The 56,870-nt window shown below is 67.2% G+C and carries 53 protein-coding genes and 4 pseudogenes (1 of these 57 running past the window's edge); 23 read left to right on the forward strand and 34 right to left on the reverse strand.

Annotated features, from left to right (window positions below):
* The 4 genes from BN4348_RS46345 to BN4348_RS46360 all read left to right on the forward strand — a co-directional run.
* Positions 1–675, forward strand: a 675-nt coding sequence (locus tag BN4348_RS46345) for an acyl-CoA dehydrogenase family protein (protein ID WP_211145737.1), incomplete at its 5' end; no start/stop codon positions are given.
* Positions 672–1,829 carry an acyl-CoA dehydrogenase family protein gene (locus BN4348_RS46350; protein ID WP_211145738.1) on the forward strand — a complete coding sequence of 386 codons (1,158 nt, stop codon included), beginning with the start codon at positions 672–674 and terminating at the stop codon, positions 1,827–1,829. The genes BN4348_RS46345 and BN4348_RS46350, both read left to right, overlap by 4 nt.
* Complete coding sequence (locus tag BN4348_RS46355) at positions 1,826–2,761, forward strand: acyl-CoA dehydrogenase family protein (RefSeq protein WP_066914422.1); 936 nt, start codon at positions 1,826–1,828, stop codon at positions 2,759–2,761. The genes BN4348_RS46350 and BN4348_RS46355 overlap by 4 nt, the downstream gene beginning before the upstream one ends.
* Entirely contained in the window at positions 2,758–4,257 is a 1,500-nt protein-coding gene (locus BN4348_RS46360; RefSeq protein ID WP_066914424.1) for a class I adenylate-forming enzyme family protein, read from the forward strand. The genes BN4348_RS46355 and BN4348_RS46360 overlap by 4 nt, the downstream gene beginning before the upstream one ends.
* Positions 4,258–4,302: 45 nt before the next feature.
* Here the strand turns inward: BN4348_RS46360 and BN4348_RS62870 are convergent, their stop codons facing one another.
* Complete coding sequence (locus tag BN4348_RS62870) at positions 4,303–5,175, reverse strand: barstar family protein (protein WP_084454266.1); 873 nt, start codon at positions 5,173–5,175, stop codon at positions 4,303–4,305.
* Between BN4348_RS62870 and BN4348_RS46375 the strand changes: the two are divergent.
* Positions 5,126–6,527: pseudogene (locus BN4348_RS46375) on the forward strand (HNH endonuclease signature motif containing protein). The gene BN4348_RS62870 and the pseudogene BN4348_RS46375 sit on opposite strands and share 50 nt — an antisense overlap.
* Positions 6,528–6,539: 12 nt before the next feature.
* Here the strand turns inward: BN4348_RS46375 and BN4348_RS46380 are convergent.
* A complete protein-coding gene (locus BN4348_RS46380) occupies positions 6,540–6,860 on the reverse strand; it encodes a hypothetical protein (RefSeq protein ID WP_142308724.1) in 321 nt (106 codons plus the stop codon).
* A gap of 116 nt (positions 6,861–6,976) precedes the next feature.
* Between BN4348_RS46380 and BN4348_RS46385 the strand changes: the two genes are divergently transcribed.
* Together BN4348_RS46385 and BN4348_RS46390 are read left to right on the forward strand one after the other, a co-directional pair.
* Positions 6,977–8,002, forward strand: a complete 1,026-nt coding sequence (locus BN4348_RS46385) for a hotdog fold thioesterase (protein WP_066914430.1) — start codon at positions 6,977–6,979, stop codon at positions 8,000–8,002.
* Positions 8,003–8,083: 81 nt separating this feature from the next.
* A complete protein-coding gene (locus BN4348_RS46390) occupies positions 8,084–9,289 on the forward strand; it encodes an amidohydrolase family protein (RefSeq protein ID WP_066914432.1) in 1,206 nt (401 codons plus the stop codon).
* A gap of 24 nt (positions 9,290–9,313) precedes the next feature.
* Here the strand turns inward: BN4348_RS46390 and BN4348_RS62190 are convergent, their stop codons facing one another.
* From BN4348_RS62190 to BN4348_RS46420, 7 genes and pseudogenes are all read right to left on the reverse strand, one after another.
* A complete protein-coding gene (locus BN4348_RS62190; RefSeq protein ID WP_264033746.1) occupies positions 9,314–9,448 on the reverse strand; it encodes a hypothetical protein in 135 nt (44 codons plus the stop codon).
* A 32-nt stretch (positions 9,449–9,480) separates the two neighbouring features.
* A pseudogene (locus tag BN4348_RS46395) lies at positions 9,481–10,141 on the reverse strand (cation:proton antiporter domain-containing protein).
* Positions 10,142–10,210: 69 nt separating this feature from the next.
* Entirely contained in the window at positions 10,211–10,714 is a 504-nt protein-coding gene (locus BN4348_RS46400) for a DUF421 domain-containing protein (protein ID WP_066914605.1), read from the reverse strand.
* A gap of 51 nt (positions 10,715–10,765) precedes the next feature.
* Entirely contained in the window at positions 10,766–12,130 is a 1,365-nt protein-coding gene (locus BN4348_RS46405) for a nitrate/nitrite transporter (protein ID WP_066914433.1), read from the reverse strand.
* A 63-nt stretch (positions 12,131–12,193) separates the two neighbouring features.
* The gene (locus BN4348_RS46410) at positions 12,194–13,390 is read right to left on the reverse strand and encodes a phosphatidylserine decarboxylase (RefSeq protein WP_066914437.1); all 1,197 of its coding nucleotides are present in this window, start codon (positions 13,388–13,390) and stop codon (positions 12,194–12,196) included.
* A 158-nt stretch (positions 13,391–13,548) separates the two neighbouring features.
* A complete protein-coding gene (locus BN4348_RS62530; protein WP_066914438.1) occupies positions 13,549–14,949 on the reverse strand; it encodes a PPE family protein in 1,401 nt (466 codons plus the stop codon).
* A 178-nt stretch (positions 14,950–15,127) separates the two neighbouring features.
* On the reverse strand, positions 15,128–16,369 hold the full coding sequence (locus tag BN4348_RS46420) for a PPE family protein (RefSeq protein WP_066914439.1): 1,242 nt from the start codon (positions 16,367–16,369) through the stop codon (positions 15,128–15,130).
* Between the two features lie 838 nt (positions 16,370–17,207).
* On the opposite strand from BN4348_RS46420, the gene BN4348_RS46430 reads away from it, so the two are divergent.
* Complete coding sequence (locus BN4348_RS46430; RefSeq protein WP_066914443.1) at positions 17,208–19,163, forward strand: SpoIIE family protein phosphatase; 1,956 nt, start codon at positions 17,208–17,210, stop codon at positions 19,161–19,163.
* Positions 19,164–19,182: 19 nt separating this feature from the next.
* Here the strand turns inward: BN4348_RS46430 and BN4348_RS46435 are convergent, their stop codons facing one another.
* The 9 genes and pseudogenes from BN4348_RS46435 to BN4348_RS46470 form a co-directional block, all read right to left on the reverse strand.
* Entirely contained in the window at positions 19,183–20,220 is a 1,038-nt protein-coding gene (locus tag BN4348_RS46435; protein WP_160040491.1) for an amidohydrolase family protein, read from the reverse strand.
* An 82-nt stretch (positions 20,221–20,302) separates the two neighbouring features.
* Positions 20,303–21,088, reverse strand: coding sequence for a GntR family transcriptional regulator (locus BN4348_RS46440; protein WP_066914447.1), 786 nt, complete (start codon positions 21,086–21,088; stop codon positions 20,303–20,305).
* Positions 21,085–21,777, reverse strand: a complete 693-nt coding sequence (locus BN4348_RS63135; protein ID WP_328589017.1) for an NAD(P)-dependent oxidoreductase — start codon at positions 21,775–21,777, stop codon at positions 21,085–21,087. Before BN4348_RS63135 ends, BN4348_RS46440 begins: the two co-directional genes overlap by 4 nt.
* Positions 21,755–22,189, reverse strand: a pseudogene (locus BN4348_RS63140) (hydroxyacid dehydrogenase); the annotation flags it as partial. The gene BN4348_RS63135 and the pseudogene BN4348_RS63140, both read right to left, overlap by 23 nt.
* The gene (gene phnE, locus BN4348_RS46450; protein ID WP_235852766.1) at positions 22,186–23,037 is read right to left on the reverse strand and encodes a phosphonate ABC transporter, permease protein PhnE; all 852 of its coding nucleotides are present in this window, start codon (positions 23,035–23,037) and stop codon (positions 22,186–22,188) included. The gene phnE and the pseudogene BN4348_RS63140, both read right to left, overlap by 4 nt.
* Positions 23,034–23,915, reverse strand: coding sequence for a phosphate/phosphite/phosphonate ABC transporter substrate-binding protein (phnD, locus tag BN4348_RS46455; protein WP_066914607.1), 882 nt, complete (start codon positions 23,913–23,915; stop codon positions 23,034–23,036). Before phnD ends, phnE begins: the two co-directional genes overlap by 4 nt.
* Positions 23,915–24,748: a phosphonate ABC transporter ATP-binding protein gene (locus tag BN4348_RS46460; RefSeq protein ID WP_211145739.1), complete on the reverse strand. Its 834-nt coding sequence runs from the start codon at positions 24,746–24,748 to the stop codon at positions 23,915–23,917. Before BN4348_RS46460 ends, phnD begins: the two co-directional genes overlap by 1 nt.
* Before the next feature lie 63 nt (positions 24,749–24,811).
* Positions 24,812–26,047, reverse strand: a complete 1,236-nt coding sequence (locus BN4348_RS46465; protein ID WP_066914454.1) for an acyl-CoA dehydrogenase family protein — start codon at positions 26,045–26,047, stop codon at positions 24,812–24,814.
* Positions 26,044–27,195, reverse strand: coding sequence for an acyl-CoA dehydrogenase family protein (locus BN4348_RS46470; RefSeq protein ID WP_066914455.1), 1,152 nt, complete (start codon positions 27,193–27,195; stop codon positions 26,044–26,046). Before BN4348_RS46470 ends, BN4348_RS46465 begins: the two co-directional genes overlap by 4 nt.
* 396 nt (positions 27,196–27,591) lie before the next feature.
* Here BN4348_RS46470 and BN4348_RS46475 point away from each other — a divergent pair, with 396 nt between their 5' ends.
* On the forward strand, positions 27,592–28,053 hold the full coding sequence (locus BN4348_RS46475; protein ID WP_211145740.1) for a hypothetical protein: 462 nt from the start codon (positions 27,592–27,594) through the stop codon (positions 28,051–28,053).
* Complete coding sequence (locus BN4348_RS46480) at positions 28,050–28,718, forward strand: flagellar basal body-associated FliL family protein (protein WP_066914456.1); 669 nt, start codon at positions 28,050–28,052, stop codon at positions 28,716–28,718. Before BN4348_RS46475 ends, BN4348_RS46480 begins: the two co-directional genes overlap by 4 nt.
* A 12-nt stretch (positions 28,719–28,730) precedes the next feature.
* On the opposite strand, the pseudogene BN4348_RS46485 reads toward BN4348_RS46480, so the two are convergent.
* The 4 genes and pseudogenes from BN4348_RS46485 to BN4348_RS46500 all read right to left on the reverse strand — a co-directional run.
* Positions 28,731–28,877 (reverse strand): annotated as a pseudogene (locus tag BN4348_RS46485) (alpha/beta hydrolase); the annotation flags it as partial.
* Between the two features lie 59 nt (positions 28,878–28,936).
* On the reverse strand, positions 28,937–30,085 hold the full coding sequence (locus BN4348_RS46490) for an amidohydrolase family protein (RefSeq protein WP_066914457.1): 1,149 nt from the start codon (positions 30,083–30,085) through the stop codon (positions 28,937–28,939).
* The gene (locus BN4348_RS46495; protein WP_066914608.1) at positions 30,085–31,122 is read right to left on the reverse strand and encodes an amidohydrolase family protein; all 1,038 of its coding nucleotides are present in this window, start codon (positions 31,120–31,122) and stop codon (positions 30,085–30,087) included. The genes BN4348_RS46490 and BN4348_RS46495 overlap by 1 nt, the downstream gene beginning before the upstream one ends.
* A gap of 5 nt (positions 31,123–31,127) precedes the next feature.
* Positions 31,128–31,487: a Rieske (2Fe-2S) protein gene (locus BN4348_RS46500; protein ID WP_084454267.1), complete on the reverse strand. Its 360-nt coding sequence runs from the start codon at positions 31,485–31,487 to the stop codon at positions 31,128–31,130.
* Between the two features lie 120 nt (positions 31,488–31,607).
* Here BN4348_RS46500 and BN4348_RS46505 point away from each other — a divergent pair, with 120 nt between their 5' ends.
* Positions 31,608–32,834: a cytochrome P450 gene (locus BN4348_RS46505; RefSeq protein ID WP_066914458.1), complete on the forward strand. Its 1,227-nt coding sequence runs from the start codon at positions 31,608–31,610 to the stop codon at positions 32,832–32,834.
* Positions 32,831–33,985 (forward strand): Zn-dependent alcohol dehydrogenase, encoded by a 1,155-nt coding sequence (locus tag BN4348_RS46510; protein WP_066914459.1) that lies wholly within the window; start codon positions 32,831–32,833, stop codon positions 33,983–33,985. The genes BN4348_RS46505 and BN4348_RS46510 overlap by 4 nt, the downstream gene beginning before the upstream one ends.
* Here the strand turns inward: BN4348_RS46510 and BN4348_RS46515 are convergent.
* From BN4348_RS46515 to BN4348_RS46535, 5 genes are all read right to left on the reverse strand, one after another.
* A complete protein-coding gene (locus BN4348_RS46515) occupies positions 33,982–34,773 on the reverse strand; it encodes an SDR family NAD(P)-dependent oxidoreductase (RefSeq protein ID WP_066914461.1) in 792 nt (263 codons plus the stop codon). The genes BN4348_RS46510 and BN4348_RS46515 overlap by 4 nt on opposite strands.
* Positions 34,774–34,864: 91 nt before the next feature.
* Positions 34,865–35,113, reverse strand: coding sequence for a dsRBD fold-containing protein (locus BN4348_RS46520; protein WP_096866164.1), 249 nt, complete (start codon positions 35,111–35,113; stop codon positions 34,865–34,867).
* A 105-nt stretch (positions 35,114–35,218) separates the two neighbouring features.
* Complete coding sequence (locus BN4348_RS46525; RefSeq protein WP_066914465.1) at positions 35,219–36,046, reverse strand: SDR family NAD(P)-dependent oxidoreductase; 828 nt, start codon at positions 36,044–36,046, stop codon at positions 35,219–35,221.
* A gap of 18 nt (positions 36,047–36,064) precedes the next feature.
* Complete coding sequence (locus BN4348_RS46530; RefSeq protein WP_066914466.1) at positions 36,065–37,285, reverse strand: cytochrome P450; 1,221 nt, start codon at positions 37,283–37,285, stop codon at positions 36,065–36,067.
* A gap of 11 nt (positions 37,286–37,296) precedes the next feature.
* Positions 37,297–38,319 (reverse strand): LLM class F420-dependent oxidoreductase, encoded by a 1,023-nt coding sequence (locus BN4348_RS46535; RefSeq protein ID WP_066914467.1) that lies wholly within the window; start codon positions 38,317–38,319, stop codon positions 37,297–37,299.
* 85 nt (positions 38,320–38,404) lie between these two features.
* Between BN4348_RS46535 and BN4348_RS46540 the strand changes: the two genes are divergently transcribed.
* Positions 38,405–39,901, forward strand: coding sequence for an acyl-CoA carboxylase subunit beta (locus BN4348_RS46540; RefSeq protein WP_066914468.1), 1,497 nt, complete (start codon positions 38,405–38,407; stop codon positions 39,899–39,901).
* A gap of 87 nt (positions 39,902–39,988) precedes the next feature.
* Here the strand turns inward: BN4348_RS46540 and BN4348_RS46545 are convergent, their stop codons facing one another.
* From BN4348_RS46545 to BN4348_RS46560, 4 genes are read right to left on the reverse strand one after another with little or no spacing between them, the layout of a single operon-like run.
* Positions 39,989–41,032 (reverse strand): TIGR03857 family LLM class F420-dependent oxidoreductase, encoded by a 1,044-nt coding sequence (locus BN4348_RS46545; protein ID WP_066914610.1) that lies wholly within the window; start codon positions 41,030–41,032, stop codon positions 39,989–39,991.
* Positions 41,029–41,412 carry a nuclear transport factor 2 family protein gene (locus BN4348_RS46550; protein WP_066914470.1) on the reverse strand — a complete coding sequence of 128 codons (384 nt, stop codon included), beginning with the start codon at positions 41,410–41,412 and terminating at the stop codon, positions 41,029–41,031. The genes BN4348_RS46545 and BN4348_RS46550 overlap by 4 nt, the downstream gene beginning before the upstream one ends.
* Complete coding sequence (locus tag BN4348_RS46555; RefSeq protein WP_066914611.1) at positions 41,409–42,527, reverse strand: alpha/beta fold hydrolase; 1,119 nt, start codon at positions 42,525–42,527, stop codon at positions 41,409–41,411. Before BN4348_RS46555 ends, BN4348_RS46550 begins: the two co-directional genes overlap by 4 nt.
* 9 nt (positions 42,528–42,536) lie before the next feature.
* On the reverse strand, positions 42,537–44,159 hold the full coding sequence (locus BN4348_RS46560; RefSeq protein ID WP_066914473.1) for a flavin-containing monooxygenase: 1,623 nt from the start codon (positions 44,157–44,159) through the stop codon (positions 42,537–42,539).
* 86 nt (positions 44,160–44,245) lie between these two features.
* Between BN4348_RS46560 and BN4348_RS46565 the strand changes: the two genes are divergently transcribed.
* The 10 genes from BN4348_RS46565 (at position 44,246) to BN4348_RS46610 (ending at position 53,931) form a co-directional block, all read left to right on the forward strand.
* A complete protein-coding gene (locus BN4348_RS46565) occupies positions 44,246–45,238 on the forward strand; it encodes a Rieske 2Fe-2S domain-containing protein (protein ID WP_066914474.1) in 993 nt (330 codons plus the stop codon).
* Positions 45,235–45,852, forward strand: a complete 618-nt coding sequence (locus tag BN4348_RS46570) for a cysteine hydrolase (RefSeq protein ID WP_066914476.1) — start codon at positions 45,235–45,237, stop codon at positions 45,850–45,852. Before BN4348_RS46565 ends, BN4348_RS46570 begins: the two co-directional genes overlap by 4 nt.
* Positions 45,849–46,463 (forward strand): PaaI family thioesterase, encoded by a 615-nt coding sequence (locus BN4348_RS46575; RefSeq protein WP_066914478.1) that lies wholly within the window; start codon positions 45,849–45,851, stop codon positions 46,461–46,463. The genes BN4348_RS46570 and BN4348_RS46575 overlap by 4 nt, the downstream gene beginning before the upstream one ends.
* An 8-nt stretch (positions 46,464–46,471) precedes the next feature.
* Entirely contained in the window at positions 46,472–48,124 is a 1,653-nt protein-coding gene (locus tag BN4348_RS46580; RefSeq protein ID WP_066914479.1) for an acyl-CoA synthetase, read from the forward strand.
* 2 nt (positions 48,125–48,126) lie between these two features.
* The gene (locus BN4348_RS46585) at positions 48,127–48,603 is read left to right on the forward strand and encodes an SRPBCC family protein (protein ID WP_066914480.1); all 477 of its coding nucleotides are present in this window, start codon (positions 48,127–48,129) and stop codon (positions 48,601–48,603) included.
* Positions 48,600–49,418 (forward strand): SDR family NAD(P)-dependent oxidoreductase, encoded by an 819-nt coding sequence (locus BN4348_RS46590; RefSeq protein WP_066914482.1) that lies wholly within the window; start codon positions 48,600–48,602, stop codon positions 49,416–49,418. The genes BN4348_RS46585 and BN4348_RS46590 overlap by 4 nt, the downstream gene beginning before the upstream one ends.
* A gap of 76 nt (positions 49,419–49,494) precedes the next feature.
* Positions 49,495–50,718 (forward strand): cytochrome P450, encoded by a 1,224-nt coding sequence (locus BN4348_RS46595; protein ID WP_066914484.1) that lies wholly within the window; start codon positions 49,495–49,497, stop codon positions 50,716–50,718.
* A gap of 21 nt (positions 50,719–50,739) precedes the next feature.
* Positions 50,740–51,954, forward strand: a complete 1,215-nt coding sequence (locus BN4348_RS46600; RefSeq protein ID WP_066914612.1) for a CaiB/BaiF CoA transferase family protein — start codon at positions 50,740–50,742, stop codon at positions 51,952–51,954.
* On the forward strand, positions 51,951–52,757 hold the full coding sequence (locus BN4348_RS46605) for a thioesterase family protein (RefSeq protein WP_066914486.1): 807 nt from the start codon (positions 51,951–51,953) through the stop codon (positions 52,755–52,757). The genes BN4348_RS46600 and BN4348_RS46605 overlap by 4 nt, the downstream gene beginning before the upstream one ends.
* Before the next feature lie 25 nt (positions 52,758–52,782).
* Positions 52,783–53,931 carry a thiolase family protein gene (locus tag BN4348_RS46610; RefSeq protein WP_066914488.1) on the forward strand — a complete coding sequence of 383 codons (1,149 nt, stop codon included), beginning with the start codon at positions 52,783–52,785 and terminating at the stop codon, positions 53,929–53,931.
* Here the strand turns inward: BN4348_RS46610 and BN4348_RS46615 are convergent.
* The 3 genes in view from BN4348_RS46615 to BN4348_RS46625 are tightly spaced (at most 17 nt apart) and all read right to left on the reverse strand, a layout consistent with a single transcriptional unit that may run on beyond the window.
* On the reverse strand, positions 53,928–55,115 hold the full coding sequence (locus BN4348_RS46615; protein WP_066914490.1) for an acyl-CoA dehydrogenase family protein: 1,188 nt from the start codon (positions 55,113–55,115) through the stop codon (positions 53,928–53,930). The two genes, BN4348_RS46610 and BN4348_RS46615, sit on opposite strands and share 4 nt — an antisense overlap.
* Before the next feature lie 17 nt (positions 55,116–55,132).
* A complete protein-coding gene (locus BN4348_RS46620; protein ID WP_066914492.1) occupies positions 55,133–56,191 on the reverse strand; it encodes an acyl-CoA dehydrogenase family protein in 1,059 nt (352 codons plus the stop codon).
* Between the two features lie 2 nt (positions 56,192–56,193).
* Positions 56,194–56,870, reverse strand: partial view of an amidohydrolase family protein gene (locus BN4348_RS46625; protein WP_066914494.1) — the 3' portion only. It continues 154 nt past the right edge of the window; 677 of the gene's 831 nt are visible here — the last part of the coding sequence; its start codon lies beyond the right edge, outside the window; the stop codon is at positions 56,194–56,196.

The raw sequence follows: 56,870 nt of genomic DNA on the forward strand, positions 1-56,870 counted from the left end.
GTCTTCCGCGTGAACGGGCACAAGATATGGACCACGCAGGCCCACCTGTCGCGGTGGTGCACCCTGTATGCGCGGACCGATCCGGAGGCGCCGAAGCATCGCGGCATCTCCTGCCTGATCCTCGACCTGCAGGCGCCCGGGGTCAGGATCGAGCCCATCCGGATGGCGTCGATCTCCGACGAGACGTTCTGCGAGGTCTTCCTCGACGACGTCGAGGTGCCGGCGGAAAACCTGCTCGGGCCGCTGCATCGCGGCTGGAACGTGGCGCTGTCGTCGCTGCACCACGAACGCCAGATGATCTGGATCATGAACTGGGTCGAGATCAAACGCGGGCTCGACGCGGTGCGTGGCGCCCGGCCGACCGACGACATCTGCGCCGAGCTCGGCTCGCTCCTCGCCGACGCCGAGGCGCTGCGGGCCACGGGGTACCGCGCGCTGGGCAACGAGCTGGCGGGACGGGCGAGTCCGGAGGCCGACATTCTCAAGCTGCTCGGATCGGTCACCTTGCAACGGGTTTGGGAACTGGCCGCCGTCGCGAAGGGCGTGGATGGGGTGAGCGATCCGGATTTGCTGTTCGAACGTCAGGACGCGCTTGCCGCAACCATTTACGGCGGAACGTCGGAGGTTCAGCGCAACATCATCGCCGAGCGGCTGCTCGGGCTGCCGAAGGGATGACGACGATGGATTATGACCTCGGCGAGGACGCCGCCGAACTGCGAAAGCATCTGCGCGAGTTGGTGTCCAACCACATCCCCGCCGACTTCCTCGGCGCCTGTACGGAAAACCCGCAAGACCTGGCCACCACCGAGACGTTCTGCAAGCTGCTGGCCTCGGAGGGCCTGCTGGCGCTGGCGTGGCCGAAAGAGCATGGGGGCGGCGGCGGTTCCGTCTGGCAGCAGACCGTGTTGCGCGAGGAGATGTGGGCGCAGCACGAGCCCCGCGGTCCGCAGTACATGGGGATCAACTGGGTCGGCCCCGCGCTGATGCGTTACGGCACAACCGAACAGAAGGCCAAGCACCTGGCGGCCATCGCCTCCGGGGATGTCATCTGGTGCCAGGGCTTTTCCGAGCCGGAGGCCGGGACGGATCTCGCCTCGCTGCGCACCCGCGCGGTGCGCGACGGCGACGGCTGGCGCATCACCGGCCAGAAGGTGTGGACGTCGTACGCGCTGATGGCCTCCTGGTGCGTGCTGGCCGCGTGCACCGATCCGGAAGCGCCAAAACCTAACCGGCTCACCCTGTTTCTGATCCCGATGGACCGGCCGGGCTTCACCGTGCGGCCCATCGGGTCGATGCTGGGACCCCATCACCTCAACGAGATGTTCCTCGACGACGTGCAGGCCTTCCCCGGCGACGTCCTCGGCGAGGTCGGCGACGGGTGGCGGGTGATGCGGGAGGCGCTGGCCTTCGAGCGGGTCGGCATCGCGCGCTACGCGCGGTGCGAGTCGCTGCTGGACCGGATGCGCCGGCAGCTCGGCGAGGACTGGGACTCGCTGCCCGAGTCCATTCGCGCCCGCTGGGTGCGGGCGCTCGCCGACCTCCGGGTGGCCAGGCTGCTGGCATACCGGGCCATCTCGCTGCAGGACGACCCGTCGGCGGGGGCGGCGGCCAGTGCCGCCCGCATCGCCACCACCACCTGCGATCAGCTGGTCGCCGAGCTGCTGTTCGACGTGCTGGGCCCCGCCGCGCTCGACAGCGGCACATCGGCGCCCCTGCACGGGGCCATCGAGGACCACTGGCGCTACGCACAGGCCGCCACCGTGGCATCGGGCACTATCGAGGTGCAGCGAATGCTGGTGGCTCGCGACGTTCTGGGAGAACACAGGTGAAAACCGAACTGCCGCAGGATATCAGCGACTTCGCCGCCGTCGCCGTAAAGCGGCTCACCCGGTTGGGCGGTCCCCCGGCGGCGCTGCGCGCCGAGTCCGACGACGCCGTCAGGGACGCGGCGCGCGCGGCCCTGAGTGATGTCGGCGCTTTCGAGCTCGACGTCCGGTCGACCAACGACGACCTGCTGGCCGCCGCGGTGCTCTGCCAGGCCGCCGGCGCGACCGCTCTGCCCTATCCCGTAGTCGAAGAACTGCTGGCGATCGACGGCGCGCGACTGGCCCTGATCAATCCCGAGGCGCCGCGCATCGACCATGGCGACCTGCCGGGCGACTGGGTGGCGGCCGACCTGGACGGCCACCGCTACCACCCGCGGGCGGCGTCGCGCACCAATGCCAAGCTGGGGCCGTTTCTGGTGCCGGCCACACTGGGCGCACCCGACGGAACCGTTCCGGCACGCGACGTTAACCTTCATCTCGTGCTGGGATCATGGCGGATTCTAGGAGCCCTGCAGCAGTCGCTGCACATCGTCACCGACCACGTGCGCGCCCGGGTTCAGTTCGGCAAGCCACTGGCGGACTTCCAGGCCGTCAGGTTCGCGGTCGCGGACGCCGCCGTCGGCGTGCGTGGCCTGTACGAGCTCGCGAAGTACACCATCTCCCGGCCGGAATCGCTGCCGGTGCAGGTGCATTCGGCCGACGCGCTGCTGCTCAGGTACAAGGCCGCCGACACCGCACGGCAGGTGCTGCGCACCTCTCACCAGCTGCTCGGCGCCCTGGGATTCTGCGACGAGTCCGACGTCAGCGTGCTCGACCGGCACACCCAGCCGCTGATCCGCTTGCCGCTCAGTGCCGAGGCGCTCGCCCTGCGCCTGATCCCCGACGTCCGCGACGGCCAGCTGGAGACGCTGTTCAGCGGGCCGGTTCCCGCATGACAACCGAGCCTGTTGAATCGGGCGTGGCTCCCAACCCGCTCGAAGACGGGATCCCGTTCGGAACCAAACTGCAGCAGCTCGCCGAAGAACGGCACGACGCTCCCGCGGTGACGGTCGTCGCGCTCGACGGCGCCGCGCAGTCGCTGACGTTCGGCGAGCTCGACGCCCGCGCCAACCAGTGGGGGCGGGCGCTGGCCGCCAGCGGTGCCGGTCCGGGTTCCCTTGTGGCCCTGGCGATCCCGAACTCCGTGCATCTGGTGCTCGCCGCGCTGGGATGCTGGAAGATCGGCGCGGTTCCCGTTCCCATGCACTGGGACCTGCCCGACTGGGAGCGCGACCGGGTGCGCGACGTGATCGCCCCCGCCGTCGTCGTCGACGAAAAAACCCGGTGGGAGCTGGAGGCGCGCGCGGCCGGTGAGTCCACCGGCCCGCTGCCGGCGGCCGTCTCCCCGCACGCGAACGGCATCTGCAGCAGCGGGTCGACCGGCGTCCCCAAGGTGATCCTCAGCCTGGCGCCGTCGGTGTGGACGCCCCAACACGGCGAGCCGTTCTTGTCGAACTGGACACCGGTCGCCCAGCCGCAGACCATCATGGTGCCCGCACCCATGTACCACACCAATGGCTTTGCGACCTTCTTCTTCCTGCTGGCCGGTGACCACCTGGTGGTACTCGAAAAGTTCGACGCGGCATTGGTTTTGGACGTCATCGAACGCTTCCGAATCACCAACTTCACGGCCACGCCCACGATGCTGGCGCGCATCGCGGCGCGGCCCGACATCCGCCGACGCGACCTGTCCAGCGTCGTCTTCATCCTGCAGGGGGCCGCGGTGATGCCGCCCTCGCTCATGCGCGCCTGGTTCGAGCTGCTGAGCCCCGAGCAGATCGTGTCCGCGTATGGCATGACCGAGAACCTCGGGCTGACCGCGTTGCGCGGCGACGAGTGGCTCGCCCATCCGGGTAGTGTTGGCCGCGGTTTCCGGGACACGGAGATCCGGATCCTGGACGCCGGGCGGACGCCCCTGGGGCCGGGCGAATACGGCGAGATCTACCTGCGTGCGCCGATGGCCGCGGGATCGCGCTACCTGGGTGGGGCACCACCGCTGCCGTCGACCGAGGACGGCTTCCGTTCCGCCGGCGACATCGGCTACCTCGACGAGGACGGCTACCTCTACATCGTCGACCGGCGCGTCGACATGATCGTGACCGGCGGCGCCAATGTCTTTCCAGCGGAAGTGGAGTCGGCGCTGGCGGACCACCCCGGCATCGCCGACGTCGTGGTCATCGGGCTCACCGACGCGCAGTGGGGCCGCCGCGTTCATGCGGTGGTCCAGCCCGCCGACGGCGCTTCGTTGAGCGAAGAGCAGGTGATCGAATACGCGAAAAGCCGCCTCGCGCACTACAAGGCGCCCAAGACCGTCGAGTTCGTCGACGCGATCCCGCGCACCGCTGCCACGAAGGTCAATCGCTCGGCGCTTATCGAGGCGCGTGGGGGCTAACGACTGGTCGGCCGCTCCTGCGCACGTCGACCTGTTCGTCCTGAATCAGGCGGACACGTTCACTTGTGCGACTTGGACACCGACGGATTGCCAGCGCTCGCGAACATCGTCGGCGTGGGCGGCGGGAGCGGAGAGCAACAGGCCGAAGGCGGCTGGTGGGCTGAGTTCGTCACGGTAGTAATCCCTATAGAAGGGCACGGTGTTGGCAAACCACGAGAAGAGGTCGGGCTGCTCGGCGAGAATGAGATGCGCATTGGTTATCAATGTGAGGTAGCCGGAAGCCTGAGGCCTTCCAGTAGCTGTGGTCACGATGTTGTCCAAGTCGCGCATGACGTCATCGAAGGCATCCATGTTGCGCCCGAACCACGGCGGGAAGTGCCATGCCTCGGCGAATGCGTCGTAAAGCGCATCGCGAGTCTTGGTATGTGAGCCCTCGATTTTGCGAAGCTCGAATCCCTTAGGGGGCGCTAACGGCACTGTCGTCTCACCAAGGATGCCAACGCAAGCCCCGTGTGCAGCGGCGTGAGATATGAATTGTTCTAAGTTCACGGTCTCTGTCATGGTTAGCGAACCCGCCGAATGATCCGCCGATCCGTCAGAACCGGTGACGATGCGCTGGGGTCTCGGTTCCGGCACCTTTGGATTGACGTCCCACTCTTGATAGGTAATGGGCGTGCCAGATGAGTCCGTTGGCGGCAGGCGACCTTCCCGATTTTCGAACTTGCTTCCGCCCTTAGTGCCTGGCGCGTTGGCTGACCCGGGCCATTTTCCAGCGTCGATCTGTTGCAACACGTCTCGCACGTTTTGCGGTATCTGTGGTTGACCACCGGCAACGGTCTGGTCGGACCCCCGTGGTATACTCGAACACATGTTCGATGAATCCGCTCGTGCCGAGGTGACCGCCCGGTTTGACGACATGGTCGAGCGTCGCTGCGCGTCGAAGACGCCAGAGTCGGCGGTGATCGTGGAGCGGATCGGCGCGGCCGCGCGGGCGGAGAACCGGGCGGCCGCCGCACAGCTGGTCGCGACGCATGAGTTGTTTCGGTATCGGTTGTCGCGCTGCAGCGAGACCGAGGACTGGGCCATCGACACCATGGAGGCGGTGGCCGGCGAGATCGCCGCGGCCTTGCGGATCAGCCAGGGCCTGGCGGCCAGCCGGCTGCACTACGCGCGGGCGCTGCGTGAACGTCTGCCTGGGGTCGGGCAAGTGTTTCAGGCCGGAGACATCGATTTCCGGATGTTTCAGACGCTAGTGTTTCGCACCGATTTGATCACCGACCCCGACATCCTGGCCGGCGTCGATGCCACTCTGGCCGCGAATGTGGCGCGCTGGCCGTCGATGAGCCGGGGTCGGCTGGCCGCCCAGGTGGACAAGATCGTGGCCAAGGCCGATGCCGATGCGGTGCGCCGGCGCAAAGAACGCCAAACCGATCGGAACGTCTGGATCGGCGAGGCCTTCGAGGGGCTGGCCGAGTTGAGCGGCAGCCTGCTCGGNGGCCGGCGCGGACCGGCTGGGTTGTCGCTGCGCGCGCCCGGATTGCGCGGCCGGGACGCGCCCGCCCGCGTCGCCGGTGGTGATTCATGTGATCGCCGAGCAAGCCACCCTGGACGGCATCGGCACGGTGCCGGGCTCGGAGCTGGGCGCCGACGGGCTCATCCCACCCGAACTGGTCGCCGAACTGGCCGCCTCGGCCAAACTCATGCCGCTGATCCACCCCGGCGACGCCCCACCCGAGAACGGCTACGTGCCCTCCAAAGCTCTGGCGGATTTCGTGCGCTGCCGCGATCTGACGTGTCGCTGGCCCGGCTGTGATTGTCCCGCGGTGCAGTGCGACATCGACCACACCGTCCCCTACGACCAGGGCGGGCCGACCCACGCGTCAAACCTCAAGTGCTACTGCCGAACTCACCACTTGATCAAAACGTTTATGAGCTGGGCGGAACAACAGTTGGCTGACGGGACGCTGATCCTGACGTCACCGGCCGGGCACACCTACGTGACCACCCCTGGCAGCGCGCTGCTGTTCCCCAGCCTGTGTCGCTGGGTCGGCGGGTGCCCAGCCGCCGAGGCCGACCCGACCCCCGAGTACTGCGCAGAGCGCACCGCGATGATGCCCAGGCGCCGTCGCGCCCGCGCCCAAGACCGCGCCTACCGCATCGCCACCGAACGCCGCCACAACCGCCAAGCCAGGCTCGCCCGAAAACCCACACCCGGCGACTACTTCGCCCTGCCTCCACCCACCGGAGACGATGAGCCACCGCCGTTCTGAGCGGAGCCCGTGTTAGGACAGCAACTCGCCAGCGGCATCGAGTGCGTCGACCGCGTCGCCGTCGTCATAGCCCTGACCCTGAGACCCCGTCGGTCTGAACCTGCGCACCGTCTCCACGGGGCCGTCGACGCCATCAACCTCGACGTGCCACTCGTCCGCGGGCTCGTAGCTTTGGTCGACGAAGTAGCCGGTCATCTCGCGCTGCGCGCCGCGCATCGACAGCGCATCCACGTCCAGTTCGTAGGTGCTTTCGTCGTCGCTGACGACCATGCAAATGATCTCGTCGTCGTCCTGGCGCACCCAGACCTCAATCGGGCCAGCACTAGTGTTCACGGCTTGCGACGGTAATTGGCCGGCTGTCGCGGTCCGATGCAAATGCGGGTTTTCGCGTCGGAGCCACGGCGTTGTGGCCTCACGCATATCGCGCCGCGCGCGGTAACCTCATTCTCATGGCTGAACCGACCGAGGAAGCGGAAGTGACGCGCGGCGACCGCTTCATCAAGACAGCCGTCGCGATCCTGGGCGAAACCGGGCGCACCGACTTCACGGTCCAGGAGGTCGTCGCGCGCTCCAAGACCTCGCTGCGGGCCTTCTACCAGCATTTCGGGAGCAAGGACGAGCTGCTGCTGGCGCTGTTCGACCGGACCATCGCGCAATCAGCGCGGGCCTGGCGCGCCGAGACCAACGGGCTCGACAGCACCGCCGCGCTGAAGCTGGTGATCGACCGCATCAGCCAACAACCGGAATCGAGCACGCAGGACAGCCTGAACAGGGCGTTGAGCCTGTACAACCAGCATCTGGCCGAGACGCGCCCCCGCGAATACGCCCGAGTGCTCTCCCCCATGCACCAACTGATTCGCGACATCATCGGGCAGGGCATCACCGAGGGCGTCTTCAACCCGGGACTCGACGTCGGGGCCGCGGCGGCGATCGTCATGCAGACGATCATGGGCGCGCAGCGATTGCATTGGCTCGGCGCGGAATTGATCAGCACACCGATCGACGTCGGCCAGCTGTACGACTTTTGCAGCCGCGCGCTCGGCATCCGCGAAACCGACGAGTCGCCGACGCCCTCGCTGGGCGAGCTGTTCGCCCAAATCGGGATGCGACCGGGCATCCACAATGGCGAATTCGCGATGACCATGCCCGTGAGCCCCCACGTCACCAACACTTCCGGCGCCCTGCAGGGCGGGCTGATCGCCACGCTCGTCGACGTGGCGGGGGGACAGTTCGGACTGGAATACCTGCAGCCCGGCACCACCATGACGACCGCCGACCTCTTCGTCCGCTACCTGCGGCCCATCAAGCAGGGCGCCGCGCGCGCGGTGCCGCGGATGCTCCGATCCGGCCGCCGGGCGATGGTCATGCAGGTCGACATCTACGGCGACGGCGACGAGCTCGCCGCGACCGCGACGGTGAACTTCGCGATCATCAACGGACCGACGCCGACGGCCGGCCTCCCGTCCGACGATTAGGTCCCCTACACCCCGCCGCGCAAAGGTGGTAACGTCATTACCACCTACCGAGAACCCAAAACTTGTCCCAAGGAGATCGCCATGCCGTCTCGCGAACTTTCCTTCCCCGTCTTCGACGCCGACAACCACATGTACGAGCCGCAGGAGGCGCTGACCAAGTACCTGCCGGAGAACCGCAAGCGCGTCATCGACTACGTGCAGGTGCGGGGCCGCACCAAGATCGTGGTGCGCGGCCACATCAGCGAATACATCCCCAACCCCACGTTCGAGGTGGTCGCGCGGCCCGGGGCGCAGGAGGACTACTTCCGGAACGGGGCCCAGGGCAAGAGCTACCGCGAGATCCTCGGCGAGCCCATGAAGGCCATTCCCGCCTTCCGCGAACCGGGCGCGCGGCTGGAGGTCATGGACGAGCTCGGCATCGACTACGCCCTGATGTTCCCCACCCTGGCCAGCCTGGTCGAAGAACGGATGAAGGACGACCCGGAGATGACCCACGACGTCATCCACGCGCTCAACGAATGGATGTATGAGCAGTGGTCGTTCAACTACAAGGACCGCATCTTCGCCACCCCGGTGATCACCCTGCCGATCGTCGAGCGTGCGCTCGAAGAACTCGAGTGGGTTCTGCAGCGCGGTGCCCGTACCGTGTTGGTCCGCCCGGCGCCGGTGCCCGGCTTCAAGGGCAGCCGCTCGTTCGGCCTCGAGGAGTTCGACCCGTTCTGGCAGGCCTGCATCAAGGCCGAGCTGCCGGTGTCGATGCACGCCTCGGACAGCGGTTACTCGGAATTCGCGAACGTGTGGGAGCCCGGCGACGAGTTCCTGCCGTTCAAGCCGACCGCCTTCCGCAGCTTCGCGATGGGCCATCGGCCAATCCTGGACGCGATGGGCGCGCTGGTGTGCCACGGCGCGCTGTCCCGCAACCCCGAGCTGCGGATCCTGTCGATCGAGAACGGCGCCGACTGGGTGCCCGACCTGTTCAAGGGGCTCAAGGGCGTCTACAAGAAGATGCCCCAGCCGTTCAGCGAGGACCCGATCGAGGCGTTCAAGCGCTGCGTCTACATCACCCCGTTCTGGGAGGACCGGTTCACCGAGATCGTCAAGATGGTGGGCACCGACCGGGTGCTCTTCGGTTCGGACTGGCCGCACCCCGAGGGCCTGAAGGACCCCATCTCCTTCGTCGACGAGCTCACCGACTTCAGCGAGGAGGACGTCGCCAAGATCATGGGGGGCAACCTGATGAAGCTGATGAAGGTTTCCGAGCCCGCGAAGAAGCCGGTCTCAGCCTGACCCGACGCCCGGGTCGCCTCGCAGCTAGGAGCCGGCGCTTTCCTCGGCCCCCTGCTCGGCACCGCGACCCGGCAGGTCGTCCGGTGGTTCGACGCGCAAAACCTTCGCTATGGGCGCGTCGGTCGATGAGTGCAGCACGATCGACAGCGCGGTGGTCACCGCGACGATGTTGAAAACCAGCTCGCTGTCGCTTATTCCGCCTGCAGAACCAAGAGACCGTAGACCACCGAGGCGAAGCCTTTCGGACCGAACCACGCCGCCGTCATCCGCTGGCGCATAAGCAGGCGCGTACACAGCAGCGACAGCAATAGCGCGGCCGGCCGGATGAGGGCAATCACGAGAATCGCCAAAGCCCAGTCACGCCAAGTCAATCCGGTCAGGCGAGCCGGTGTGATCAACGCACCGAAAACCAGAAGCGCGGCGAACTTGGTGACTTCCGAAAGCAGATCACCGAAACTTTGAAACTGCTCGGCGGCGACGCGGTCGAGGGTGCCCAGCGTCGACCCGGCGGCAAAGGCCGCGAGGTACGGGTTGGCGTGCGTAAGGTGGCAGCACGCGTAGACCAGCACCGCGATCGCGAGCGGACCGAGGGGCTGCAGGTGCGGCTCGGTGGTCAATATCTTGGCCCGCCAAGCCAATGCCACGGCGACGGCCACCCCGACGCCGAAGGCCAGCCCCAGCAACGAATTCCATCCCGACATGCAAAACATCGAACCCGGCGCCCTGCGCGGTGGCCAGGAACATCACGACGAAGGGCAACGCCAGCCCGTCGTTCAAGCCGGATTGCACATTGAGCAGGCGGCGCAACGGGTCCGGGATATCGCAGCGCCCCACGATAGCCGCCGCGAACACCGGATCCGTCGGGGACAGAATGGCCCCGAGCAAAAAGGTCAAGGTTGGACGAGAGATCGGGTCTGGAACCTAGGATGCCGGCCCGCCCTGGGCGGGATTGGCGAACACCGAGACCACACCTTTGGTCTCGAAGAGCGCGAGGCGAACATCGCGGGGTGTTTGGTAACCGTGCTGGCGGAGGATCGCGGCGAGGTCCTCGTGCGTCAGTCTGCAACGTCTCAAGTTCGTTACATCGAGTTCGCCGTCGCGGACGAGCACTCGTACCGGCGGGTCAACGAGTCGGCGCACCCACGGGATGAACCGCAGGCGCGCGACGATGTCGTGCGCGGCGATCAACGCCAACAGTGCGGCCGCTCCGGTAAGCCACGACGTGTCGGCGGCCGTGGCGGTGCGGCCGACGATGGCGCCGACCGCAACGGCGGTGATCCAGTCGAATGGCGTGAATTCGGCGATGGTGCGCCGCAGCGTGAGCCGGAAAGCCGTTGCGGCGGTGATGAACAACGCGAGGGCCTTGACGGCGGCATAGAGCGCCGGCCGCCACCCGTCGACTAACTCCAGTAAAAGGCCGTTCATCGTGATCACCCCGGTTTCGCCGCGCTGCTCTCCTTGGTCTTGGTCGCAATCCTATCCGCGTGCCGTGACCGGCTGACGCACATAGACGGCCCAGGTCAGAACGGCGAAGCCGATGTAACACCCCAGCAAGATCCACAATGTGGGCGTCTCCGTGCGAACCATCAGATACGACTGCCGCAGCGCGATGTCGATGGCGAAGCCCCCAAAGGCGCCGATCGAGTCGGCAAACCCGACCATCGCTCCCCCAACGTTTTTCGACCAATGCATGCGATCCTCGTCGCTGAGATCCAGCGAGTGGCTGCGTGCCTCGAACACCGACGGGATCATCTTGTAGATCGATCCGTTGCCCGCGCCGGAGAAGAGAAACAACAAGACGAAACCGACGATGTAGGTGACGATCGACGTGGTGGTGAAGTGGCCGCCGTTGTTGTCCTCGAGCGTGCTCGCGAAAACGAGCAATCCGGCAGCGACGACCATGCCGCCGAAGACGGCGAGCGTCACTCGGCCACCGCCGACGCGGTCGGCCAGTTTACCGCCGTAAATGCGGGCTAGCGAGCCCAAAAGAGGCCCCACGAAGGCGATTTGGGCGGCGTGCAGCGATGCCTGCGCCGAACTTTGCCCGGCTTCGGTGAATTTGATGTGCAGCACCTGGCTCAGCGCGAACGCGAACCCGATGAACGAACCGAAGGTGCCGACATACAGTAGCGAGAGCAGCCAGGAGTCCCACTGCCCGATCATTTTCCGCATGGCGGCGAAATTGACTCGGTACTCCTTGATGTTGTCCATGTACACGAAGGCACCGATGCTGGTGATCGTCAGCAGCACCAGATAAAGCCCGGACACCCAGTACGGCTGCCGGTGGCCTGCGACCGCGATCACCAGCAGGCCGACCAGTTGGATCACCGGCACGCCGATGTTGCCGCCGCCGGCATTGAGGCCCAGGGCCCAGCCCTTGAGCCGCTGCGGGTAAAAGGCATTCACATTGGTCATCGACGCGGAGAAGTTTCCGCCGCCCAGCCCGGTCAGCGCCGCACACACCAGATATGGCCACAGGGGCAGGCCGGGATTCGCCAGCAGGACGATCGTGCCGCCGGTGGGGATCAACAGCACCGCGGTCGAAGCCACCGTGAAATTGCGACCGCCGAAGATGCCTATCGCCGCCGTGTAGGGAATGCGCATGACAGCACCAACCAACGTGTTGACCGCCACCAGCAGGAACTTGTCGCTCGCCGAAAAGCCGTAAACCGATTCGGGCATGAAAAGCACCAACACCGACCACAGCGACCAGACCCCGAATGCGACGTGGTCGGTCGCGATTGACCAGATCATGTTCCGCTGGGCGACTGCCCTGTTGCTCGACTCCCAAGCTTTGGTGTCTTCCGGGTTCCAGTCAACGATGTCGTGTGAGCGCATCATGGCCGATCGCGTGCCCGCGCAAGACCGCCACAAACGGTCGCTCACCGAACGATTCGCTGTGATTTATCTTGCAATACGTTGTGAGCTTGCGCGGGCCACGGGCGTGCCGAAGAACCGGTAGTGCTCGCTGGTGTCGATCCGTGGGTCGGCACCCTCCTGGAAAAGGATGATGATGTCCGAGCCGCCGAACTGGAAATAGCCGAACTCTTCGCCCTTTGCCATGTGCTTGCCTTCGACCGCGGTGAGCATCACCGACGACACGTGCGCCATCCCCACCGGGATGACCGCGACGACCCCGATGTCGTCAGAATCGGAAGCCGCCGTGTCGATGGTGACCACCCCCCGATTTTGGAAGAACTCGTAACCGGTGGTCGCGCTGTCGCTGGACTTGAACTCGTGACCATCGATCGACACCTGCATGAAAACCTGCCCGCTGATGGTGAAGGACTCCTTGACTAGGCCCGACACGGGCAGGTGATAACGGTGATACGACGACGGTTTCAGCATGTAGTGGACGAACGTGCCGCCGGCGAAGCTCTCGCTGTACGCGCTGCCCTCGATGAGCTGCTTGACATTGCCAAAGGTGTTGACCGACTTGACGGTCACGGGCGGGACGTTGGAGTCGCCGTCGATCTCGTATGCGTGCTGAAAAACGCAGTCGGCAGGCGAGGTCACCACGAGATTGCTTGTCGGTTCGGCGATCGGGCGTAGCCCGCCGTTCAATCGACGGCCGAAAAACTGATTGAAGGTCAACCAACCGCTCGGCATGTTCGGCTCCCCGTCGATCAGCGACTCGTGCACCCGATACTCGGGTGCGTCATCGATGAAGGACTGCAGCGTCTCCTGGCTGAACGAGTCCGGTGTGTCCAGAAAGCTGCCCCACTGGCGCGCGAAATCCGTCATCCAACCGCGGAATGTCTCGGAGTTCTGGGGCGCACCACCGTCGACCTCCTGATCGACGAGGAAGAAAAAGTGTGCGATCCGGTCATCGACCTCCTTGGCCTGCCTTTCGTCCGGTTCCAGGTGCTGCCATGCTTTCGCCTCCGACTGGCGGGGGAGCCATCTGACGAAACGCCTTAGGTAGTCCTGGTACTGATCGACGTCGGTCGGCCACTCCAGGGCCTCGAACAATTCGGGTCTCAACTCGGCCTGGGCCGATTCGCGGGCCCTGATCAAGGAACGCTCGACGAGATCAACGAGTCCCCGATCCTTTTGGAAGGTCTCGTGCAGTTCTTGGATGATCGCACTCGGATTGCTCATTGGACCCTCCTCATGTGTTCTGCTTCGCTACGCGACACCAGAGGTACCCACGAAAACTGTGGGCAACCGTTCATCGGGGTCCTTAGTTGCATTCGCCGCTTTGCCACAATCGATTGCACTGCGGTTCTTTCCGGACACACTGTGTCATGGCGCCGGCATCAGCCCAGTGACTGGCTCTGCGCTATCTTGTTGAAATCGTCGTCGGACAGGTGCACCGCGTGAATGCCCGGCTTGGTCTTCAACTTTGCGAAAAGGCTCTCCAGCTGTCCCAGATCGGTGTGCCAGTGCTGCACGTTGTCGGGTTTCTCTGCCATTTCGGCGACCAGACGCTGGAGCGTCTCTGGCGACTCGCCGTCTTTGGCCGAGGAATTCTTCAGCGACGATGAGGTGAGCTTGGCCCCGGCACCGCGCAGAGCGCTCGGCGCCGCCGCGCCCAGCGCGCTTCCAGCCATAGCCGCCACCGCCATCCCGCTGAGCAGGGTTCCGTCGCTGACCGCGCCCGCCGGTATCGCGTCCTGTCCGGCATGGGACAACACAGAGGCAACCGTTCTGATCGCCGGGGTGGCCGTGGCCCAGCTCGGAGGGACCGACATCCCGCCCACCAGTCCGGCCCCGCCGACATCCGCCGATACCGCGGAACCACCCTCGCCCAGTCCCGCGCTGCCGACAAGGTGGGAAGCCGCTCCGCCTCCCGCCGCTGCGGCCCCGGCACCCGCGCTCGCCAAGCCGTTCAGATACTTCGTCCCGAACACCAGGCTCATGATGGTGGTGATCATCACGTCATTAGCGGGCAAAATGACTTTCGGGATCGTCTCGAGATCGCCGGTGAGGGAGTTGATGCTTTGCATTCCGGCGAAATCCTGGGCGGCCGTCAGCAGACCGGAAAGCGGATTCGGCCCCGTAGCGATCGTCGAAAAGCTCTGCAGCGCTGTGGGTATCGCCGCAAAAAAGTTAGAGATCTGGGCTTGGGTGGTGCTGACCACCTGAGTGATGTAGGTGTTCGCGATCGTCGCGAGTTGGCCGAGCAGCCCACCCGGATTCGTGGTCGCGGCCGGCGCGGCGAACGGCGTCACGGTCGCGGCGGCCGCCGACTGGCCGGCGTAGTTGTTCATCGCGCCGGCGTCTTGGGCCCACATCTGGCTGTACTGGGCCTCATTGGCCGCTATCGCCGGGGTGTTCTGCCCGAAGAGGTTGGTCGCCACCAACGATGCGAGCTGGCTGCGATTGGCCGCGATCACCGGCGGCGGTACCGTCGCCGCGAATGCCGTCTCATATGCCGCTGCGGCCGTCCGGGCCTGCATGGCGGTCTGTTCGGCTTGCGCAGCGGTGGCGCTCATCCACGCGACGTAGGGTGCGGCCGCGGCCGCCATCGCCACCGAGGACGGACCCCGCCACGTCGTCGTGAGCCCGGAGATCACCGACGAATAGGAGGCCGCCGTCGTCTGCAACTGAGCCGCCAGATCGTCCCAGGCCGCCGCGGCGGTCAACATCGGTCCCGATCCCGGACCGGCATACATCCGGCCGGAGTTGATTTCCGGCGGGAACAAACCGAAATACATCGCACCGTCCTTCAGGTGGTACCAGCGGTGTCCCCGGAGCCGGCGAACACACGCGATTGGGCCTCAGCCAGGAGGCTTTTCACAAACTTGTCGTGTGCGGCCGCGAACCGAGCGCGGACCGCCCTCGACACGGCATCCGCCGCGCTCTTCTTCGAAATCGTTTCGCGCGCAACGACGGTCATTGTGCACCCGTGGGTACCAGGAAGATGTTGACAGCGCCGCCGGCCTCACCGGCAGCAACCGCTCCCCCGGCCGTGCCCGCCGACCGTGGGGCGGCGCCACCGGTGCCAACCATCGCCCGTCCGGCCAGGCTGGACAGGGCCATGTTGCTGAACAAGGGGCCCTCGCCCTGCGCCGCGACCGCAGCAGGGCCCCCACCCGGCCCGCTGTCCATCAACACCGCCGCGACTGGCTTGACAGCCGGGGCGGCGGTGGTCCAGCCCTGGGGCACGGATAAACCACCCACGAGGCCCGCGCGGCCAACCCCCGCCGATACGGTGGAACCCAGCCCACCCGTCTCCGAACCCACGTTCGCCAGGCCGGCGCTGCTCGCCGACGCGGCCGCCGCCTTGCTCGCGGCGTTGGCGATGTTCACTGCGTTTTGGGGCAGCAGGTAGCTCTGGACGCCCAGCAGGTACGGCACGCCCGGAATTGTGAAGAGCGACAACGGCGACGACGGCCCCGTTATCGAGCTGATGATGGTATTGACGGATGACGCCAGCGAGGCTGGGGCCGACGGGTCCGCGGCGGCCGCCGGGGCGGCCGAGGACGCCGGTGCCGCCAGGCTTTGCAGGGAGGAAGGCACCGCCGACATCAACTGCGGCAGCGTTTGTGTTTGCCCTGCGGCCCCCCCGACGGCCTGCGCGATCGCGGCGGCTTGTCCGGCAGAGCCAGCCGGGTTGGTGGTCCGCGGCGGAGGGTTGAACGGCGTGACCTGCGAGGCGGTCGCCGAGGAGCCGGCGTAGCCGTACATCGCTGCCACGTCCTGGGCCCACATCTCGATGTACTCGGACTGGGTCTCCATGATTGCCGGGGTGTTTTGACCGAGCAAATTCGTCGCGACCAGCGCCATCAACCGCGCACGGTTGGCTGCCACCACCGCCGGTGGCACCGTCGTGGCGTACGCGGTCTCGAAGGCGAGGGCCGCCACCCTGGCTTGAGTAGCGGCCTCCTCGGCCTGCCCGGCCGTGGCGCTGATCCACGACGTGTAGGGCGCGGCCGCGGCCGCCATGGTCGCCGAAGCCGGGCCTCGCCAGTCCACCGTCAGGCCCGAGATCACCGAGGAGTAGGACGCCGCCGTGGAGTGCAACTGCGCCGCCAAGTCATCCCAGGCCGCCGCCGCGGCAAGCATCGGCCCCGATCCGGGGCCGGTGTACATCCGGGTCGAGTTGACCTCCGGCGGCAGTAGGCCGAAATCCATTAGCACGCAACACCTCCTACCTAGACCGCGGCGCGAACGCGGTCCGGCGAGCCGCCCCATGCGATCTTGTCACCACAAGTTCAGGGCTCTCCGTCTTTTCCTCTCTACGCGCGTCTTCCCGAATACGCGCCACATATTCTGGAAGCTTGCGTACTGAAACCTGTTGAAACGCTGACGCTTGCGCGCCTGTGTTCGGACCGTCGCGGGGTGTCAACGACGAAAGATTAGGAGCGCGACGAGAACTGAGCTTGAGAAAGCGGAGGAGCGATGAGCACGGCACCGGAGCATCGGGCGACGGTCGAGATCGAAGGACCTCGCGCTTATCACCGAGCAGATGAAAGGCTCGAGGAGCTCGGCCAGCGAGACGACACGGGCAACGTCTACGACGACAAAGACGTCTACGACCCAGCGTCCGATGGGGCACCGCACTTGCCGGTCGGCCGCCACGCGTGGCGCACTACAGCGCGATGGGCGCGCTCAGCGATCGTGACGAGCGCCGGTGGTCGTGGACGGGACGCGGCGATTCCCGCCGGAACCGACCGGCCACGATCCCGGTGGCCGGTCGCGGGCGATCCGTCCGTTCAGCGCTGGCGACCACGTGACACGAAGCCCCGGTTTGGCGCTGTCACAAGCGCAACAACCCCTCATCAGACCAGCAATTCAGTAGGATACTACACCTATGCAACTATTTCTACAACGGATAATATAGGCGCTTAAACGAACTGGTCCCCCACGCACCCGACTGTCGTTGCTAATCTGGACAACTACGTGTGCAAACGCCATGCATTCGGCCTGGTTATGTGACTGCGTAGCGGGGTTCGGTGGAAGGGACGGCCAATTGGTCGCCGAAAAGGAGTGGGACAAGACGGTCGGTGCGGCCGACGATGTTCGCCGCGTCTTCGAGAACGTCCCCGCGATGCTGGTAGGCCTGAAGGGGCCCGACCACCGGTTCGTGGCGGTCAACGCCGCCTACCGCGCATTCAATCCGAGGGGCAACCCGGTTGGAAAGCTTGCGGTCGAGGTCTTCCCCGAGTTGGAGAGCCAGCAGATCTACCAGATGTTCGACCGGGTGTACGAAACGGGCGAACCGCAATCCGGGAGAGAGTGGCGGCTGCAAGCCGACTATGACGGATCGGGCATCCAGGAACGGTACTTCGACTTCGTGGTCACACCGCGCCGCGGGGACGACGGGTCGGTCGAGGGCGTGCAGATCATCTTCGACGACGTCACCGAGCGGGTGCGGGCGCGACTGGCCGCCGAGGCGCGCATAGAGGACCTCTCCGAGCGCTACCGCAGCGTGCGCGATTCGGCCATCGTCATGCAGCAGGCGCTGCTGGCCCCGTCGGTGCCCGTCGTTCCGGGCGCCGACATCGCGGCCGAATACCTCGTCGCCGCCCAGGACACCGCCGCCGGTGGGGACTGGTTCGACGCGATAGCCCTCGGGGACCGGCTGGTCCTCGTCGTCGGCGACGTGGTCGGCCATGGCGTCGAGGCGGCGGCGGTGATGTCGCAATTGCGCACGGCCCTGCGCATGCAGATTTCACTGGGGCACAGCATTGTTGAGGCGCTCGAAGAGCTCGATCGCTTCCGCGAGCACGTGCCGGGTTCCAAGTCGGCCACGCTGTGCGTCGGTTCGCTCGACCCTGCGACGGGCGAATTCCAGTACTGCACAGCGGGACACCCGCCACCGCTACTGGTGAGCGCCGGCGCAAAATCGCGGTTCGCGGAACCCTCGGGCGCGGGGCCCCTGGGCAGCGGCACCGGATTTCCGGTGCGCTCCGAGGTGCTGGAGGTGGGCGACTCGGTCCTGCTGTATTCCGATGGCCTGATCGAACGGCCGGGCCGGCCGCTGGGCTCCAGCACCGCGGAATTCGCCGAACTGGCCGCGAACATCGCCAGCGGCAGCGGCGGCTTCGTCATCAACGCGCCGGGGCGTCCGATCGACCGGCTTTGTTCGGAGACACTGGAATTGCTGCTGCGAGAGACGGGCTATCAGGACGACGTCACCCTGCTCGCGGCGCAACGGCGCACGCCTCCGCCACCGCTGCGCATCACGGTGGACGCGACGATCCATGCGGCGCGCGCGGTCCGCACGCGGCTTCGTGACTGGCTCTCGGAGATCGGGGCCGACGCCGACGACATCTGTGACGTTGTGCACGCGGTCTCCGAATTCGTCGAAAACGCGGTCGAACACGGGTACACAACCGAAGTTCCCGACGGCGTCGTCGTCCAAGCCGCGCTGGCCGGTGACGGAAACCTGCACGCCTCCGTGATCGATCATGGACAGTGGAAGGACCACCGCGAAGGCGCAGGGGGTCGCGGGCGCGGACTCGCGATGGCCGAGGCCCTGGTGTCGCAGGCGCAGATCACGCACGACGACGGCGGCACGACGGCCAGCCTGACACACCCGCTTTCGCGACGGGCCAACTTCATCACTGACACGACCGTCAGCCGCTCACGCCGCCGAGACGTCGACTCCGAATTCGTCTCCCTAGTCCACGCCGCCGGCCGCATCGTCGTCAGCGGCGACGTCGACACCACCACCGCGTCCACGCTGGACCGCCAGATCGCGGTCGAAAGCCGCTCCGGCATAGGGTCTTTGACGATCGACCTGAGCGGAGTCACCCACCTCGGATCGGCGGGCGTCAGCGCGCTGGCCGCCGCCCGCGACCGGGCGCAGACGCAGGGTGGCGCCTTCGTGCTGGTGGCCCCGCCCGGCAGCCCGGCCCATCATGTCTTGTCGCTGGTCCAAATGCCGGTCGTCAGCGGCGATCCCGAGAACACCTTAGAGTAGTGCGGCCCCGCCGAGGCGGTCATGCAGTCGGATGCCCCGCGAGCCAGCGTCGCTCGATCGACGGGTTACCAGCGGCATATCGAACGGCAATCATGTCGGCGATCTGTCCTGCCGCGATGCGCCCCCTGTCGGTGAGTCCCGCGACGGCGGCAGGTGCCGAGCTGACAAGACGCACCGCGTCTTTCCATGTGAGGCCGCCGTCGGCCAACGTGTAGGCCGCGGGCAGCATCGCTTCCGGCGAGTGATCGGACACAAGGGCGTCGAGAGAGCCGAGCGCAAGGGCTTGGCGAACCGACAGGTTGCCGTATCGGGAGCCTCCGGCCAGCACGTTGCCGGCTCCCATGATCACCCGCGCGCGGCGGCGCCGGGCCTCCGCTGCGGCCGAGGCGCGGACGGGGAACTCGATGCCGTTGACTCCCCGAGCCAGGTTGGCGGCCACCGACACGGGGCCGTCATCGTCGTGACTGAGGACGGTCACTCGCTCGAGGCGGGCCGCCTCGAGCACTCGGCAACGGTTGTCGTCGACGCGCGGCCTGCCGGCACGGAGGCGGGCGAGCCGATCGTCGATCGTGGCTTCGTCTTCGCCCTGGCGGCGCCGGTACAGGCGCCATGACTCGACCGTGCGGAATTGCCCTTGGCCCGGCGTGTGGTCCATCAATGACACCAGGTCGACCAGACCGGCGCGCAGCGCTTCTACGGCGACTTCCGCGCCATCGCCGGTGACGTCTACCCGCAAATGAGTCCGCAATCGGCACGCATCAACGCGCTTGCGCAGCGCCAGCAGTGCGGGGATGGCCGCGGCCGGTGACCGTTGCGGGTATGCGCTGTGCTCGACGGCCACGCAGCCGAACGCTGTGGTGATGCCGGCCTCTAGGCAGCGACGGCTAAACTGCGCCGCGCCTGCGATGGGCCCGTACTGACGGGCCAGAGCTTCGTAGCTGTCGCCATGAAGGTCCACGCATCCGGGAATGAGATCGATTGGCGCACAATCGATGGCGAGAACGCCGGTTGGGCGGGCCGAATCAACCGAGCTGATGTGCGCGCCGGTGACCGTCACCCACCAATTGCGGTGCTCGCGGCCGTCGGCGACCAGGCGTCGCGCTCGGATCGCCCAGCGCGCGTTGCGGCCTTGCGTGGTCTCAGCCATCGCGGACGACGGGCGTGGGAGCGCCCATTTCCACGGTGACACGAAAGACCTCCGGTCGCAGCCAGGAGTGAGTCAGATCTATTGGGCGGTGGACGGTTTGGCTGTCGGTGCGGCTCTCGAGCACGATGAGCGGGGGTTTGCCGCGCAGCTGCAACCTTTGCGCAATCGTGTCGGGGGCCGCCTGCAGTCCGAGCTTTGTCCAGCCCCGGACCGGCGTCAGTCCGTAATGTTTGTCCAGCACGTCGAAAAGTGAACCGTCGGGCGCCAGGTGTGCGGCGAGGCCGGTCACCAGATCCTCGGGCAGGTAGCTGTCGGCGCACGCGGCCAGTTCGCCATCGACGTAACGCAGTCGGGAGACCAGTAGCACCCGGGATCCGGGCCTCGCACCCAGTGCGGCGGCCACCTCCGGCGTCGCGGGTACGGGGTTGATGGATTCGGTTCGGATAAGCGGCGTCGCACCTTGACTGCGGACGCTGGCGCTCCAGCTGGGGACCAGGTTCGCCGTGATGTTGTAGTCGACCATTTTCGAGACGAAAGTTCCCGCGCCGCGGCGGCGACGTACCAACTGGCGTCGCTCCAGCTCCTGCACCGCAGCGCGGGCAGTCAGTCGGCTGATTCCCTCGGCGGCCGACAGCTCCGGTTCTGAGGGCACACGGGTCCCCGAGGGCCAGCGAGCGACTTGTTCGGCAAGCTTGTCGGCGACCACGAGGTAAGTGGGTTTGCCTGCGCGGGACGTGTCGTCGGCGAGGCCGTCCCGGCCGGAGGTCGTGAATCTCAATTGTTGGTCCCCGACATTGCGATGGTGTTTACCGCAGCGGACGGGGCCTTGCCAATGCGAACGTCGAGGATGCTCTGTGCGGCCGCCAGCTCGATCTGGCGACGGACGTCACGAACGGCCGAACCCAGATGCGGCGTGAACACGGTGCGGTCGTGTGCGAGGAGGCCGGGCGGAATTTCGCGCGGCCGGCCCGCGTTTGCCCAGTCCTCGAAAGCGAAGACGTCGGCCGCGTAGCCGCCCAGCCGACCGCCCGTGAGCATGTCGGCGACCGCGTTCTCGTCGACGACCGAGCCGCGGCCCACGTTGACGAGCAGCGCTTCGTCGCTAAGCAGCCGCAATGCCGTCGGCCCGATCAGATCGCGAGTCTGGGCGGTCAGGGGCGCGGTGAGCACCACCGCACTGCTTTGCGCGAGAAGTACCTCGAGGGTCACCGGCCGCGCGCCCACTTCCACCGCGACGGCGGCCGGCACTGGTTTGGGGTCGGTGTATTGCAACTTCGCGTCGAACGCTCGCAGCCGCCGGGCCACCGCGCGCCCCACCGCGCCCATTCCGACGATCCCGACCTGGCGGCCGGCCAGCCCGCCGCCGTAGAACTCCGGCCGCCAACCACGGTGCCGGCCCAGGCGGACGTGCCGGTCGCNGGGAAAGAGCAACACCCCCGCCGCCGTAGAACTCCGGCCGCCAACCACGGTGCCGGCCCAGGCGGACGTGCCGGTCGCCGGCGAGGATGTGGCGGTCCAGCGCGATCAGGAGCCCCACCGCGAGTTCGGCGGTGGAGTCGGTCAGCAGGTCCTCGACGTAACTGACCCAGATTCCGCGACTGGTGCAGGCCGTGACATCAACGTTGTCGTGGCCCTTGAACGCTCCCGCGACCACCCTGAGCCGGGGGCTGTGCCCCAGCAGCTCCTCATCGATGTGGTCGGGCATGAACGCCAACAACGCATCCGCGTCACGGCATCGGCTGAGCAACTCGCGGCGGGTGAGGCTGCCTGGTGTCTGGTTGGCGATCACCTCGCATGACGCCCCCAGTAGGTCAAGCACCTCGTCGTGCACCCGATGGGTGATCACGACCCGAAACGGCTCGCCCGCTTGTGGATTCATGAGAACCTCCGCCGCAGCCAGCCGCTGGCGGCGTCGACGACGGTCACCGTCGCCAAGATGATCAGCATGATCGCCGCCACCTCCCGGTACTGCAGCGTCCGCAACGACGCGATGAGTTCAAAGCCGATGCCGCCCGCGCCGACGATGCCAAGCACTGTCGACGCCCGAAAGTTGTACTCCCAGCGGTATATTGATACGTCAGCCAGCTGGGGCAGGACTTGGGGCAACACGCCGTGCACGATGACCTGGACGGGGCGAGCCCCAACCGCGCGGGCGGCCTCGATCGGGGCGGGACTGACGTGCTCGATGGCTTCGGCGTAGAACTTGCCCACCATGCCCACCGAATGCAATCCGAGTGCCAGTACTCCCGGCAACGCGCCGAAGCCCACGGCCGCGACGAACACGATGCCCATGATGAGTTCGGGCACCGCCCGAAAGCTGTTCAGGATCGCCCGGGCCAGGTGGTAGACGACGGGGTGCGGGGTGGTGTTGCGCGCCGCAGCAAGCCCGAGCGGGAAGGACAACGCGATCGCGATGGCCGTCCCGGCCACGCTCATCGCCAGGGTGTCGAGCAGCGGCAACACCCAGGAACCGGCCCGGCTGAAGTTCGGGGGCCACATCTCGCCGAGGAGCGACAACAACGCGGGCGCCCCTTCGCCGAGGCGTCGTGCATCCAGGAGCCCGACGTAGGCACAGCAGCCGAGCACCAACGCGGCGGCGGCGATGGTCGCGAGGATGGTGCGGATGCGCCGCCGCTCGTCGAGGCGCACGATCGTCGCGTATTCGGGCTTGCATTCTGCCCCCGTGTCCGTGGGGCCGTGCCGGGTCCCTCGCGTGATGACCGTCACCGGCTCAGGCTGGACAAATCGAGCCCCAGCTGCGAGCTCAGCTTGCGCACGACGTCGTAGTCCGCGTCGGTCACCGGCGCGAATCCGGCCGCTTTGAACGGCTTGAGCACCGCGGGATCCTGAAGGGTCAAAAACGCGTTGACGATGGATGTCTTGAGCGTCGAGTCGAGGTCGCTCCGCATGGTCCACGGATAGTTCGGGTACGGCTTGGACTCGGCGAGGACGCGGACCTTGGCCGGATCGATGGTGCCCTTCTGCACCAACGTTTCGAAAATCGGTTTGCTGATCCCGCCTCCTGCCGCGTTCCCGTTCTGCACGGCAAAGGCGACAGCGTCATGGGCGCCGACAAACTGCTGCTGATAGTCCTTTCCCGCGGTTAAGCCCTGATCGGCGAGCATCGATTTGGGAATCAGGTGACTCGATGTGCTCGCGGGGTCGCCGTAGGCCACGGTCTTGCCCCTGAGGTCACCGATCGCCGCGATGTTTTGGCTGACGTTGCCGATCACCAGCGCGTGGTAGACCGGCGGCTCGCCCGCCTTCTCCACGAGCCCGGCGAACGGCTCGACGTCGGGGTCTTTCGACCTCGCCAGCACGTAGGACAAGGGGCCGAAATAGGCAAGCTCGAGTCGGCCTCGCCGCATCGCCTCGATCATCGATGAGTAGTCCGTGGTGACCACCAGCTCGATCTGTTTGCCGAGTTTGGACTGCAGGTAGTCCTTCAGCGGTTGGTTGTTCTGGATCACCGTGGCGGCGTTTTCGTCGGGCAGCAGCGCGACGCGCAGCACGGCAGGGTTGACGGTCGTCTGCCCGTGCGAGCCCCCGCAGGCGGCGAGCAGGAAAACCACCAACGCGATCACGATGACGCGAACAGTCTTCATCAGGATTCCTCCGTCGTAGGGCACGCTGGGCCGCCGCGGTCGCGGCGGTAGATGCGGGCGATCTCCGCAGGACCGATGCGGCCGGGTGATTCGTCGACCACCACACGGCCTTCGCAGAGTCCGACGATCCGGTCGGCGAAGCGCTGGGCGAGCTCGACCTGATGGAGACTGACTACGGCGGTGATGCCGTCCTGCCGGCAAATTTCCCGAAGAAGGCCCAGGACGGCGATCGCAGTTTCCGGATCGAGGCTGGCCACCGGCTCATCGGCGAGGACGATGTCGGGTTCCTGCGTGAGCGCCCGGGCGATCCCGACCCGTTGTTGCTCGCCGCCACTGAGCCGGTCCGCGCGCACTACTGCCTTGCCGAGCAATCCCACCCGGTCCAAAGCCGCCAGCGCGCAGTGCTTCTGCGCTCGGCTCGGCGGCAAGAAACCGCGGACCAGGCCGGCGGACCCGACGGTGCCGAGCAATGCGTTCCGCAGCGCCGTATATCGACCGATCAACTGATGTTGCTGAAAAATCATCCCGGTTCGCCGCCGGTGCTCGCGGAGGCGCGCGCCGCCGGCCAGTGGCCCAACCCCGGCCACCTCGACAAACCCGCTCGTCGGAACCACCAGGTGGTTCATGCATCGCAGCAACGTCGACTTGCCGGCTCCCGACGGCCCCAACAAAACAGTGAATCGACCGGCCTCGAAACCAAGGGTCAGCGGGTGCAGCGCTGTAGTCGCTCCGTACTGGACGCCCACGTCGTGCAACTGGATCACAACACTCCCAAAGGCAGTTGTATAGACAACTGGCAAATTAGAGAGCGATCGTGAACCGGCAGCGACCATCCGGGTAGTGATCAGGCGACATTCCGATGAACGGGATGAGCCGACGCCGCGGCCCCGGTGCGGTCAGCGGCCCACCCCGTGCCGCACCTGACTGAACGGCACCCCGCGGTCGGCGGCGTACTCGCGCGGAAAGCCCAGCACCCGCTCGCCGATGACGTTGCGGGCCATCTCGGTGGTGCCGCCGCCGATGGCGACGTTCTGCCGGGACAGGTAGCGCAGCCCGGCCTCCAGGCCCTCGCCGAATTCCCCTACGACGCCGGCACTTCCGGCGATCGCGAGCGCGGTGTCCATGTCCAGGGTCACGGTCTCGGAATGGAAGAGCCTGATGAGCGTCCCGGCGGTGGGTGGCAGGATGCCGTCGCGGACGTTGCGGTACACGTGGTCGATCAATTGCTCGGCCACGGCGCGGTGCACGAGCACCCGGCCGGCCATCTCGTGGACCCGTTCGTCGTCGGCGCGGCCCGTCTTCTCGGCCAGGGCCACGTAGTCGACGGGCTTAGAGGAACCGCCCTCGCTGCCGCTGCCGCTGGAGAACTCGGAACCCTGCCCCACCGCCCGGCGTTCGTGATACAGCTGCCGAGAGGCCACCGCCCAGCCGCCGTTGACCTCGCCGACGACGGCGTCGTCGCCCACGTCCACGCCGTCCAGGAACTCCTCGCAGAACTCAGTCGATCCACTCAGCATGGTGATGCGCCGCAACGTGATTCCGGGATGTGCGATGGGCACCAGGAACATGGTCAGGCCTTCGTGCTTGGGCACGTCCCAGTCGGTGCGCGCCAGGCACAGTCCGTAGTCGGCGGCAAAGGCGCTGGTGCTCCATGTCTTCGCGCCGTTGATCACCCAACGATCGCCGCGGCGTTCGGCCCGGGTGATCACACCGGCCAGGTCCGACCCGCCGCTGGGCTCGCTCAACAGCTGCACGAGCACCTCGTCGCCGCGCAGGGCGGCGGCGATGTGCCGCTTCTTCTGCTCCTCGGTGCCGGTGTCGAGCAGGGTGGCGCAGCAGATGGTGAACGTTGGGGTGTTGAGAATGAGCGGCATCTCGTAGCCGAAGGATTCGGAGTCGAACGCCTTCTGGTATTCGTAATCCAGGCCCAGGCCGCCGTACTCGCGGGGAAAGCAAATACCGGCGAATCCGCCTTCGTAAAGCCGCTTTTGCAATTCGCGGGCGCGCTGCCACGATCGCTCGTCGTCGCGCGGGACCGGCGGTGGATGCTCGGGATCGATGGCGGGCATGTTGTCCCCCAACCACTCTCGGGCCCGAGCGGCGAACTCGGCGACGGATTCGGTAGTCGTCATCCGGCGTTCGTCACCGATCGGGCCGCCTTCTCCGACTCGTACACCCGCAGGTTGTGTTCCTCGGGCGTGCCGAACATGGCCCGGTACAACGTGACTCGCCTCAGGTACAGGTGCAGGTCGTGTTCCCACGTCACGCCGATGCCGCCGTGCATCTGCACGCACGCCTGGACGACCCGCACGGCCATCTCACCGACGTAGGACTTGGCGATGCTGGCCGACAAGCCCGCGCCCGCCGAGCGGGCGGCGACGTCGGCGACCGCGGCGGCGGTGGTGGCGCGACAGGCTTCCAGCCACAGCTTCATGTCGGCGAATCCATGCTTGAGCACCTGATAGGACGCCAGTGGACGGCCGAATGTGTGCCGGTCGAGCGCCCATTGCGCGGTGAAGTCGAACACCGTTTGCAGGATGCCCACCACCTCGGCACACTGCAGCACCTGGGCGATCTGGCTCTGCCGGTCGATGAGGGCGGCGGTCTCGGTCGCGCTGCCGACAACCGCCGACGGCTCCACGACCGCGCCGTCGAAATGCACCCGCGCGTATTGCTTCACCAAGTCGACCGACTGCTGGGGCTCGATGCGCACGCCCGGTGCGTCCGTCGGGACCAGAAATTGACGAACCTCGCCGCCGCATCGCGCCACGACGAGCAGCACCGCACTTTGAGCGCCGGCCTCCACCCGGTCTTTGGTGCCGTCGATGCGAAAGCCGACATCCGTCTGGGTGGCCGTCACCGAGGGATCCAGCGGTGCCCAGCCCCGCCCGGGCTCGCTCACCGCCCACGACGCCACCGTTTCACCCGACATCAGCGACTCGATGGTGTCGGTGTGCGAGGGCGCATCGGCGCACTCGGCGAGCGCCGCGAGCACGACGCTGACCGGATACAGCGGTCCCGGCGCCACCGTCTTGCCGAGTTGTTCGGCGACCATGGCCAGATCCTCGACACCGCTGCCCGAGACGCTGCCGCCGCCCAACTCCTCGGGCACCAGGAGGGCCGTCCAGCCGAGTTCGGCGGCACGGCGCCACCACGCCGGGTCGAAGGACTCGCCGGCCGCATGCAGTTCGCGGACGCGACGCAGCGGCGCTTCTTTTTGTAGAAAGGCCTGGGTTGTGGAAGCGAAGAGTATCTTTTCGGGAGAGTCGACAGCGGTCATGACGCCGGAGGATTCGGGAGAAAATGTGGGTGATTGATCATCCGCCTGGTCGGTTCTCGTCGGAGTTCGCTGGAGACTCTGATGTTAGCAATGAGCAATACCGTAAGAGATACCGGAGTTCAATCGATAATGGTCGTGACGAGCGGTAATCGCGATGGCTGACGCGGACCCCGACGCGAGGGAGTTGCTCGAAGAGGCCCGGGCGGNGCCGCGGCGAAAGCCCGCGCCGTCGCCGCACGGCTGCGGCGTGAGGCCCTCGGCGGGCCCGAGACCGTCGAGGCGTACGGCGACGACGAGGACTACGACGAGGATTACGAAGACGACTACGACGAGGACTACGACGAGCCCGTCACGGAGCAAGCGGCCTGGCGACGGCGGTTGCCGGCGCTCGCCGCGGTGGCCACCGTCATCGCCATCTGCGCTTTCGCCGCTCTCAGCGCATACATGGTGCTCCAACACCGCGACGCCACCCAAAACCAACAGCGGGAAGCGGCATTCATCGCGGGCGCCAAGCAGGGCGTCCTCAATATGATCTCCCTCGACTTCAACAACGCCAGAGAAGACATCCAGCGCGTGATCGACAACGCCACCGGGCAATTCAAAGACGACTTCCAACAGCGGGCCAACGACTTCATCTCGGTGGTCACCCAATCGAAAGCGGTGACCGAAGGGACCGTGAACGCCGCCGCCCTGGAGTCCATCAACGGCAACTCCGCGGTGGTGTTGGTCTCGGCGACCTCACAGGTCACCAATTCCCCACCCGGAAAGGACGTGCCACCGTTGGTCTGGCGGCTGCGCGTGACGGTCGCCAAGGTCGGCGGGCAGTACAAGATGTCGAAAGTTGAGTACGTACCGTGACCGGAGACGTGCGCGACATGGATTCGGCTGCACCAGAAGGCGAACCCGAAGCCGGCGTCGACACCGACGTCGACCCCGAAGCCGAAGAGTACGCAGCCGATGACACCGCGGAACCCGATGCCGACGAGGAGGAGGACTACGCGGAGCTGAGCGAACCTCGGCGCCGCGGCCTGCCTCCCGGCCTGCGCAAGATCGTTGCGTCGGTTCTGATTGTGCTACTGCTGATTTCCGGCGGCGTGGCGACGTGGCTGTACTTCAAGCAGTACCGGCCCGACCAACAGACCGATACCAGCGTCGCCCGAACGGTGGCCCGCGCCGGGTCCGACGCAACGGTGGCGTTGCTGTCCTACTCGTACGACTCGCTCGACAAGGACTTCGCCGCCGCCAGGAAGCACCTGACCGGCGACTTCTTGTCCTACTACGACCAATTCAGTCAGCAGACCGTGGCCCCGATGGCCAAGCAGAAGTCGATGAAGACCACCGCCAAGGTGACGGGCGCCGCGGTGTCGGAGCTACACCCCGACTCGGCCGTCGTGCTGGTGTTCGTCGATCAGGTCACGTCGACCAAGGACAGCCCCCAGCCGTCGGTGGCGGTCAGCAGCGTGCTGGTGCGCATGAGCAGGGTCGGCGGCAACTGGCTCATCACCAAGTTCACCCCGATCTAGCCGCCTACATGGCGCGCAGACACGGCGCAGCGTCTGCGCGTGCAGCGCCCGATTCTCCTGCGAGACAACCCAATCGGGAACCAGCGAGTCGAAGCCGTTGCATGCCGCTGCGATGACATGCAATTTGGTGTGAACGTACGCGTGTAGCAGCCGGTTGGCCTAGTCGGTTGAGGCCTTGCGGCCGTGTCAGGTTGGCCTGCGTAAGGTCCGCCAATGCGTCACCGTTCCCCGGGAAGCGCCTTGACGGTCGCCGGAAGCCCATAGAGGGCCGTCGCGTTGCCGCGCATGATCCGCTCCCGCTGGTCGGCGGGGAACCGGTTGATCGCATAGGTGGGCGAGTCGTAGCTCCAGTGCGGGTAATCCGTCGAGAACATCAGGTTGTCGCCGAGGTCCATCATCTCGAGGTACTCGCGGAACTGCACGGTGTCGGTGTCTTCCAGCGGCTGAGTGGTGAACCGAACGTGTTCGCGCACATACTCCGACGGCCTCCGGCGCACGTGCGGCAGGTCGCCGCGGCGGGCTTCCCAGATCCGGTCCATCCGCGACATCACCGGCATCGCCCACGTGAAGCCGCCTTCGACGAAGACGATCCGCAGGTCGGGGTGGCGGTCGAACGCGCCGTCGAACACCAGGCTCATCAGGTGCGAGACGTACAGCAGCGGCCAGGATGCGAAGAAGTCGTGCCAGTGCGCGGGGTTGCCGACCGGGTAGATCGGGATCAACTCGAAGGGTGTCTGCCCCATCAGGTGTGTGGCCACCGGGAATCCGTTGCGCGCGGCCGCCTCGTAGAGCGGGTCGAAATGCGGGTTTCCGAAAGGGATTCCACGGGTCTGGGGTGTCATCAGCACCTGGGCCATGTAAGGGTGCCCCGCCCACCGCTCGACTTCGCGGGCGGCCAGTTCCGGTGTCTGCGCGCTGATGCTGATCGAGCCGCGCCAGCGGCCGTGCCAGTTGTATTTGTCCAGCCAGACGTCGGCGAGCCAGTCGTTGTAGGTCGACTTCAGAACGTGCTCGGCCTGGGGCAGCTGGGCATCGCACATCGGCTCCAGCGTCGCGATGCTCACGCCGGCATCGAGCAGCAACTGCTTGGCGGCGAAATCCGGGTCGCTGCCGGCGACCCCGCCGCCCGGCGGGGCGGCGTCCAGGCGCAGCGACATCGTCTTGTACGAATCGGGTGTGTCGTAGAAATGCGGCACCGGGCTGACCGCGTTGCCCGTCGGCCAGATCTTGTCCACCCATTCGGCCGGCGCGTAGGACTTGAGCACATCGGCCGAGACCGGCAACGGGTGCACGTCGGTGTCGACGATCCTCACCGCTATCTCGTCCTCTTGACCGGTGGCCGAATCGAGCCGTTCGATCGTCGTCATCACACACGCTCCTTCAGCCCATAGAGCTCACCGGCGTTGCGCCACAACACCTTTTCCCGCTGAGCGGCATCCAGACCGTCGGCGGTCGCGTCCGGCGCCGAGGTGGACCAATGGGGATAGCCCGATCCGTACATCAGCAGGTCGGACTTGCCGGTGAAGTCCATCCACCGCTGCATCGACTCGGCCTCCGTCGGCCCGTCGAATGCCGAGGAGCAGAACCGGACGTGGCCGGGCAGGTATTCGCTGGGATACCGGTCGACCCACGGCGTCTGGTCGCGCATCGACAGCCAGAAGGTGTCGAGTCGCCACATCAGCGGGGTGAGGATGTCGTAACCGCCGTCGGCGAACACGAACTTCAGGCCCGGGTGCCGACCGAACATACCCTCGATGATGAGGGTGGCCAGATGCACGAAGTAGTTCAGCGGCATGAACGCCGCGTATCCGGGATAGGTGTGCGCGTGCCCGGCGAAGGTGGGCGGGTGGTCGACGCCGTTGCCGCCGTTGATGTGCACCGCGACCGGCAGCCCGTGCGCGGCGGCCGCCTCCCAGATGGGCTCGAACATCGGCTTGCCGTACGGCTCGCGCGACTGCATGGGAACACCGACCTGCACCAGCTTCGGGTGGCCGGCGAGGCGCTCGATCTCGGCGACGGCGCCCTTGGCGTCTTCGGGGTTGACGCGGATGGTGCCCCGGAACCGGTCGGTGGTGTCGGGCTCCAGCCAGCGATCGAGCAGCCAGTCGTTGACCGCCGCGCAAATTCGGCTGTTCAGCAGGTAGTCGGCGATGTTGCCGCGGGTCAGCGGGTTCAGGATGGCGTGCTTGACGCCCATGTCATCGAAGAGGTGCCGGCTCACGGTCTCGGGATCCGAACCCGGGTAGTGGTCGCCGTAGAGGTCCTCCCGGTAGTCGCCGCCGGGCGCCTGATACCACTGCTTCTCGACATCGGGGATCGACCGCAGCTGGTGCGCGGCCGGCAGGTAGCGCCGTATCTCCGCGTTGTAGCGAAAGTGCGGTTGCACGCATGCGTCGATGATCATGGGATTCATGCGGTCAAAAACACCTCCCCATCGGTGACATCGACCCGGTAGGTGCGGATGCGGCGGCGCGGATCGGCGACGTTTTGGCCCGTGGTGACGTCGAATTCCCAATTGTGCCAAGGGCATCGCACGATCTGACCGTCGCGGACGCGGCGTATCCCGTCGGGCGATTCCGGAGCCGGCTCGTTGGTGCCGCCGAGCAGGCCCAGGCACAGCGGGGCGCCCTCGTGGGAGCAGTAGTTGACGATCGCGTACAGCTCACCGCGCACGTTGTAGACGCCGACGCCGAACTTGCCCACGTCGACCAGCTTCATCCCGCCGGGCGGCAGTTCGTCCAGGGAGCACACGAATCGCCGGTCGGGCACCTGAGAATCACCGCCTCCTGGACAGAGCACAACCCGTTGGGCTTCGTTGCTATTTATACTATGATAGCGACATTCCCTCGGCACCTATCCGCCTTACCCGGCTGCTCAGGAGGAGCGCGAATGACGCTCAGCACGGACCCCGACGGCCAACCCGTCACCCTCGACCTCACCGGGGAGACCAGCCCGTATCCGTTCTTCGAATACATGCGGCGCACCGATCCGGTCTGGCACGGTTCGCTGGCGGACCACTCGCAGATGCCCGAGGAACTGCGGCCGAACGACGAATGGGTCCTGTTCGGCTACGACGGGCTGTTTCAGGCGTTCCGCGACGACCGCGTGTTCACCTCGGCCGCCTACGACAAGACCATCGGATTGGTGATGGGCCACACCATCCTGGCGATGGGCGGCAAGGAGCACCACGACCACCGCAGCCTGGTGGCCAAGGCCTTCCGCGCCACCGCGCTGGAGCGATGGGAACCGTCGGTCATCGGGCCGGTCTGCGATGAGCTGATCGACGAGATCAAGAACGACGGCCACGCCGACCTGGTGAAGGCCCTGACGTTCGAGTTTCCGACCCGGATCATCTCCACGCTGCTCGGTCTGCCCGCCGAGGATCTCGACATGTTCCGGCGGTTGTCCCTCGACCTCATCTCGATCCCGACGGACATCATGGCCGGGCTCAACGCGGCGGCCGAGCTGCACGGCTACTTCCTCGACCAGGTGGAGCAGCGGCGCCGCAAGCTCACCGACGACATCATCGGCGACCTGGTGGCCGCCGAGATCGACGGCGAGAAGCTCACCGACGAGGCGATCATCGCGTTCCTGCGCCTGCTGCTGCCGGCCGGGCTGGAGACCACCTACCGCTCCTCGGGCAACCTGCTGTACCTGTTGCTGACACACCCCGAGCAGCTGGCGATGGTCCAGCGGGATCGGTCATTGATCCCGGCCGCCATCGAGGAGGGCCTGCGGGTCGAAACGCCGCTGACGATGGTCATGCGCACCACCACCGAGGAAATCGAAATAGGCGGCAAGACAATACCGGCCGACGCGCAGGTCGACATGTGCATGGGCTCGGCCAACCGCGACGAAAGCCGTTGGCCCGACCCCGACGCGTTCGACATCCTGCGGCCGCGCCACGCCCACATCGCGTTCGCCGCCGGTATCCACATGTGCCTGGGCATGCACCTGGCGCGGCTGGAGACGCGTGTCATGCTGAACAGCCTGTTGGACCGCGTCCAGCATTTGGCCTTCGTGCCCGACGACGGAACCGGCGAGGAGTCCAGGATCGTCGGCCTCACCTTCCGGTCGCCCAACAAGCTTCCCGTCACGTTCACCCCGGCCGCATGAGAAGCCGCGCCGCGATTCTGCACGACGTCGGCGGGCCGTGGTCTGTCGAGGAGTTCGAGCTGGACCCGCCGCGTGCCGGCGAAGTCCTCGTCCAGCTGGCCGCCGCCGGGTTGTGCCACTCCGACGACCACATCCTCAAGGGCGACATGTCGGCGCCCAACGAGGTGATGCGCTCGCTCGGGTTGCCGACGATGTTCCCGACGATCGGCGGCCATGAGGGGTCCGGCATCGTGCGCGAAGTCGGCGACGGCGTCACCGATTTCGCCCCGGGCGACCACGTGGTGATGTCGTTCGTCGCGGTGTGCGGGCAGTGCCGCTGGTGTGCGACCGGGGTCGAGTACCTCTGCGACGTCGGCATCGGCACCATGGTCCCGGGGATGCCCACCGATGGCACCTTCCGCCACCACACCGCCGACGGCCGGAATCTGGGGCACATCGCCAAGGTCGGCGCCTTCGCCGAACACACGGTGGTGTCGACGAATTCGCTCGTCAAGATTGATCCGCACCTGCCGCTGGCACCAAGCGCCCTGCTGTCGTGCGCCATCCCGACCGGCTACGGATCCGTCGCAAACCGCTCCAACATGCGCGCCGGCGATACCGTCGTCGTCATCGGCGTCGGCGGAATAGGCACCGGCGCGATCCAGGGCGCCCGGATCAACGGCGCGGCACACATCGTCGCGGTCGATCCCGTTGAATTCAAACAGAAATCGGCGCTGCAGTTCGGCGCGACGCACAGCGCCGCGACGGCCGCCGAGGCGCTCGACGTGGTGCGGGACCTGACCTACGGGGTGATGGCCGACGCCGTGGTGGTCTCGCCGTCCCTGATCATCGCCGACGACGTCCGCGACGCGGTGAAGCTGACCCGCAAGGGCGGGACGTGTGTCCTCACCGGCATGACGTCGCAGCTGACCCGGTCCGTCAACATCGACCTGCAGGACTTCATCCTGATGAACAAGACGCTGGCGGGCACCATATTCGGCTCGTGCAACCCGAAGGCGGACATCGCGCGGCTGGCCCGGCTCTACCAGACCGGGCAGCTGCAGCTCGACGAGATGATAACCAAGCGCTACCGCCTCGACGACGTCAACGACGCGTACGACGACCTGCTCAACGGCACCATCGTCAGGGGCGTGATCGACTTCGGCAGCTAGGCCTCTTTGGCTTTCTCCCGCTGCTCTCGGATCTGCCGCAGTCGCTTCAGCCGCATCAGCTTCTCCAGTTGGCCGTATGCGTCGATCGGGCTGTGCAGGGCCAGCCCGCCGTCGGCGTGCACCACCTGACCGGTCACCCAGGGCAGTTCCAGGACACCGACGATGGCGCCGGCCACGTCGCTGGCCTCACCCAGGCGACCGAGCGCGGTCCGCCTGGACAGGCCGTCGGCCCAGCCCAGCCAGGCGTCGGGGTTGGGCAGCATCGGGGTGCGCGTCACGCCCGGCCCGACGGCGTTGACCCGGATGCCGTAGGTGCCCCATTCCACGGCGGCGACCTTGACCAGCATGTCGACGCCGGCTTTGGACACGCAGTATGCGCCCATGTCGCGATCGGCCACGGTGCCACTGATGCTGGAGACGGCGACGATCGAACCGTGCACCTCGGCCTCGACCATGGCCTGCGCGGCGGCGCGCAGGGTCAGCCAGGTGCCGGTGAGGTTCACCGACAGCACCCGTTCCCAATCGGCGGGCGCCTGTTTGAGCAACAAACCCGACGGGCCCGACGACCCGATACCGGCGGACGTCACCACCCGGGTCGGCACCCCGTGCTCGCGCACCGTTTGCTGCATAGCTGCGGATACTGCGTCGGGATCGCTGACGTCGCAATCGATGTCGGCGCCCGACAGGTCCCACGTCACAACCCGGTGGCCCGCGTCGCGCAGCAGCCCGGCGACCTCCAGCCCGATGCCGGACGCGCCGCCGGTCACCAATGCGGTCGATGCGGTCACTGCGCGGGACCGATCAGCTCGACGTGGCTCATGAGCTGCAATGTTAGTACCCGCACCCAGGCCACCGGCCTGGCGGCCCGGGTGTGTGCCGTCAGGCCCCGATCCGGCGCAGCCCGCTGACCTTCTTAGCCAGGTCCGAGAGCGCCCGAGCCGCCGCCCGCTCCTGGCCGGCATCGCACGACAAAGTGTCGGCCGGGTGGCGGTAGGCGATCCCGACCCCGGCCAAACGCACACTGCCCCATTGCAACTCGGCCTTCGCGTATGTTCTTCCGCGGTGCTCGTCGATCGCTATGGTGACCATCGGATGCGTCGGAGAATTCGGGCAACTTGTGTGGTACATGTACGAATCATGCTGCGGGACAGAAGCGCTGTCGCGCTCATGGAGCGGCGTGGCGCATTCTGGTGACTTTGGTCCCACCGCCGAATGCCAATGGACCTCGCGCGGTCAAACGATTTTGGCCAGGGTGCGATCCCACAGCTCACGCGCCAGCACGGGATCGTAGGCCGTGCGGTTGGCCCTGGCGATCTTGCCATTCGAGTAGTACTCGCCGGAGGTCCAGTCGACACCGGGCGTGCTCGACGCCAGCCAGACCAGCTGGTCGGCCGCCTCGTCGACGGTGGCGGTGAACCGGACCGCCAGCGGCACGCGGTACTTCATGAACACGAGGAACCGCGAGCCCGAGGCATCGCCGAAGTTGGAGTTGACATAGCCGGGGTGAAACGTCACCGCGGACAATCCGCGGGCGTGGTAGCGCCGATGTAATTCCCTGGTGAACAAGACGATCGCGAGTTTGGTGAGGGCATAGGCGGAGCTGGGCCGGCGCCCGGTCGTGTCCTCCAGGTCGGCGATCGAGACGCGCGGAACCATTCGGTGCGACGAGCTGGTGGTGTTGATGACGGTTGCGCGGGAATCGACAAGCACATCGATCAACCGCGTGGTGAGCAGGAACGGCGCCAGGTAGTTGACCTGGAGGGTCATCTCGTGGCCGTCCACGGTCCGCTGCGCCTTGGTGAACAGGCCGCCGGCGTTGTTGGCCAAGACGTCGATGCGCGGGTACCGGGATCCAATCTCGTCCGCCAGAACCCGGACCGCGGACAGGTCGGCGAAGTCCGCCACGAAATGGTCGGCGTCCAATTCGGCGGCCACGGCGGCGGTCTTGCTGTGCGACCGGCCGACCACCACGACGTTTGCGCCACCCCGGCGCAGCCGACGGGCCGCCGCGGCGCCGAGTCCGTCGCTGGCACCGGTGATGACGATCGTCCTGCGCGCCATGGCCTAGAGGCTAGGGAATCAGGCCAGCGAGTAGCGCACCGGCAGGTGCTTGAGCCCTCCGACGAAGGTGGTGGCGATGAGTTCGGGATCGCCGGTCAGCTCGATGGATTTCAGCCTGGGCAGCAGCTCGGAGAAGAAGCTGCTGACCTCCATGCGGGCCAGCGCCGCCCCCATGCAGAAGTGCACGCCATAGCCGAAGGCCAGGTGCTTGTTGGGGTCCCGCCCGACGTCGAAGCGGAACGGGTCGTCGAAGACGTCCTCGTCGCGGTTGGCCGACACGTAGGACAGCAACACGGAATCGCCCGCGGCGATCGGTATTCCGCGCACGGTGGTGTCCGCGGCGGCGGTGCGCATGAACTCCTTGACCGGGGTGACCCAGCGGATCATCTCGTCGGCGGCCAGCGGCATCAGGTCGAGGTTGTCGCGCAGGCGCGCCAGCTGGTCCGGGTTCTCGATGAGCGCCTGCATGCCACCGGAGATGGTCGCGCTGGTCGTGTCGTGGCCCGCGGTGGCCACGATGAGGTAATACGACACGGTGTCGATGTCCGACAGCGGCTCGCCGTCGATGCGGGCGTTGGCGATCGCCGACGCGAGGTCCTCGGTCGGATGCTCGCGGCGCGAGGCGGTCACCCCGTTGAAGTACTGGAACATGTCGAACAGCGCGGGCAACTGATCCTCGTTGGTGGTGCCACGTTTGAATTCCGCGTCGTCGCTGCCGAACAGCTCCTGGGTCAGCTTGAGCATGCGCGGGAAGTCGGCCTCGGGCAGCCCGAGCAGCGACATGATCACGTACAGCGGGTAATTGACGGCGACCTGCTGGACGAAGTCACATTCGGGCCCCACCGCCATCATCTTGTCGACGTAGCTCTTGGCGAGTTCGTCGACGCGAACCTTCAACGCCCGCATCGCCTTCGGGCGAAACCAGTCGGAGCCGATCGCGCGCACCACCCGATGCTGCGGGTCGTCCAGGTGGATCAGCGTGCGGACCCCGGCGGCGACCGCTTGCTCGTCCCCCTCCACCGTGGTCAGCACGGGCCGCGGCCAGTTGGTGAACAGCATGTTGTCGCGTTCGATGTCCATGATGTCGGCGTGCTTGGTGATCGCCCAGAACGGCTTGTAGTTCGGCACGTCGACCCACGACACCGGCGCCTTGGCGCGCAGGTGAGCCAGCGCCGCGTGCAGCCGCCGCTCGTCGGTGTACGCCAGCGGATCCGTCAATAGCTTGCCGGCCTCGTCCATCGTCGACGTGCTCACTCGCGAAACTCCTTCACTACGGCGGTGATACAGGATTGGGAAGCGGTCATAAAGATGGGCAGGACGCGATCGACGGCGCCCTCGCAGCGACTCTTCAAACCCGCCGCGATCGTGTCCACCGGACCGACGACGGCGAAAGCCGCCAGCATCTCGTCGTCGATGAGCGAGCCCATGGTCTCCCACTCCCCGGCCAGGGAGAGGCGGTGCAATTCGGTGTGCAGGTCGCCCCAGCCATGCAGCTCGAGGACCTTGCGGTAGGCCGGCGTCGAGCCGTAGAAGGCGATCTGCTTGCGCACGGCGGCGCAGGCGAGCGCCAGTTCGTCGTCGCTCTCGCCGGTGGCGACCAGCACCTCGCACGACACCTCGAAGACGCCGCGATCCCGCCCGGAGCGCTGCATCCCGCGCAGCAGGGCCGGCAGCGTCACCTCCTCGAGGTAGCGCTTCGAGACCATCGGGTGGCCGAGGTGGCCGTCGGCGACCTCGCCGCACATCTCGGTCATTTTTTCGCCCACCGCGGCCAGGAACACCCTCGGCGCCGAATGAGGCTGCGGCTCGGGGGTAAACATCGGCGTCATGATCTTGTGGGTGTAGAAGTCGCCCTCGAAACGAAGCTTCGTGCCGTCCTGCCACGCCGACCAGATCGCGTGCAGCGCGGCGACGAACTCGCTCATCCGGGGCGCCGGATGGCTCCACGGCATGCTGAACCGCTTCTCGATATGGGGCTGGATCTGGGTGCCCAGTCCCAGGATGAACCGTCCCCGCGAATAGGCCTGCAGGTCCCAGCCGATGTTGGCGACGATCATCGGGTTGCGGGCGAACGCGACCGCGATGTTTGTGCCCACCTCGAGTCGCGACGTGTGTTCGGCGGCCAGCAGCACCGGCAGAAACGGGTCGTGGTTGGTTTCCGCGGTCCAGCCGCCGTCATACCCGTCCTGTTCCAGGGCGCCGGCGACGGCGGGCGCCCGGGCGAGTTGATTGGGGATGCCCCCGTCGAGCTTGAGGCGGGGGGTGCTACCCATGCGGGCAACTTTACAGTAAGCAATCCAGTATGTGACCCTGCTTATCTGTCGGCGCGACGAATCTCCCGTGAGGTAGGACATAGGCATGACCAAAGCCCAGGACTGGGGGGAATCGCTCGACGATCTCGAGCGTCGCCGTGAGCATGCGCGGGCAATGGGCGGGCCGGAACGCCTCGACAAGCACCGCAAGAAGGGCAAGCTGGACGCCCGCGCGCGAATCGAGCGACTCCTGGACCCGGGCACCTTCCGCGAGTTCGGCACGCTGGTCGGCGGCGACGTCGCGGCCGACGCACTGATCGTCGGCTCCGGCTTGATCAACGGCTCGCCGGTGATGCTGGGCGCCGAGGACTTCACCACCATGGCCGGCAGCATCGGCCCCGGCGGCAACTCCAAGCGATACCGGATCGCCGAACTGGCGCTGCGCGACAAGATCCCGCTGGTGATGATGCTCGAGGGCGCCGGCTTTCGGCCCCCCGGAGGGCATTACGGCCGCAGCCCGACCGATCTGCTCGCCCAGACGCAGTGCTCGAGCCGCGTCCCGACCGTCGCCGCCGTGCTCGGCCCCTCCGCCGGGCACGGCGCGCTGGTGGCCCCGGTCTGCGACTTCCGGATCATGAGCGCCCAGGGCGCGATCTTCACCGCCGGACCGCCCGTCGTCAAAGAGTCCACGGGAGAAGACATCTCGAAGGAGGACCTCGGCGGGCCCGACGTCGCCATACCCAGCGGCGTCATCCACAACGTCGCCGACGACGACGAGGCCGTGCTCGACGACGTCCGGCGCTACCTGTCGTACTTTCCGCCGAGCGCGTGGTCGTACCCGCCGTCGCTGCCACCCGGCGAGGCGACCGCGCCGCGAGCGACGCCGGAGCTGCTCGACATCGTCTCGCGCGACAACCGCCGCGTCTACGACATGCGGGCGGTGCTCGACGTGGTCTTCGACAGCCCCGACTGGTTCGAGGTGCAGCCGCGGTTCGGCAAGGCGGTGATCTGCGCGCTGGCCCATCTCGGCGGTCACCCGGTCGCGGTGGTGGCCAACCAGCCGAAGGTGCTGGCCGGCTCCATCGACGCCGACGCGGCCGATAAGGCGGCGCACTTCATCACGGTGGCCGACTCGTTCCACCTGCCGATCGTCTTCCTCGCCGACAACCCCGGCATGCTCCCGGGCAGCCGGTCGGAACGCAGCGGCGTGCTGCGTGCCGGCGCGCGGATGTTCGCGGCCCAGACGGCCGCCACCACGTTGAAGCTGCACCTCACGCTGCGCAAGGCATACGGGTTCGGCTCCATGGTCATGTCGCTGCTGGGTTTCGACCACCAGGTCGCGACGTTCGCCTACCCGGGCGCGACGATGGGCGCGATGAGCGCCGCGGCGCTCAGCCGCGCGTCGCACGCGGGCGAGGACCTTTCCGCCAAGCTGCGCAACGCCGAATTGCAGGCGTCGTATCGGTCGGCCGAGCACATGGGCTTCGACGAGCTCATCGATCCCCGCGAGACGCGCGACGCGCTGCTGGCCTCCCTGCTGCGCGGCCTGTCCAGCCGGCAGGCCGCCGCGGAACCCGTGGCGCGCACGGTCATCATGCCGTAACCCCCTTTGGCGACGCCTTGGGCGCGAGCGTGCGTGTTTGCGCACGACACGCCGGGGTAGCGCGTCATTTTGCGCACGCTCGCGGGGTTAGGCGCTCGCCCGATACGCCGCCACCACGGGCTCCAGCTCGTCGGGCGTCGCGCCGTGCATGATCACCGCGTCGGCCCCGTAGTCGAACTCCTTGCGGATGCGCTCGACGCACTGGTCGGCCGACCCCGTGGCCGAGGGCTCCAGCCATTCGTCGGGAATCAGGGTCGCGATGTGCTCGATCTGCTCCGGTGTGGCCTTGTGGTCGATCCCGCCCGCGATCGACGTCACCACCGGGTCTTCTCGAAAGCGTTGCAGCACGGCGGGATCCCAGTCGTTGGTGCTCACCAGCAGGTCTCCGTAGCCCTGCAGATAGGTGGCTAGGCGCGCGACGGTCTTCTTCAGCCGCAGCTGTTCGGGAAGGTGGTCGCCGACCGTGGCAAAGCACGACCACACCCGCACGCTGTCGGGGTCGCGGCCGGCCTTTTCCGCGGCCGACTTGACCGCCGCCACACAGCGCTGCAACGTCGCGGGGGTGAAGTAGGTGTGCAGGATGACGTCGTCGAAAACCCGGCCGCCGAGCGCGAGCGTCTGGGGCCCGAAGGCCACCAGCGCCAGGCGAATGTCCTCGTCGAAGTCCGGGTCGAGGAACAGGATCGGGTACTTTCCCATCGGGCCGTCGTGGTTGACGATCAGCTCGCCGTGCCACAGGCGGCGCATGACCCGGGCCCAGTCCTCCATCTGCGCGGTCGTCACCGCCGGGATGCCGAACGCGCCGTAGATGGCGGCGATGCCGCGGCCGATGCCCAGCGTGAACCGCCCGCCGGACAGCCGATGCATGGTGGTCGCCCACGATCCGGTGATCAACGGATGGCGGGTGTTGTGATTGGTTGCGGCGGTGGCGATTTGCATCCGGCTGGTCACCGCGCACGCCGCCCCGACGAGCGAGGACGCTTCCTTGACGTTCCAGCGCTCGGAGATGAACGCGGTGCCGAAGCCCAGTTCCTCGCCGCGGCGGGCCTCGTCCATCAGGGTCGCCGGGCCCTCGCCGCCGGCGCCGGCCAGCAGGTAGTACCCCAGCTCGTCAAGTGCACGGTCGCTCAATTCCACACCCCTTGCTTGTAACCGCAATTCCAGACCTCGGTGATCTTGCCGGCGACCACGCGGAAAACCTCGATGCTCGCGACGTTGGCTTCCGCGCCGTCCTTGGTGGTCATCGTCGAGTCGTAGACGATCGCGACGTGTTCGCCGTCGTCGCCGGCGACCACGATTCTCAGGTCGAAGCGCAGCCGGTCGAACAGGTGCCACACATCGGCGACCCGCTGCACCGCCTGCGCGTGGGTCAGGGTGTGCGCCTCGCCGACCTCGTGCCGAATCACGTTGTCGGCGAACAACTCCGCGGCCAGCTCGAGGTCTCGCTCGTTCCAGACCACCAGGTTGTAGAGCTCCACCACCTCGCGAGCGGTCCGCGTGGCCGCCGTCACCCCGCCACCTCCCCCAGGAAGCGCTCGGTCACCTTGAGCACGCGCCGGGAGAAGATGTGGCCGACGTGGCCGCCGTCGTACCAATACAGCTGCCCGCCCCAGCGTTCCTGCAACGCTTCGGCGGGCTCGCGCATCGCCATGCGGTCGTGCCAGGCCTCGACGATGAGCCGGCGCTGCGGGGGCGGCGCGGGTTCGACGCGCAGCGGATCGATCACCGAGGTCAGCTTCGAGACCTCCGGGGAACCGAGCAGCTCGCGAAACCCCGCGCGGGATTGCCCGAAGCGCCCCAGGTGTCGCGCGATCATCGCGTTGAGCCCCAGGATCGGGGTGTACAGCGCCACCGCGTCGACCTGCCGCTCGAGGTGGGAAACCAGCGCGGCCACCGGGGTGCCCATCGAAATCCCCGCCACCACAACGGCGGTGGCCTGTGGCTGAACCCAGCGCACCACCGCGCGGACCTCCGACACCGCCCGCATCATGCCCGCGACGTTGCCCAGCGGATCCACGTCCGGGTAGGCCGGCCATTCGCCGCGCCGGCACCCGTGGCCGGGCTGTACCGGCAGGGCGACGTTGAACCCCAGGCCGTGATGGATCCGGCCGATCCGGGACAGCAACAGGTCCTCGGTGCCGCCCTGACCGGCGCCGTGGACCCAGACCAGCCACGGCCGCGGGCCGCCGCGGTGCCGGCACACGTGCACCACCGCCCGCGCCGGGCCGCCCAGCCCGTCGGCCTCGAGCGTGGCCGGCAGCTTCGGATCGTGTTCGAACTTCATCCGCTCGTATGCCAGGCCGGCGATCCGCCGCCGCCGCACCGAGGTGGGCCGCAACGGTTCCGGCTCGGCGTGTGCCCCGTCGATGCCCAGCGCCGACAATTCCTCGGCCGCCGCGGTGCACGCATCCAGCGGCCGCGCCGCCGGGGGGCTCCCGTTCAACAGCGAAAAGCCGCTCAGCACAAGCTCGTCCAGCAGAACCTCGCCGAATTGCCGCACCCCGCGCGGCGACGCCGGGGTCCAGCCGGTCGATTCGTTGAGGCCGGCCACCGTGCGCGGCACCAGCATGCCCAGCTCGCGGGCCATCTCCCTGAACAGGCCCAGCCCGCGCGTCGCCCACGACATGGCGGTCACCTAGGCGAGCTTGAAGCCGGTGTATCCGCCGGCCGCGATTTCGTCGCAGCGGCGGCGGTATTCGGGGATTCCGCCGGTATAGCCCATATACATCCGTTTCTTGCCGGGCACGTTGCCACCGTTGTACCAGGAGTTGCACGACGGGTGCACCAGCACCGTCGGCGCGACGAGCGCGGTGGTGTGGTCGATCCATTCTTGCTGAGCGGCCGCCAGCGCCTCGATGGTGCGGATTCCGTTGCCGCGCAGGTAGGTGATGCAGTCGCCGATCCACTCGACGTGCTGCTCGAGCGCGGCCACGAAGTTGGTGCTTGCGCTCGGGCTGCCCGGGCCCTGGATCGTGAACAGGTTCGGGAAACCCGCCACCGCCAGACCGAGGTAGGACAGCGGGCCCGCGGTGGCCCAGAACTCGGCGAGCGACATCGCGTCGCGGCCCCGCACATCGATGCGGCTGAGCGCGCCCGTCATGGCGTCGAAGCCGGTGGCATAGACGATCACGTCGAGGTCGTAGGACTCGTGCTCGGTGCGGATGCCGGTCGGTGTGACTTCGCGGATCGGGGACTTGCGCAGGTCCACGAGCGTGACGTTGTCGCGGTTGAACGTCTCGTAGTAGCCGTGGTCGATGATGGGGCGCTTGCAGGCGAAGGGGTGCTCGGGCACCAGGGCGGCCGCGGTGTCCGGATCCTTGACGATGCGGGCCACCGCCTCGCCGTAGAGCTTGGCGGCCATCCTGTTGGCGTCGATGTCGAAGAAGATGTCGCCCCAATTGAGCGCGCCCATCACGCCACTCTCCTCGACGGCGCGCAGTTGCTCGTCACGGGTCGCCGACTTCAGCGGCGGCTTGCCGAGCATCCCCAGCAGCACCGAGAAGGCGCTCAGCCGCGCCGCGCCGATCGGGTGGGCCCGTTGCGCCGCCCGGATCTCGTCGTAGCGGGCCTTCATCTCGTCCAGCTCGCCGGGCTCGAATCGCCGCACCTCCCAGGGCAGGGTGTAGGCCGGCGAACGCTGGAACACGCACAGCTGCAACGCTTCTTGCGCGACGACGGGAATCAGCTGGACACCGGTCGAGCCGGTGCCGATGACACCGACCCGCTTGCCGCCCAGATCGCAGCCCTGGCTGGGCCAGCGGCTGGTGAACAGCGACGTTCCGGTGAAGGTGTCCATTCCGGAGATGTCGGGTTCCAGTGGCACCGACAGGATGCCGGTGGCGGCGATGACGAATGCGGCGCGGAAAGTCGCTCCCGCCTTCGTGACCAGTACCCACTCTCCGGCGTCCTCGTCGAAGGTCATCGCGACGACCTCGGTGTGGAACTGGATGTCGCGGCGAAGATCCAGCCGGTCGGCGACGAAGTTCAGGTAGGCCTCGATCTCGGGCTGAGCCGGCATCGACTCCGTCCACACCCATTCCTGCTGAATCTCGTCGGAGAAGCTGTAGGAGTACTCGATGCTTTCGATGTCACATCGCGCACCCGGGTACCGGTTGAACAGCCAGGTGCCTCCGACGTTTTCGGCCCGCTCGAGCACCCTTGCCCGGATGCCCAGCTGCCGCAGCCGGTGCAGCATGTACAGGCCGGAGAAGCCGGCGCCGATGACCAGGGCGTCGAAGTGCGCGTCCTGTCCACGCATAGAGCAGCTCCTTGCCCCTAACCGGCCGAACTGCTGAAATCTATACTGTAACCAACTTAGTATCAATGAGTGCGGGAGGCGACGGCGTGAAAGTGCCCTTTACCTGGAAGGTAACCGGGTGGTTCATGGTCGGATGGTCGCCCGAATTCCCGATCGGCGAGGTGCGGCCGCTCCACTATTTCGGCGAGGATCTGGTGGCCTACCGCGACGAGCGGGGCGAATTGCACGTTCTGGAAGCGCACTGCAAACACCTCGGCGCCCACATCGGCCACGGCGGCAAGGTGGTGGGCGAATGCGTCGAGTGCCCCTTCCACGGGTGGCGCTGGGGTCCCGATGGCACCAATCGCTACATCCCCTACCAGCCCGAGCGCCCCAACCGCAAGCTGCGGCTGCGGGTGTACCCGGTGCGCGAGCAATACGACTGCGTGTTCATCTGGCACCAGCCGGACGGCAAGGAACCCCAATGGGAGATGCCGGACATCTTCAGGAAGTTCCCGCAATTCGAGACGGACCCGGCGGCCTACTACCGCGCGTACCCGGACTTCTCCCGCCGCGCGGAGCGCGAGCCGGTGCATCCCCAGATCGTGGCGGAGAACGCCCCCGACAGCGCCCATTTCGAGTACGTGCACCACGCCACCGTGACGCCGCGGGTGCTGGACTGGAAAATCGTCGACCACGAATGGCAGTTCGTCGCGGGCTGGCCGGACGCGCGCAGCGAGGACCCCGAGGACCTGGCGTTGCGCTTTCACAGCCACCTGTTCGGCCTCGGCGGTGCGATCAGCGTCTTCGAGGGCGCGCAGAACCACCGGCTGATCTTCACCTGCACGCCGGTCGACGATGAGTGTTCGGACCTGTTCTATTCGATCTGGTGGCCGCGGGTCCCCGGCGACGCCTCCGACGTGCCGCAGGGCAAGCTGCGCGAGCTCATCGAAAAGCAGTTCCTGTCCACCGTCTTCGACGATCTGCGGATCTGGCGCTACCAGAAGTACGTCGAGCACCCGGCGCTGTCCAAGGTGGACGCGAAAGGGTATATGGCACTGCGCAAATGGGCGACCCAGTTCTACGAAGTGCCGGCATGACGCCGCTCGAGGACCTCGCAGCCCCCGAGCAGACGGCGGTCGTCACCCAGGAATGCCAGGGCGCGGTGATGGGCCCCGACGCCGGGCTGGCAATGCTGGCCGACGAAGCGCGCCGGGTTGCGCTGCCCAACATCGTGCGGCTGCTGCCGACGGCCCGGGCGGCGGGGGTTCGCGTCGTGCACTGCCTGGTGCGGCGCCGGCCCGACGGGCTCGGCTCCAACCACAACGCCAAGATCTTCGCCATGGGACACGGTCAAGTCGACATCACCCCCGGCACTGCCGGGGCTGCCCTGCTGCCCGAATTGGGCCCCGAGCCAACCGATTTGGTCCTGAGCCGCTGGCACGGCGTCGGGCCGATGGGCGGCACCGACCTGGACGCCGTGCTGCGCAACCTCGGGGTCTCCACCATCGTCGTGGTGGGCGTTTCGCTGAACATCGCGATCCCCAACGTCGTCATGGATGCGGTCAACGCCGCCTACCGCGTCGTCGTGCCCAAGGACGCCGTCGCCGGCGTGCCCGCCGACTACGGCGCCGCCGTCATCGCCAACACGCTGTCGTTGCTCGCGACCATCACCACCACCGACGACCTGCTTCGGGCGTGGGAGCGCCCATGACCGAGACGGCGCCCGGAGTTCGCGGCGGCTTCCCCGAGATCAAGCCGGCCGAACACGCGCCCGCCGGGCTGGGCCGGTTCGTCGCGGCGGTGCGCCGCCTGCAGGATCTCGCCGTCTCCACCGACAGCTCGAGCTGGGACGCCGCGGCCGAGCACGTCGAACGGGCGTGCGCGCTGCTGGACGGGCATCAGGTCCCCGAAGGCGCCGCGCCGGGCGGGCGGGTCATCGAGCTGCCCGGGCTGGGGCACCCGTTGCTGCCGCCATGGCTCCTCACCGAATCCGGGCCGGGCGGCGTCACCATGGACGGGCACTTCTCCCGCGCCCACGTCGGCGGGAACAACGCCGTGCACGGCGGGATGATCCCGCTGTTCTACGACTGGCTGTTCGGCATGGTCGTCTCGACCGCGGGCTGCCCGCCAACCCGCACCGCCTTCCTGCACGTCGACTACCGTAACGTCACCCCGATCGACGAGCCGTTGACCGCCCGGGGCCGGATCACTGACGTCGACGGCAGGAAATTCTTCGTTGCCGCTAGCATGACCGCGGCCGACGGCACACTGCTCAGCGAAGCCAACGGCCTGATGGTCCGCCTGCTACCCCACCAGCCGTGAGAGGCACAATGTCCGACAACGCAACACAATTCACCGTGCCCGAGGTCGCCAAGGCCGTCGCCGCGGCGATCCCCGACCGCGACCTGGTGATCCGGGGCGACCGGCGCTACAGCTACGCGCAGATCCTCGAACGGGCCAACCGGCTCGCCACCTACCTGCACAAGCGCGGGCTGGGTTGCCACACCGAGCGTTCGGGCCTCGCCGGCCACGAGGTCGGCCAGGACCTGCTCGGCCTGTACGCCTACAACGGCAACGAGTTCGTCGAGGCGTTGCTGGGCAGCTTCCAGGCGCGGGTCGCGCCGTTCAACGTCAACTTCCGCTATGTCAAAAGCGAGCTGCAATACCTGTTGGCGGATTCCGGGGCCACCGCCCTGATCTACCACGCGGCGTTCGCGCCGCGCGTCGCCGAAATCCTGCCGGACCTGCCGCAGCTGCGCGTCCTGATTCAGATCGCCGACGACTCGGGCAACGACCTGATCTACGGCGCGGTGGATTACGAGGCCGCCCTGGCATCAAGCTCGCCGCAACCACCGCCCCTGCAGCACTCGCCCGACGACCTCTACGTCCTCTACACCGGCGGCACGACGGGGATGCCGAAAGGCGTGCTGTGGCGCCAGCACGACATCTTCATGACGTCCTTCGGCGGGCGAAACCTGATGACGGGTGAGCCATCGGCGTCGGTCGACGAGATCGTGGCGCGGGTGAGCGCGGGGCCCGGCGCCAAGTTGCTGATCCTGCCGCCACTGATCCACGGGGCGGCGCAGTGGAGCGTGATGACCGCGATCACGACGGGGCAGTCCGTCGTCTTCCCTTCGGTCGTCGATCATTTGGACGCCGACGACGTCGTGCGCACCATCGAACGCGAGCGGGTGCCGGTGGTGACGGTGGTCGGGGACGCGATGGCGCGACCGCTGGTCGCCGCCATCGAGAAGGGTATCGCCGACGTGTCGTCGTTGGCCGTGGTCGCCAACGGCGGCGCCCTGCTGACCCCGTTCGTCAAACAGCGGCTGATCGAGGTACTGCCGAACGCCGTCGTCGTCGACGGTGTCGGATCGTCGGAGACCGGGGCGCAGATGCACCACATGTCCGCCCCGGGCGCGGTGTCGACCGGCACCTTCAACGCCGGACCCGATACCTTCGTGGCGGCCGAGGACATGAGCGCGATCCTGGAGCCCGGCCACGAGGGCATGGGGTGGCTCGCGCAGTGCGGCTATGTTCCGTTGGGCTACAAGGGCGATGCGGCCAAGACGGCCAAGACCTTCCCGGTGATCGACGGCGTGCGGTACGCGGTCCCCGGCGACCGCGCGCGCCACCGCGCCGACGGCGCCATCGAATTGCTGGGCCGCGATTCGGTGACCATCAATTCCGGTGGGGAAAAGATCTTCGTCGAGGAGGTCGAAACCGCGATCGCATCGCATCCTGCGGTGGCCGACGTGGTGGTCACCGGGCGGCCCAGCGACCGTTGGGGCCAGGAGGTGGTGGCCGTCGTCGCGCTCGCCGAGGGCGCCAGTGCCGACGCCGAGGAACTGATCACCCACGCCGCAAAGTCGTTGGCGCGCTACAAGCTTCCCAAGGCGGTCGTCTTCCGTCCCGTGGTCGAGCGCAGCCCGTCCGGCAAGGCCGACTACCGGTGGGCGCGCGAGCAGGCGGTGAACGGCTGAGGATGTCGGTGCTGCAGAAGGACGAGACGCTGACGGCCTCGACCGAGGTGCGGGCGTCGCCGGAGCAGGTCTACGCCGTCGTCTCAGACGTCACGCGAATCCCCGAGTGGAGCCCGGAAACAACGCGCGCGGAGTGGTTGGCGCCGGACCGTTTTCGGGCGTGGAACCGCCGGCGGCTCGGCCGCTGGAAGACGGTTGCCGACGTCGTCGAAGCGGAGCCCGGACGCCGATTCTCGTTCGTGGTCCAGGCGATGGGAGGCGACTGGACGCAGTGGGCCTACCTCATCGAACCCGGTAGCGCCGCCGGTACCACGCGCCTCACGGAAACTTTCCGGATGTGCGTTCCGCTGCCCTTCGGGGTCGTGGTTTTCGAACATCTCTGCTTGTTCATCCGGGACCGCCGCGCGGATCTGCAGCGGAACATCGAGGCCTCGGTGGACCGGATCCGGGCCATCGTCGAGGCGGGAGCGGACACGTGAAGTACCAGGACCGTATCGCCGTCGTCACCGGCGCCGGCTCCGGCATCGGGCGCGCCTTGACGCTGGCGCTGAGCCGCGACGGCGCGCACGTCGCGGCGTCCGACATCGACCCGAAGAATCTGGCCGAGACCCAAACAGCCTGTCCGCCCGGCACAGTGACGACGTACCAGGTCGACGTCGCCGACCGGGACGGAATGCTGGCCTATGCCGACCAGGTGCGCAGCGACCTGGGGCCGGCCTCAATGGTGTTCAACAACGCCGGCGTCGACCTGTTCGCCAGCGTCGCGGACATGTCCTGGGCGGACTTTGACTGGCTCGTCGGCATCAACATCGGCGGTGTCGTCAACGGGACCAAGGCCTTCCTTCCGCAGCTCATCGAGTCGGGTTCGCCCGGGCGCCCGGCGCGGTTGGTCAACCTGTCCAGCGCCTTCGGTCTCATCGCGATTCCGTACCAGGGCGCCTACAGCACTTCGAAATTCGCGGTGCGCGGCCTCACCGAGGCGTTGCGCCAGGAGATGATCATCGAACGCCGTCCGGTGACTGTGCATTGCGTCCACCCCGGTGTGGTGCGCACGAACTTCGGCGCGAACATGCGCACCGCGGCCAGCGAGGATCCCGACCTGGCGGCGAAACTGTTCGGGCGTGCGGCGCTCACCTCTCCGGAAAAGGCCGCCCGGGTGATTCTCCGGGGAGCCGAGAAGAACCGGGCCAGGATCCTTATCGGGCCCGACGGGCGGGCCATGGCGGCGATGCCCCGTGTGCTGGGCGTGGGATACGCCGCCCTGCTGGCCCGCGCCGCAAGGCTGACGCGCTGACCGCTCGTTTGCCCATATTGTCTACTGTAAGAATTACAGTACGATCTTACGCAAGGACCGCACGTTCCTGCTGAAGATGCTGGAGATCCAGGTGACGACCAACGTCCACACCGGCCCCCAACCCGGCCAAGAGACGGTCAGCCTCCGCGACCCCTACCCGTTTTTCGCCCACAAGCGCCGGCAGGCCGGCGTGTTCCGCGGCACCGTCATGGACTACTCGAAAACGCCGGAGTCGCTGACGCCCAAGCGCGAGTACTCCGCGGTGTCGTTCGACGCGGTGAACACGGTGTTCCGCGACGGCCGGGTATTCAGCTCCGCACCGTATGACAAAACGATCGGCCTGTTCATGGGGCCCACCATTCTGGCGATGGAGGGCAAGAAGCACCGCGACCATCGCAACCTGGTGTCGGCGGCATTCAAGTCCAAGGCGCTGGCCCGGTGGGAGCCCGCCGTGGTGCGGCCGATCTGCAACGCGTTGATCGACGAGTTCATCGACACCGGGCAGGCCGACCTGGTCCGGCAGTTCACCTTCGAATTTCCCACCCGGGTCATCGCCGAACTGCTGGGGCTGCCGGCCGAGGACCTGCCGGTGTTCCGCAAGCGCGCCGTGGAGCTGATCAGCTACCACGTCAACTACGAGCGGGCCTTCGAGGCGTCGGCCGCGCTGAAGGATTACTTCGTCGAGCAGATCGAGCAGCGCAAGTCCAATCCCACCGAGGACATCATCGGCGACCTCGTCAGCGCCGAGATCGACGGCGAAAAGCTCAGCGACGAGGCGATTTACTCCTTCCTGCGCCTGCTGCTGCCCGCCGGTTTGGAGACCACGTACCGGTCGTCGGGAAACCTGTTGTACCTGCTGCTCACCCATCCCGAACAGTTCGCGGCGGTGCAGTGCGACCGCGAGCTGATCGGCCAGGCGATCGAGGAGGGGCTGCGCTACGAGACGCCGCTGACCACCGTGCAGCGGTTCACCACGCAGGACACCGAGCTCGAGGGGGTCGAGATTCCGGCGCGCGCCGTCGTCGCGGTATGCATCGGATCGGCGAATCGCGACGAGCGCCGGTGGGAACGTTCGGAGGAATTCGACATCTTCCGCAAGCACCTGCCGCACATCTCGTTCGCCGCCGGTGAGCACACGTGTTTGGGTCTTCACCTGGCGCGGCTGGAAACCCGGGTCGCGCTCGAATGCCTGCTGAATCGCCTGACCAACCTCAGCCTGCTGACCGACGGGGACCCACACATTCACGGCCAGCCCTTCCGTTCGCCCACCGCGCTTCCGGTGACGTTCGACGCGCAGTAGGGTCCGGGAATGATCAAGGTAATGGCGGGCTTTCGGGTCCTCGAGCTTGCGCAGTTCACCTTCGTCCCGGCGGCGGGCGCGATTCTCGCCGATTGGGGCGCGGACGTCATCAAGGTCGAGCACCCGGTGCGCGGCGACACCCAACGCGGCTTCCTCAATATGGGTGGCATTCAGGTCGATCCGGAGCGGCACCCGCTGATGGAGCATCCCAACCGCGGCAAGCGCAGCGTCGGGGTCGACGTGTCCACGCCCGGTGGCCGGGAAGTGATCTACGAACTGGCCAAGGCCTCCGACGTGTTCCTGACCAACTACATGCCCGCGGTGCGGCAGAAGCACAAGTTCGACGTAGAACACATCCGCGCGGTGAACCCGAACATCGTCTATGCCCGCGGTTCGGCGTACGGGGACAAGGGACCCGAACGCGACGTCGGTGGCTACGACGGCACCGTGTTCTGGACGCGCAGCGGCATCGGCTACGCGCTGACGCCGGAGGAGTTGGGCGGCGCGCTGGGACAAGGCATTCCGGCGTTCGGCGATTCCATCGGTGGCATGTTCATCGCCGGCGGCATCTCGGCCGCGTTGCTGCACCGCGAGCGCACCGGCGAGGCCGTCGAAATGGATGTGTCGCTGCTGAGCACGGCCTGGTGGGCGGCGGGCGCCAGCGTGACGCAGGGCATGGAGACCGGCGAGGTGATGCGAACGCCCATGCCGGGTTCCGGCGCGCCGTCGGTGAATCCCTTCATGGGCAACTACGCAACCTCCGACGGCGGCACCATCAACCTGTGCATCATCAGCCCGACCGGGCTGATCCGCGACACCTTCGAGCACCTCGGCATCCCCGAAGCGGCCGACGATCCGCGCTTCTCCGACGTGCTCCCGCTGATCCAGAACGCCGATGCGGCCGCCGAATTGATCGAGAAGGCCTTCGCCGGCAAGCCCTTTGAGTACTGGCGCCAGCACCTCAAGACGATGAAGGGCCAGTGGGCGCCCTTCCAGAGCCTCCTCGATCTGGTCGACGACGAACAGGCCCTCGCCAACGACATGATCGCCGAGGTCGAAGTCGCCAGCGGTGGGAAGCCGTTCCGCGTCGTGCGCGGGCCGGTCCAGTTCAACCACGAGCCGCTGGTGACCACCCGGGCACCACAGGCCTCCGAGCACACCGAAATCGTCCTGATGGAGCTCGGCATGGACTGGGACCGTATCGCCGAACTCAAGGACGCGGGGGCCATCGCTTGACCGACGCCTACTACGAGCTGGCCGATCCACACGATCCACTCGGTGAGAGATTCAGCGCTTCGGATCATGTCATCAGCACCTGGTCGCCGGAGATGCAGAATGCCGCACCGGTGTCGGCCCTGCTGGTGCGTGCCCTGGAGCGCTGCTCGCCACGCGACGACGCCCGGTTGAGCCGCGTCGTCGTCGACCTCCTCGGACCCGTCCCAGTGGCCGGGCCACTGTGGGTGCGCGCCCACGTCGAGCGCCCGGGCACCAAGATCGAGCTGCTGAACGCCCAGCTGCGGGCACCGGGCCCCGACGGGCGGCCGCGACCGGTCGCCAACGCGATCGCGTGGCGATTCCAGGCGGGCGACGCGGCGGAGCTGTTCTTCACCCCCGCTGCCCCGCTGCGACGGGTGAGCGACGGGCGGGTCCGCCACCCCGACAACGACGCGAACCAGACGTACATCCAGGGCCTGGACTGGCGCTGGCTGAACGACATTCTCAACGATGTGCCCGGAGAGTGCTGGGCCAGACCGATCGTCGACCTCGTCCAGGGCGAATCGATGACCCCGATGCAGCGGCTGTTCGCGGTGGCCGACATCGCCAACGGCATGGGCAGCCGTCTCAGCGTCGCCGAGTGGCTGTTCCTCAACATCGACCTCACGGTGCACATACACCGGGTGCCCGAAGGGGAATGGGTCGGCGTCAGAGCCGAAAACCATTACGGCCGAGACGGAGTCGGCGTCTCGATCGCCACGCTATTCGACCAGCACGGAGCGGTGGCGGCCCTTCAGCAGGCACAGCTGGTGCGCCGCCGTTAGAGCCGCCCGAGACAAGGAGATACAGATGACGAACGACGTCGCCATCATCGGGGTGGGCCTGCACCCGTTCGGCCGCTTCGAGGGCAAGTCGGCGATGCAGATGGGCGTCGAGGCGATCTTTGCCGCCGTCGCCGACGCCGGTGTCGCGTGGCGGGACATCCAATTCGCCACCGGCGGCAGTTGGACGGTGGCCAACCCCGACGCGATCGTCGGCATGGTGGGCCTGACCGGCATCCCGTTCACCAACGTGTTCAACGCGTGCGCGACCGCGGCCAGCGCGGTCAAGGCCTGTGCCGACGGGATCCGGCTGGGCGACTACGACATCGGCATCGCCATCGGCCTGGACAAGCACCCGCGCGGAGCGTTCACCGAAGATCCGGCGCTGGTGGGCATGCCAAGCTGGTACGCCGAGAACGGGCAGTACCTCACCACCAAGTTCTTCGGCATGAAGGCGAATCGGTATCTGCACGAGCACCACATCTCCACCGAGACGCTGGCCAAGGTCGCGGCGAAGAATTTCCGTAACGGTTCGCTGAATCCGAACGCGTTCCGCCGCAAGGCGATCCCCGAGGACCAGATCCTGAGTTCGCCGGTGCTCAACTACCCGCTGACCCAGTACATGTTCTGCGCACCCGACGAGGGCGCCGCGGCCGCGGTGCTGTGCAGGGCCGACATCGCACACCGCTACACCGCCAAGCCCGTCTACCTGCGGGCGGTGGAGGTCCGCACCCGCCGCTACGGTGCGTACGAGGTGAACACCACCTTCGCCCCGGTCGACGAGGACGTCGCGCCGACCGTATACGCCGCGCGGGCCGCCTTCGAGAAGGCCGGCGTGGCGCCCGACGACGTCGACGTGATCCAGCTGCAGGACACCGACGCCGGCGCCGAGATCATCCACATGGCCGAGTGCGGGTTCTGCGCGCACGGGGATCAGGAGAAGCTGCTGGCCGACGGCGCCACCGAGATCGGCGGCGCCATGCCGGTCAACACCGATGGCGGGCTGATCGCCAACGGTGAGCCGATCGGCGCTTCCGGATTGCGCCAGATCCACGAAGTCGTTCGCCAGCTCCGCGGCGAGGCGGGCGACCGCCAGGTCCCCGGCGGCCCGAAGGTCGGCTTCACCCAGCTGTACGGGGCGCCCGGCACCGCCGCCGCGACGATCCTGACGCGCTAGCGGGGCTTCGGCGGTGAGTAGTTCGGCTTGCCCAGGCCGAGCACGTACTGGCCGATCATGTTGCGGAACACCTCCAGCGTGCCGCCGTAGATGCCCACCAGGGGGGCGAACCGGTAGGCGTACTCGGCGCTGCCGTCGTCGGCGGCGCCGTCGGTCCCGTATGGCAGGGCAGCGGCCGCGCCGAGGATGTCCATCAGGTCCGGGGAGATGTCGCGCATCGTTTGCGCGATGGCGACCCGGCCGAAGATGCTCGGGGAGGACAGGGCAATCTCCAGCCGGGCGGCGCTGCGGCCCAGTCGATACGCGACCGACTTGTCGTCGATCAGCCGGCGCCCGTCGGGGCCGGGCCGGGTCACGCGGGCCGCGGCCTTGTCGACGGCCTCGGACATGAATCCCGCCTGGTGCATCATGATCGACGTGTCCTGCAGCCCGTCGGGTGCCGCCGCAACCGCGCCGTGCTCGACGTTGAGCGGCTCGCGCAGCACGGTCCAGCCGGCATTCGCCTCGCCCAGCCGATATTTGTCGTCGACACGAACGTCGCTGTAGTAGACGATGTTCGTCCGGTCGCCGTCCACCGTGCGGAGGCCCTGGATCTCGATGCCGGGCGAGTCCAGCGGAACCAGGAACATGGTCAGGCTCTTGTGTTTCGGCGCTTCCGGGGCGGTGTTGGTGATCAGGAACACGTATTGGCAGTTGTGCGCGCCGGTGGTGAACATCTTGGAGCCGTTGATGATCCATGCGTCACCGTCGCGGACGGCGCGGGTCTTGCAGGTGGCGATGTCGGAACCGCCTTCGGGCTCGGTGTAGCCGAGGCACAGCCGCACCTCCCCGCTGAAGACCTTGGGCAGCACCTCGTCGCGCAGCTCCGGCGATCCGAACTTCTCCACCGAGCGCGCCACCATGGCGGTGGTTCCCCAGGTCACCCACGGCACGTGCACCCGCCGCTTCTCCAGCTCCCAGATGCGGCGCCGGAGCCGGCTGAACCCGCCCGCGGATTCCGGCTTCCACTCGGCCGCCAAATAGCCTGCGGCGCCGAACTTCAGGTGCAGTCCCTCGTCGAAGTTGTCGCCCGTCTCGCGGTCGCGACGACGCACCTCGTCGGTCATGTGGGTGCTCAGGAAGTTCCGCGCCTCCTCGCGGAAGGCCTCGTCTTCCGCGGACAGCTCGACTCGGGAGAAGTCCATTGTTTGTCTCTCCTGTCCTAAGCCGGCTGCGGTGTGCTCTCGCGGGCGGCGACGATCTCCGCGACCCGCAGGGCGGCGGCGCCGGGATCGCCGACGGCCAGCGGCCATCCCCGGGCCCGCACCAGGTACGCCGTGGCCGCGGCTTCGGAGGACACCCCGAGGCCGCCTTGGATGTGCACCGCCATCGTCGCCGCCTTGGCGGCCTCCTCGGCCATGAAAACGAAAGCCGACGGCGCCAACTCGGGGCGTTCGTCGGGTTCGTTGTCCAGGAACCAGGCGGCCCGGCGGGCGAGGTTGCGCCCGCCCTGAACGGTGATGGCCATGTTCGCCAGGGGGTGCGAGATGGCCTGCAGGGTCGAGATCGGCACGCCTAGCGTGTAGCGGGTCTTGGCGAACTCCGCGGCGATCGTCATCGTCTCCTCGACTAGGCCCACCAGCGCGGCCGCGGTCAGGAGCCGCCATTCGTCCAGCGCCCGTTGGTAACTCGCCACCGCGTCGGGGCCCTCGGCCACGACCGTGCGGGTGTCCGCGGCGGCCGGATCCACCCAGGCCATCGGCAACCGGCCGATGTTGTCCACCTTCGCCGGCCGGGTGCCGAAGGTCAGCCGCACGACCTGATCGCCGTCGCGGACGATGATGTGGTCGGCGATCGAGCCCGTCGGAATCAGGCGGACACCCGGCGCGGCGTCGATGCGCGCGTCGAGCGCAGCGAGCTGTTCGCCACTGCCCACGCCCGCGGTGTCGGCCCCCAGCGCGCCCAGGCGTCCCAGCAGCCGGGCGGCGCACACGTGGTCGATCCACGGGACCGGCGCCAGCGACCGGCCGATCTCCTCGGCCACCAGGGTAAGGTCGACCAGCGTCGCGCCGTCGCCACCGCTGGACTCCGGCAGCGCCATCGTGGTCGCGCCCATTGCGCACAGCCGTTCCCACAGGCTCTTGTCGAAACCGGATTGCTCTGCCGCGCGCACCGTTTCGATCGAGCAGTGGGTCTTGAAGAATTGCTTGTACGCGTCCTGCAGAGCCAGGTGGTCTTCGGACAGGCTGTAGTCGAGTCTGCGCAGTTCGAAGCGGTCCATCGTCAATGTTCCTTCCCGAAGAAGAATTCCTGCGCGTTGTTGTACAGGTAGTTGTCCAGCACCTCGGGCGGCAGGTCCAGCGCCCGGGCTTCGGGGATCACCCGGCGCATGCGCAGCACCGGCCAGTCCGACGCGTAGATCACCTTGTCGGGGCCGCGCGTTCGCATGTAGTGCAGCAGGCTTTCCGGGAGTCGCTTGGGCGACCACGCCGACGTCATCAGGCGCAGGTTGGCGTACTTGAGCAGCAGCCGGATGGCGACGTCCCACCACGGGTCGGCCCCGTGGATCATGCACAGCTTGAGCTCGGGGAACCGCACGCAGACCCGGTCCAGGTGCATCGGGTGCTGCACCTCGCCGGGAATCGGCGGGCCCGGGATGCCGGTGTTGGTGCACAGCGGCAGGTCCAGTTCCGCGCACTTCGCGTAGAGCGGGTAGTACACGGCGTCGCTGGGCGGATATTGCCCGTCACCCCAAAAGCTCGGTCCCACTACGGCATACGCGACCGGCAGGTCGCCTGCGACCGCGGTCAACTCGCGCAGCGACCGCACCGGGCGCAACAGGTTGACCCCACCCATCGCCAGGGCGAACCGGTCGGGCCTGGCCTCGATGAACTTGCGCGCGGTCGTGGACGGGCTGGCGATCGAGTCCATCAGGACGGCCTTCTGCACCCCCTGCTCAT

This window comes from Mycobacterium interjectum, assembly GCF_900078675.2.
GTDB lineage: Bacteria > Actinomycetota > Actinomycetes > Mycobacteriales > Mycobacteriaceae > Mycobacterium > Mycobacterium interjectum.

What these genes read in the sequence shown, in the direction of transcription:
- BN4348_RS46350 (WP_211145738.1), top strand. Translation starts at nt 672, where the DNA reads ATGACGACGATGGATTATGACCTCGGCGAGGACGCCGCCGAACTGCGA.
- BN4348_RS46360 (WP_066914424.1), top strand. Translation starts at nt 2,758, where the DNA reads ATGACAACCGAGCCTGTTGAATCGGGCGTGGCTCCCAACCCGCTCGAA.
- BN4348_RS62870 (WP_084454266.1), bottom strand. Translation starts at nt 5,175, where the DNA reads ATGTCGTCAAACCGGGCGGTCACCTCGGCACGAGCGGATTCATCGAAC.
- BN4348_RS46385 (WP_066914430.1), top strand. Translation starts at nt 6,977, where the DNA reads ATGGCTGAACCGACCGAGGAAGCGGAAGTGACGCGCGGCGACCGCTTC.
- BN4348_RS46390 (WP_066914432.1), top strand. Translation starts at nt 8,084, where the DNA reads ATGCCGTCTCGCGAACTTTCCTTCCCCGTCTTCGACGCCGACAACCAC.
- BN4348_RS46400 (WP_066914605.1), bottom strand. Translation starts at nt 10,714, where the DNA reads ATGAACGGCCTTTTACTGGAGTTAGTCGACGGGTGGCGGCCGGCGCTC.
- BN4348_RS46405 (WP_066914433.1), bottom strand. Translation starts at nt 12,130, where the DNA reads ATGATGCGCTCACACGACATCGTTGACTGGAACCCGGAAGACACCAAA.
- BN4348_RS46410 (WP_066914437.1), bottom strand. Translation starts at nt 13,390, where the DNA reads ATGAGCAATCCGAGTGCGATCATCCAAGAACTGCACGAGACCTTCCAA.
- BN4348_RS62530 (WP_066914438.1), bottom strand. Translation starts at nt 14,949, where the DNA reads ATGTATTTCGGTTTGTTCCCGCCGGAAATCAACTCCGGCCGGATGTAT.
- BN4348_RS46420 (WP_066914439.1), bottom strand. Translation starts at nt 16,369, where the DNA reads ATGGATTTCGGCCTACTGCCGCCGGAGGTCAACTCGACCCGGATGTAC.
- phnD (WP_066914607.1), bottom strand. Translation starts at nt 23,915, where the DNA reads ATGAAGACTGTTCGCGTCATCGTGATCGCGTTGGTGGTTTTCCTGCTC.
- BN4348_RS46460 (WP_211145739.1), bottom strand. Translation starts at nt 24,748, where the DNA reads ATGGTCGCTGCCGGTTCACGATCGCTCTCTAATTTGCCAGTTGTCTAT.
- BN4348_RS46465 (WP_066914454.1), bottom strand. Translation starts at nt 26,047, where the DNA reads ATGACGACTACCGAATCCGTCGCCGAGTTCGCCGCTCGGGCCCGAGAG.
- BN4348_RS46470 (WP_066914455.1), bottom strand. Translation starts at nt 27,195, where the DNA reads ATGACCGCTGTCGACTCTCCCGAAAAGATACTCTTCGCTTCCACAACC.
- BN4348_RS46490 (WP_066914457.1), bottom strand. Translation starts at nt 30,085, where the DNA reads ATGACGACGATCGAACGGCTCGATTCGGCCACCGGTCAAGAGGACGAG.
- BN4348_RS46495 (WP_066914608.1), bottom strand. Translation starts at nt 31,122, where the DNA reads ATGATCATCGACGCATGCGTGCAACCGCACTTTCGCTACAACGCGGAG.
- BN4348_RS46505 (WP_066914458.1), top strand. Translation starts at nt 31,608, where the DNA reads ATGACGCTCAGCACGGACCCCGACGGCCAACCCGTCACCCTCGACCTC.
- BN4348_RS46510 (WP_066914459.1), top strand. Translation starts at nt 32,831, where the DNA reads ATGAGAAGCCGCGCCGCGATTCTGCACGACGTCGGCGGGCCGTGGTCT.
- BN4348_RS46520 (WP_096866164.1), bottom strand. Translation starts at nt 35,113, where the DNA reads ATGTACCACACAAGTTGCCCGAATTCTCCGACGCATCCGATGGTCACC.
- BN4348_RS46525 (WP_066914465.1), bottom strand. Translation starts at nt 36,046, where the DNA reads ATGGCGCGCAGGACGATCGTCATCACCGGTGCCAGCGACGGACTCGGC.
- BN4348_RS46530 (WP_066914466.1), bottom strand. Translation starts at nt 37,285, where the DNA reads ATGGACGAGGCCGGCAAGCTATTGACGGATCCGCTGGCGTACACCGAC.
- BN4348_RS46535 (WP_066914467.1), bottom strand. Translation starts at nt 38,319, where the DNA reads ATGGGTAGCACCCCCCGCCTCAAGCTCGACGGGGGCATCCCCAATCAA.
- BN4348_RS46540 (WP_066914468.1), top strand. Translation starts at nt 38,405, where the DNA reads ATGACCAAAGCCCAGGACTGGGGGGAATCGCTCGACGATCTCGAGCGT.
- BN4348_RS46555 (WP_066914611.1), bottom strand. Translation starts at nt 42,527, where the DNA reads ATGTCGTGGGCGACGCGCGGGCTGGGCCTGTTCAGGGAGATGGCCCGC.
- BN4348_RS46560 (WP_066914473.1), bottom strand. Translation starts at nt 44,159, where the DNA reads ATGCGTGGACAGGACGCGCACTTCGACGCCCTGGTCATCGGCGCCGGC.
- BN4348_RS46570 (WP_066914476.1), top strand. Translation starts at nt 45,235, where the DNA reads ATGACGCCGCTCGAGGACCTCGCAGCCCCCGAGCAGACGGCGGTCGTC.
- BN4348_RS46575 (WP_066914478.1), top strand. Translation starts at nt 45,849, where the DNA reads ATGACCGAGACGGCGCCCGGAGTTCGCGGCGGCTTCCCCGAGATCAAG.
- BN4348_RS46580 (WP_066914479.1), top strand. Translation starts at nt 46,472, where the DNA reads ATGTCCGACAACGCAACACAATTCACCGTGCCCGAGGTCGCCAAGGCC.
- BN4348_RS46585 (WP_066914480.1), top strand. Translation starts at nt 48,127, where the DNA reads ATGTCGGTGCTGCAGAAGGACGAGACGCTGACGGCCTCGACCGAGGTG.
- BN4348_RS46595 (WP_066914484.1), top strand. Translation starts at nt 49,495, where the DNA reads ATGCTGGAGATCCAGGTGACGACCAACGTCCACACCGGCCCCCAACCC.
- BN4348_RS46600 (WP_066914612.1), top strand. Translation starts at nt 50,740, where the DNA reads ATGGCGGGCTTTCGGGTCCTCGAGCTTGCGCAGTTCACCTTCGTCCCG.
- BN4348_RS46610 (WP_066914488.1), top strand. Translation starts at nt 52,783, where the DNA reads ATGACGAACGACGTCGCCATCATCGGGGTGGGCCTGCACCCGTTCGGC.
- BN4348_RS46615 (WP_066914490.1), bottom strand. Translation starts at nt 55,115, where the DNA reads ATGGACTTCTCCCGAGTCGAGCTGTCCGCGGAAGACGAGGCCTTCCGC.
- BN4348_RS46620 (WP_066914492.1), bottom strand. Translation starts at nt 56,191, where the DNA reads ATGGACCGCTTCGAACTGCGCAGACTCGACTACAGCCTGTCCGAAGAC.